The 55,871-nt window shown below is 67.8% G+C and carries 54 protein-coding genes and 1 tRNA gene (1 of these 55 running past the window's edge); 25 read left to right on the top strand and 30 right to left on the bottom strand.

What is annotated here, in order from left to right; translation table 11 throughout:
- Window positions 1–318: 318 nt before the first annotated feature.
- The 4 genes from Pph01_RS30295 to Pph01_RS30280 all read right to left on the bottom strand — a co-directional run bounded on the left by Pph01_RS30295 (window position 319) and on the right by Pph01_RS30280 (window position 3,155).
- Window positions 319–1,521, bottom strand: coding sequence for a Shedu anti-phage system protein SduA domain-containing protein (locus Pph01_RS30295; RefSeq protein ID WP_204076577.1), 1,203 nt, complete (start codon window positions 1,519–1,521; stop codon window positions 319–321).
- Between the two features lie 88 nt (window positions 1,522–1,609).
- Window positions 1,610–1,783 (bottom strand): hypothetical protein, encoded by a 174-nt coding sequence (locus tag Pph01_RS30290; protein WP_204076576.1) that lies wholly within the window; start codon window positions 1,781–1,783, stop codon window positions 1,610–1,612.
- Window positions 1,784–2,384: 601 nt separating this feature from the next.
- A complete protein-coding gene (locus tag Pph01_RS30285; RefSeq protein WP_204076575.1) occupies window positions 2,385–2,798 on the bottom strand; it encodes a cupin domain-containing protein in 414 nt (137 codons plus the stop codon).
- Between the two features lie 33 nt (window positions 2,799–2,831).
- On the bottom strand, window positions 2,832–3,155 hold the full coding sequence (locus tag Pph01_RS30280) for a cupin domain-containing protein (RefSeq protein WP_239117127.1): 324 nt from the start codon (window positions 3,153–3,155) through the stop codon (window positions 2,832–2,834).
- Window positions 3,156–3,270: 115 nt separating this feature from the next.
- Here Pph01_RS30280 and Pph01_RS30275 point away from each other — a divergent pair, with 115 nt between their 5' ends.
- Entirely contained in the window at window positions 3,271–3,741 is a 471-nt protein-coding gene (locus tag Pph01_RS30275; RefSeq protein ID WP_204076644.1) for a MarR family winged helix-turn-helix transcriptional regulator, read from the top strand.
- 239 nt (window positions 3,742–3,980) lie between these two features.
- Here the strand turns inward: Pph01_RS30275 and Pph01_RS30270 are convergent, their stop codons facing one another.
- The 3 genes from Pph01_RS30270 to Pph01_RS30260 all read right to left on the bottom strand — a co-directional run bounded on the left by Pph01_RS30270 (window position 3,981) and on the right by Pph01_RS30260 (window position 8,382).
- Window positions 3,981–5,549: a serine hydrolase domain-containing protein gene (locus Pph01_RS30270; RefSeq protein WP_239117126.1), complete on the bottom strand. Its 1,569-nt coding sequence runs from the start codon at window positions 5,547–5,549 to the stop codon at window positions 3,981–3,983.
- 1,257 nt (window positions 5,550–6,806) lie between these two features.
- Entirely contained in the window at window positions 6,807–7,067 is a 261-nt protein-coding gene (locus Pph01_RS30265) for a hypothetical protein (protein WP_204076573.1), read from the bottom strand.
- Window positions 7,068–7,395: 328 nt separating this feature from the next.
- Window positions 7,396–8,382, bottom strand: coding sequence for a cupin domain-containing protein (locus Pph01_RS30260; RefSeq protein WP_239117137.1), 987 nt, complete (start codon window positions 8,380–8,382; stop codon window positions 7,396–7,398).
- Between Pph01_RS30260 and Pph01_RS30255 the strand changes: the two genes are divergently transcribed.
- The 3 genes from Pph01_RS30255 (at window position 8,375) to Pph01_RS30245 (ending at window position 11,099) form a co-directional block, all read left to right on the top strand.
- Window positions 8,375–9,763, top strand: coding sequence for an FAD-dependent oxidoreductase (locus tag Pph01_RS30255; RefSeq protein ID WP_204076571.1), 1,389 nt, complete (start codon window positions 8,375–8,377; stop codon window positions 9,761–9,763). The two genes, Pph01_RS30260 and Pph01_RS30255, sit on opposite strands and share 8 nt — an antisense overlap.
- Window positions 9,764–9,873: 110 nt before the next feature.
- Complete coding sequence (locus Pph01_RS30250) at window positions 9,874–10,311, top strand: NUDIX hydrolase (protein WP_204076570.1); 438 nt, start codon at window positions 9,874–9,876, stop codon at window positions 10,309–10,311.
- A 227-nt stretch (window positions 10,312–10,538) separates the two neighbouring features.
- The gene (locus tag Pph01_RS30245) at window positions 10,539–11,099 is read left to right on the top strand and encodes a TOPRIM nucleotidyl transferase/hydrolase domain-containing protein (RefSeq protein ID WP_239117125.1); all 561 of its coding nucleotides are present in this window, start codon (window positions 10,539–10,541) and stop codon (window positions 11,097–11,099) included.
- A 2-nt stretch (window positions 11,100–11,101) separates the two neighbouring features.
- On the opposite strand, the gene Pph01_RS30240 is transcribed toward Pph01_RS30245, so the two are convergent.
- The 4 genes from Pph01_RS30240 to Pph01_RS30230 form a co-directional block, all read right to left on the bottom strand.
- On the bottom strand, window positions 11,102–11,494 hold the full coding sequence (locus tag Pph01_RS30240; RefSeq protein ID WP_239117124.1) for a hypothetical protein: 393 nt from the start codon (window positions 11,492–11,494) through the stop codon (window positions 11,102–11,104).
- A 4-nt stretch (window positions 11,495–11,498) separates the two neighbouring features.
- Entirely contained in the window at window positions 11,499–11,660 is a 162-nt protein-coding gene (locus tag Pph01_RS42945) for a hypothetical protein (RefSeq protein ID WP_239117123.1), read from the bottom strand.
- A gap of 148 nt (window positions 11,661–11,808) precedes the next feature.
- Window positions 11,809–12,531: a hypothetical protein gene (locus tag Pph01_RS30235; protein ID WP_204076568.1), complete on the bottom strand. Its 723-nt coding sequence runs from the start codon at window positions 12,529–12,531 to the stop codon at window positions 11,809–11,811.
- Between the two features lie 212 nt (window positions 12,532–12,743).
- Window positions 12,744–13,415, bottom strand: a complete 672-nt coding sequence (locus Pph01_RS30230) for a winged helix-turn-helix transcriptional regulator (RefSeq protein ID WP_204076567.1) — start codon at window positions 13,413–13,415, stop codon at window positions 12,744–12,746.
- A gap of 166 nt (window positions 13,416–13,581) precedes the next feature.
- Between Pph01_RS30230 and Pph01_RS30225 the strand changes: the two genes are divergently transcribed.
- Window positions 13,582–13,965: a VOC family protein gene (locus Pph01_RS30225; RefSeq protein WP_204076566.1), complete on the top strand. Its 384-nt coding sequence runs from the start codon at window positions 13,582–13,584 to the stop codon at window positions 13,963–13,965.
- Window positions 13,966–14,180: 215 nt separating this feature from the next.
- Complete coding sequence (locus tag Pph01_RS30220) at window positions 14,181–15,041, top strand: calcium-binding protein (RefSeq protein ID WP_204076565.1); 861 nt, start codon at window positions 14,181–14,183, stop codon at window positions 15,039–15,041.
- A 118-nt stretch (window positions 15,042–15,159) separates the two neighbouring features.
- Here Pph01_RS30220 and Pph01_RS30215 read toward each other — a convergent pair whose 3' ends face one another.
- On the bottom strand, window positions 15,160–16,224 hold the full coding sequence (locus tag Pph01_RS30215; protein WP_204076564.1) for a hypothetical protein: 1,065 nt from the start codon (window positions 16,222–16,224) through the stop codon (window positions 15,160–15,162).
- Between the two features lie 229 nt (window positions 16,225–16,453).
- Between Pph01_RS30215 and Pph01_RS30210 the strand changes: the two genes are divergently transcribed.
- The 4 genes from Pph01_RS30210 to Pph01_RS30195 all read left to right on the top strand — a co-directional run bounded on the left by Pph01_RS30210 (window position 16,454) and on the right by Pph01_RS30195 (window position 22,775).
- Entirely contained in the window at window positions 16,454–17,071 is a 618-nt protein-coding gene (locus Pph01_RS30210; protein ID WP_204076563.1) for an RNA polymerase sigma factor, read from the top strand.
- Window positions 17,068–18,102, top strand: coding sequence for a CU044_5270 family protein (locus tag Pph01_RS30205; RefSeq protein WP_204076562.1), 1,035 nt, complete (start codon window positions 17,068–17,070; stop codon window positions 18,100–18,102). Before Pph01_RS30210 ends, Pph01_RS30205 begins: the two co-directional genes overlap by 4 nt.
- A 148-nt stretch (window positions 18,103–18,250) precedes the next feature.
- Window positions 18,251–18,832: a MerR family transcriptional regulator gene (locus Pph01_RS30200; protein ID WP_204076561.1), complete on the top strand. Its 582-nt coding sequence runs from the start codon at window positions 18,251–18,253 to the stop codon at window positions 18,830–18,832.
- A 301-nt stretch (window positions 18,833–19,133) separates the two neighbouring features.
- Complete coding sequence (locus tag Pph01_RS30195) at window positions 19,134–22,775, top strand: CARDB domain-containing protein (RefSeq protein WP_204076560.1); 3,642 nt, start codon at window positions 19,134–19,136, stop codon at window positions 22,773–22,775.
- Window positions 22,776–22,890: 115 nt separating this feature from the next.
- Here Pph01_RS30195 and Pph01_RS30190 read toward each other — a convergent pair whose 3' ends face one another.
- Complete coding sequence (locus Pph01_RS30190) at window positions 22,891–23,268, bottom strand: barstar family protein (RefSeq protein ID WP_204076559.1); 378 nt, start codon at window positions 23,266–23,268, stop codon at window positions 22,891–22,893.
- 7 nt (window positions 23,269–23,275) lie between these two features.
- Window positions 23,276–23,689: a ribonuclease domain-containing protein gene (locus Pph01_RS30185; RefSeq protein WP_204076558.1), complete on the bottom strand. Its 414-nt coding sequence runs from the start codon at window positions 23,687–23,689 to the stop codon at window positions 23,276–23,278.
- A 311-nt stretch (window positions 23,690–24,000) separates the two neighbouring features.
- Between Pph01_RS30185 and Pph01_RS30180 the strand changes: the two genes are divergently transcribed.
- Complete coding sequence (locus Pph01_RS30180) at window positions 24,001–25,545, top strand: long-chain-fatty-acid--CoA ligase (RefSeq protein ID WP_204076557.1); 1,545 nt, start codon at window positions 24,001–24,003, stop codon at window positions 25,543–25,545.
- 37 nt (window positions 25,546–25,582) lie between these two features.
- Here Pph01_RS30180 and Pph01_RS43445 read toward each other — a convergent pair whose 3' ends face one another.
- Both Pph01_RS43445 and Pph01_RS30175 read right to left on the bottom strand, forming a co-directional pair.
- Window positions 25,583–25,705, bottom strand: coding sequence for a hypothetical protein (locus Pph01_RS43445; protein WP_275412887.1), 123 nt, complete (start codon window positions 25,703–25,705; stop codon window positions 25,583–25,585).
- A 264-nt stretch (window positions 25,706–25,969) separates the two neighbouring features.
- Window positions 25,970–27,163: an esterase-like activity of phytase family protein gene (locus tag Pph01_RS30175; protein ID WP_239117122.1), complete on the bottom strand. Its 1,194-nt coding sequence runs from the start codon at window positions 27,161–27,163 to the stop codon at window positions 25,970–25,972.
- A 108-nt stretch (window positions 27,164–27,271) separates the two neighbouring features.
- Here Pph01_RS30175 and Pph01_RS30170 point away from each other — a divergent pair, with 108 nt between their 5' ends.
- Window positions 27,272–27,730, top strand: a complete 459-nt coding sequence (locus tag Pph01_RS30170; RefSeq protein ID WP_204076556.1) for a MaoC family dehydratase — start codon at window positions 27,272–27,274, stop codon at window positions 27,728–27,730.
- Between the two features lie 164 nt (window positions 27,731–27,894).
- A tRNA-Arg gene (locus Pph01_RS30165) sits at window positions 27,895–27,967 on the top strand.
- A gap of 382 nt (window positions 27,968–28,349) precedes the next feature.
- On the opposite strand, the gene Pph01_RS30160 is transcribed toward Pph01_RS30165, so the two are convergent.
- The 3 genes from Pph01_RS30160 to Pph01_RS30150 form a co-directional block, all read right to left on the bottom strand.
- A complete protein-coding gene (locus Pph01_RS30160) occupies window positions 28,350–31,538 on the bottom strand; it encodes an ATP-binding protein (RefSeq protein ID WP_204076555.1) in 3,189 nt (1,062 codons plus the stop codon).
- Window positions 31,539–31,789: 251 nt separating this feature from the next.
- On the bottom strand, window positions 31,790–32,194 hold the full coding sequence (locus tag Pph01_RS30155) for a transposase (protein WP_204076554.1): 405 nt from the start codon (window positions 32,192–32,194) through the stop codon (window positions 31,790–31,792).
- Window positions 32,195–32,264: 70 nt separating this feature from the next.
- Window positions 32,265–33,842, bottom strand: coding sequence for an ATP-dependent nuclease (locus Pph01_RS30150; RefSeq protein ID WP_204076553.1), 1,578 nt, complete (start codon window positions 33,840–33,842; stop codon window positions 32,265–32,267).
- Between the two features lie 397 nt (window positions 33,843–34,239).
- Here Pph01_RS30150 and Pph01_RS30145 point away from each other — a divergent pair, with 397 nt between their 5' ends.
- A complete protein-coding gene (locus Pph01_RS30145; protein WP_204076552.1) occupies window positions 34,240–34,890 on the top strand; it encodes an HAD family hydrolase in 651 nt (216 codons plus the stop codon).
- Window positions 34,891–35,566: 676 nt separating this feature from the next.
- On the opposite strand, the gene Pph01_RS30140 is transcribed toward Pph01_RS30145, so the two are convergent.
- Together Pph01_RS30140 and Pph01_RS30135 are read right to left on the bottom strand one after the other, a co-directional pair.
- Window positions 35,567–36,130, bottom strand: coding sequence for a dihydrofolate reductase family protein (locus Pph01_RS30140; RefSeq protein ID WP_204076551.1), 564 nt, complete (start codon window positions 36,128–36,130; stop codon window positions 35,567–35,569).
- 268 nt (window positions 36,131–36,398) lie between these two features.
- Window positions 36,399–37,349, bottom strand: coding sequence for a helix-turn-helix transcriptional regulator (locus Pph01_RS30135; RefSeq protein ID WP_204076550.1), 951 nt, complete (start codon window positions 37,347–37,349; stop codon window positions 36,399–36,401).
- Between the two features lie 123 nt (window positions 37,350–37,472).
- Here Pph01_RS30135 and Pph01_RS30130 point away from each other — a divergent pair, with 123 nt between their 5' ends.
- The 3 genes from Pph01_RS30130 (at window position 37,473) to Pph01_RS30120 (ending at window position 40,251) form a co-directional block, all read left to right on the top strand.
- Window positions 37,473–38,306, top strand: a complete 834-nt coding sequence (locus Pph01_RS30130) for an NAD(P)H-binding protein (RefSeq protein ID WP_204076549.1) — start codon at window positions 37,473–37,475, stop codon at window positions 38,304–38,306.
- Window positions 38,307–38,354: 48 nt separating this feature from the next.
- Complete coding sequence (locus Pph01_RS30125) at window positions 38,355–38,993, top strand: hypothetical protein (RefSeq protein WP_204076548.1); 639 nt, start codon at window positions 38,355–38,357, stop codon at window positions 38,991–38,993.
- 142 nt (window positions 38,994–39,135) lie between these two features.
- Window positions 39,136–40,251 carry an epoxide hydrolase family protein gene (locus Pph01_RS30120; RefSeq protein WP_204076547.1) on the top strand — a complete coding sequence of 372 codons (1,116 nt, stop codon included), beginning with the start codon at window positions 39,136–39,138 and terminating at the stop codon, window positions 40,249–40,251.
- 610 nt (window positions 40,252–40,861) lie between these two features.
- Here the strand turns inward: Pph01_RS30120 and Pph01_RS30115 are convergent.
- The gene (locus tag Pph01_RS30115) at window positions 40,862–41,857 is read right to left on the bottom strand and encodes a GlxA family transcriptional regulator (protein WP_204076641.1); all 996 of its coding nucleotides are present in this window, start codon (window positions 41,855–41,857) and stop codon (window positions 40,862–40,864) included.
- 121 nt (window positions 41,858–41,978) lie between these two features.
- On the opposite strand from Pph01_RS30115, the gene Pph01_RS30110 reads away from it, so the two are divergent.
- Window positions 41,979–42,917, top strand: a complete 939-nt coding sequence (locus tag Pph01_RS30110; protein ID WP_204076546.1) for an NADP-dependent oxidoreductase — start codon at window positions 41,979–41,981, stop codon at window positions 42,915–42,917.
- A gap of 588 nt (window positions 42,918–43,505) precedes the next feature.
- A complete protein-coding gene (locus tag Pph01_RS30105; protein ID WP_204076545.1) occupies window positions 43,506–43,799 on the top strand; it encodes a DUF4287 domain-containing protein in 294 nt (97 codons plus the stop codon).
- A 433-nt stretch (window positions 43,800–44,232) separates the two neighbouring features.
- On the opposite strand, the gene Pph01_RS30100 is transcribed toward Pph01_RS30105, so the two are convergent.
- A complete protein-coding gene (locus tag Pph01_RS30100) occupies window positions 44,233–45,252 on the bottom strand; it encodes an NADPH:quinone reductase (RefSeq protein WP_239117121.1) in 1,020 nt (339 codons plus the stop codon).
- 256 nt (window positions 45,253–45,508) lie between these two features.
- A complete protein-coding gene (locus Pph01_RS30095; RefSeq protein ID WP_204076544.1) occupies window positions 45,509–45,919 on the bottom strand; it encodes a hypothetical protein in 411 nt (136 codons plus the stop codon).
- A 184-nt stretch (window positions 45,920–46,103) separates the two neighbouring features.
- Here Pph01_RS30095 and Pph01_RS30090 point away from each other — a divergent pair, with 184 nt between their 5' ends.
- From Pph01_RS30090 to Pph01_RS30080, 3 genes are all read left to right on the top strand, one after another.
- Window positions 46,104–46,541 (top strand): Fur family transcriptional regulator, encoded by a 438-nt coding sequence (locus Pph01_RS30090; RefSeq protein WP_204076543.1) that lies wholly within the window; start codon window positions 46,104–46,106, stop codon window positions 46,539–46,541.
- 31 nt (window positions 46,542–46,572) lie between these two features.
- Window positions 46,573–48,801, top strand: coding sequence for a catalase/peroxidase HPI (gene katG / locus Pph01_RS30085; RefSeq protein WP_204076542.1), 2,229 nt, complete (start codon window positions 46,573–46,575; stop codon window positions 48,799–48,801).
- Window positions 48,802–48,977: 176 nt separating this feature from the next.
- The gene (locus Pph01_RS30080) at window positions 48,978–49,754 is read left to right on the top strand and encodes an isocitrate lyase/PEP mutase family protein (RefSeq protein WP_204076541.1); all 777 of its coding nucleotides are present in this window, start codon (window positions 48,978–48,980) and stop codon (window positions 49,752–49,754) included.
- A 95-nt stretch (window positions 49,755–49,849) separates the two neighbouring features.
- Here Pph01_RS30080 and Pph01_RS30075 read toward each other — a convergent pair whose 3' ends face one another.
- From Pph01_RS30075 to Pph01_RS30060, 4 genes are all read right to left on the bottom strand, one after another.
- Window positions 49,850–50,401: a hypothetical protein gene (locus Pph01_RS30075; protein WP_204076540.1), complete on the bottom strand. Its 552-nt coding sequence runs from the start codon at window positions 50,399–50,401 to the stop codon at window positions 49,850–49,852.
- 285 nt (window positions 50,402–50,686) lie between these two features.
- Window positions 50,687–51,559 carry an alpha/beta fold hydrolase gene (locus Pph01_RS30070; protein ID WP_204076539.1) on the bottom strand — a complete coding sequence of 291 codons (873 nt, stop codon included), beginning with the start codon at window positions 51,557–51,559 and terminating at the stop codon, window positions 50,687–50,689.
- A gap of 112 nt (window positions 51,560–51,671) precedes the next feature.
- Complete coding sequence (locus Pph01_RS30065; RefSeq protein ID WP_204076538.1) at window positions 51,672–52,619, bottom strand: RNA polymerase sigma factor; 948 nt, start codon at window positions 52,617–52,619, stop codon at window positions 51,672–51,674.
- 120 nt (window positions 52,620–52,739) lie between these two features.
- Window positions 52,740–53,714 carry a helix-turn-helix transcriptional regulator gene (locus tag Pph01_RS30060; RefSeq protein ID WP_204076537.1) on the bottom strand — a complete coding sequence of 325 codons (975 nt, stop codon included), beginning with the start codon at window positions 53,712–53,714 and terminating at the stop codon, window positions 52,740–52,742.
- A 39-nt stretch (window positions 53,715–53,753) separates the two neighbouring features.
- Between Pph01_RS30060 and Pph01_RS30055 the strand changes: the two genes are divergently transcribed.
- From Pph01_RS30055 to Pph01_RS30045, 3 genes are read left to right on the top strand one after another with little or no spacing between them, the layout of a single operon-like run.
- Window positions 53,754–54,233 carry a hypothetical protein gene (locus tag Pph01_RS30055; protein ID WP_204076536.1) on the top strand — a complete coding sequence of 160 codons (480 nt, stop codon included), beginning with the start codon at window positions 53,754–53,756 and terminating at the stop codon, window positions 54,231–54,233.
- The gene (locus Pph01_RS30050) at window positions 54,230–54,679 is read left to right on the top strand and encodes a hypothetical protein (RefSeq protein WP_204076535.1); all 450 of its coding nucleotides are present in this window, start codon (window positions 54,230–54,232) and stop codon (window positions 54,677–54,679) included. Before Pph01_RS30055 ends, Pph01_RS30050 begins: the two co-directional genes overlap by 4 nt.
- Window positions 54,680–54,735: 56 nt before the next feature.
- On the top strand, window positions 54,736–55,110 hold the full coding sequence (locus Pph01_RS30045; protein WP_308441929.1) for a VOC family protein: 375 nt from the start codon (window positions 54,736–54,738) through the stop codon (window positions 55,108–55,110).
- Between the two features lie 9 nt (window positions 55,111–55,119).
- On the opposite strand, the gene Pph01_RS30040 is transcribed toward Pph01_RS30045, so the two are convergent.
- Together Pph01_RS30040 and Pph01_RS30035 are read right to left on the bottom strand one after the other, a co-directional pair.
- The gene (locus Pph01_RS30040; protein ID WP_204076534.1) at window positions 55,120–55,701 is read right to left on the bottom strand and encodes a DUF4240 domain-containing protein; all 582 of its coding nucleotides are present in this window, start codon (window positions 55,699–55,701) and stop codon (window positions 55,120–55,122) included.
- 130 nt (window positions 55,702–55,831) lie between these two features.
- Window positions 55,832–55,871, bottom strand: partial view of a neutral zinc metallopeptidase gene (locus Pph01_RS30035; RefSeq protein ID WP_204076533.1) — the 3' portion only. 551 nt of this gene lie beyond the right edge of the window; 40 of the gene's 591 nt are visible here — the last part of the coding sequence; its start codon lies beyond the right edge, outside the window; the stop codon is at window positions 55,832–55,834.

Genomic DNA, 55,871 nt, shown 5'->3' with positions numbered 1-55,871 from the left:
CCGCTCGGCGGCCGGGCATGCGGCCTGGGGGCCGGTCCCGGCCGCCAGCAGCTCGGGCCGCGCCGAAGCGCGAGCGTTGACCGATCCGAGAGGCCGGCACCTGGTCAAACCGCCGCAGTCATGCCGCACGACGATCGCCACGGGGTGTCCGAGGTCGTGTCGTGGTCGGGGGCGATCGAAGAGCCAGGGTTCGTTCCTCACCCTGGCTCACCGAGCCGGACGCTTGATCACCGTTGCCTCATTCCAGGTGAACAGGACATGGGGCGGCCCCTCGGCCTGGGATCTCGCTGAATACCGCCACGACGCAGCCACTATGTCTCAGAGGTCCCCGAGGGAGCGTCTGGCGTTGTCGATGAGTTCCTTGTACGTGATGACCTCAACACGGTTCACGTGAGTGTTGAACGTCCGAAGCGCTTCGTTGATCTCCCGCTCTGGCACGCTCGGCTGGACAGTTGGATGGCCGATCAAAACGACGGCGCTTGCTCGCCGTGTCTCGATGCCGAAGTCTTCGAAGATCTGCTGACGGTTCTCATCTAGCCCGACGAGGTAGTTGACTGCTTGGCCGACGGCATCGTGCACCTCAGCAGTAGGCACCCAGGCTCCGCGATGTCGTTTCACCAGAGAACCCTTCATGCTCATGGCCCGCTTTAACTCGACGATGTGAAGACTTCCATCGCCGCGGATCAGAGGAATGTCTACCTCGTCACCCGACACCAACCTGCGCTGCGCAGCTTCCCCGACGAAACGCCCACCGAAGATCCAGTGCTGCCCTTCCAACGCCCGTTGTAGGTCCAGCTCGGTGGCGGTCCTGTCCTCCACCACTTTGCGCAGGCTTGCCAGGCGGGCCGAGCGCTGCTGAAGTTGGGATGCCCGGAGGATCATCTGACCATCTGAATCAGCGGCTAGGAGAGCCCATGCCTCTGGTGACGCGGCAATCCGTTGAGCGGCTTCCTCCGGGTCTTCGATATCGACCCGCTCCTGGAGCACACGCTCCAGCCACACCATCGTCTCCCTCCGGCCACGGAAGAGCGAGTATCGCCCTGGCCGATCTGCTGGTGCTACGAGATACCGAGCGTCATGGCTGAGCGAGTTGATATGGGCCAGCAGATCATCCACATCTGCACCGGGGTGTTCGTCCAGGAACTCGCGCCCCGCCTCGGCGACGTACTTGAAATTGATCTCAAGCGTGTTCGCCACAAACCGCCGCAGCCGTTGATTGCGTATGCCGTCTTGAAAAAGTCGGTATCTCTCGTCGAACTCCGGTTGCAAGATCCGTTCCTGGGCGTAATCCAGGGAGTCCTGCAGCAGCCGCACAACCTCCCACTCGCCGACCGAGGCTGCGCGCCCGCGCGCCTCTGTCAAGAGTTGCACGAGCGTCTTCCCGCCCCTGCGGTGGCCGCCGCGTCCAGTTCGCATGTGCTGGAGCACGGAGGTGACCGCTCGCTTCACCTCGTCGCTCGCCGCCTGCTTGTGAACGTACTCAAGCTGCAGGTCCAATGAGAAGTCTGATCTAACGCCCATGGGCTGAAGTGTGACCGGTAGGTGTGACAATTCCTTGCGAGGGTTCCAGGCAGGTTACCGACGCCGTCCAGGCACGCTAGAGGTCGTCCTAACGATCGCGGAAACTCATGTCCCGGATGTTCGCGAGGAACAGGCCCAGGTTGGGGAGGCCCTCGAATTCCTTCCGGGCAAGGTAGTCGGCGGCCATGTGACGGATGGACTCATCCGGCGTCGGCAACACCCCCGCCTCGGCGCAGACCTCCTCGTTCTGCTCCCGCGACATCCCTCGGGGGGAAGCGGCGCCCCAGCTCCCGACATGGCTGAGATGGACCTGATCATCCCGTCTTCCTCGACCCAGGCATGCCAGCAGGCCAAGTCCTCCGGCTCAAGCCCGTCTGTGACGGTTGGCATCTCACGGCCGAGGAACGGCGACCGGCGAACGGACAGGCGAAGACGGGCTTGCCCCTCCGTCGCCGGCTCGCTGCCGCTTCGCGGTGGGTCGAGGCAGACGGATGATCAGGCAGGGGGAGGCGCGCGCGGCGCTAGCTCGAACGCTGCCCGGGTTGCAGTTTGGGTTGCAGTTCACCGTCGTACAGCCTCGTCCTAGGCGAACCAGCTACCCCTGTTGGTCCAGGTGGGACTGATCGGGACGGCCATGTGCCGAGCTGCTAATGCGGTTTGGGTTCGCGCCCATCGGGAGTTCAAATCTCCCAGCCTCCGCCAGATCAAAGCCCCTTTCCCGTTGATCAGGGAAGGGGCTTTTCTGATCTTCAAAGGCGCTCTGGTTGCAGTTCGGCACGATCGGTCCAGCGGACGAAAGTGCTCACTCACCAGCGGGCTGCCAGACACCGAATCCGCCCGATCAGCCGACCCGGTGACTCCCGTCAGCGGACCCAGGGCGGGACGAGCCGGTCGGTTCCCTTGGGGGCGAGGTCGCACGCGTCAGGTGCGGAGACGCCGCCCGGGTTGTAGACCTCGATGCCGGCGGGCGCGGTCACGATGGCGCTGAAGCCCTCCTCGTCGCCGGTCACCCGGCGGGCGATGCCCGGCGGCGTGACGACGGTGTCTCCCGCCCGTACGGCGAAGGTCTCGCCGCCGAGTTCGACGGTCGCTGCGCCGGTGAGGAAGGTCCACACCTGCTCGCCGTCGCAGGCGTGGTAGGGGCCGCTGTTGCCGGCCGGCATGTCGACGCGCCACACGGCCTGGGTGGCGCCCCCTTGGGTGGGCGAGGCGAGGGTGGTCATGACGCCGTTGGGAGTGGTGCTCCTGCGACTGTCGGCGGAACGGATGAAAGGCATGCGTGACTCCTTGGAGCAGTGAGGTGATGAGGGTCAGGCGATCCAGGGCGGCACGCCGTGGACGGTGCCGTCGGGCAGGAGGGCCGTGGCCCCGCCGGCTGCGGTGACGACGGCGGTGAAGCCCTCCTCGGCGCCCGCCGTGACGCGGCGCGGGGTGGCGGGCGGCATGACCACGGTGTCGCCGGGCGCGATCGTGAAGGTCTCGCCGCCGAGTTCGACGGTGGCGGTGCCGGTGAGGAAGGTCCACACCTGCTCGGTGTCGAAATCATGCAGCGGCCCGCTCGTCGCGGGGGTCGCCTCAACGCGCCACACGGCCCGCGCGGCGCCGCCCTGGGTGGGCGAGGCGAGGGTGGTCATGACCCCAGCGGGGGTCTCGGATCGGCGGCACTGGGCATGGCGGATGACAGGCATCGTCGGCGTCTCCTAAGGTAGACAACGTAGTTGTCCGTAATAGTGAACCTGGTTGTCTATCGTGTCAATCGACCCGCCCGGTTTCGAGCTGCCACTGCGGCTCTTTCTGGGGTTCCGCGTCCTCATCGACGACCTGCACGCGGAGCTCGCGCGGCAGGGACATCCGCATGCCCGGCCGATGCACGGCTTCGCCATGCAGGCGATCGGCGTGAACGGCACGACCGCAGTCGAGCTGGGCCGTACGCTCGGCGTGTCCAAGCAGGCGGCGGGCAAGACGATCGAGACGCTGGAGCGCCTGGGCTACGTGGAGCGCGCGCGGGATCCCCACGACACGCGGCGCAAGATCGTACGGCTGACGCCGTCCGGGGTGGACATGCTGGTGTGCTCGGCCCGGATCTTCGACGAGTTGCGGGCGCGCTGGGCCGTCGTCATCGGCGAGGAGCGGCTCAGGGAGCTGGAGGCCGACCTGCGCAAGGTGACGCCGCCGGACGTCTTCCGCCTCGACGTGCCCGGCTGGTTCGGCACCTCCTGACCCCTCCCGCGGCTGTCGCCGTCAGCCGCACGTGTCCATCAACCTGTTGAGAACACTGGTCCTGCGGAGATGTCGGTGCGTGCGGCGAAGTGGGGGCTATATCGACTTCGGCTCGGCGTACAGGCCTGTGGACCGGCCAGGCCGAACTCAGCGAGCTCGGCCTGGCCCACTTCGCGCTCTGCCTGGTGCGCGGCCGGAAGGAGCTCACCCGCCAGGCGTACGGGTGTGGTCCTGGCTGTCTACCGAGCCGGCTCGGCCGCGTCGGCCGGCCCGGTCTGCCCGCCGCCGAACACCTCCTGGACGAGCCGCTGCGTCGCCTGCTGGAACGCCGCCCCCATGGACAGGTCGGCGTCGTCGACATAGTTCAGCGTGGCGGTCAGGGTCTTGCCGCCGTCGGGGGTGCTGTACATCAGCGCCGCGTGGCCCGCGGCGCCGCCGTTGTGGGTGATGACGGTGGCGCCGCCCGGCGCCTCCTGCACGAACACGCCCAGGCCGTAGCCGGCCTTCGATTCTGGCGTGCACATCTCGGCCAGCAGCGCATCCGGCAGCAGCTTGCCGCCCACCAGCGCGGAGATGAACGTGTGCAGGTCCCGGGTGGTCGAGATCATGTCACCGCCGCTGGAGATCCACGAGGGGTTGTGGCGGGTGACGTCGACCGTCTGGGTCTGGCCGTCCTCCTCGTAGCGGTAGTAGGCGTGGGCGTGCGGCTCGGGGATGTCCGTCTCGGTGGTCGGCTGTATGGTGCCCGACAGGCCGAGCGGCCCCAGGATCAGCCGCTGCATCTCCTCGGCGACCCGGCGGCCGGTGACCTTCTCGATCAGCAGCCGGGCCAGCACGTAGTTGGTGTTGGCGTAGCTCCAGTCGGTGCCCGGCTCGAACCTCGCCGGCTTGGACAGCGCCAGCCGGACCAGCTCTTCTGGCCGGTAGGTCGTGAACCGGCCCTCCACCCACTCCTTGCCCGCGGGGGTGGCGGGGATCCCCGGCACGAACGTCCCGTCGGGGTCGAAATCGCCGGTGAAGTTGAACACCCCGCTGGTGTGCTGCAGCAGCATCCGCACCGTGATCCGCTCGTCCAGCCCGAATTCGGGCAGGTAGCCGGCCACCGGCTCGTCCAGCCCGATCCTGCCCTCGGCCACCAGTTGCAGGACCACGGTGGCGGTGAAGGTCTTGGTGTTGCTGCCGATCCGGACGTGTCCGTCCGTCGGCGGTGCTTCGGTCCCGCCGAGCTCGCCCACCCCGGCGCTGCCGACCCACTCGCCCCGCTCGTCGTGCACGCGCAGCGTCACCCCGACGAAACCGGAACCGACCATCTCCTGGATGACCTGCTGCAACTCCGGCCGATCCGGCCCGGAAGCGGCTGGCGACACGGCCACACCGCTGTCCGCTCCGGTCGCCCCGGGCGTGGCCAAAGCGGCGTCGAGGGCCTCAGTGATCTTGCGAGCCATCTCCGCCATGGTGGGGTTGGGTTCGCCCTTCTGGGGCCGGGTGGCTGCTTCGATGGCGACGATGACGGTGCGGCGGAAGTTGTCGGCCTCTGCCGGAGCCTGCTTGCTGAGCAGGCTCATGGCCGCCGTCAGAGCCGGCAGCACCTGGTCGGCCAGCGCGGCAACGGTCTTACCGTTCAAGCCCTTGGGCGCCTTGGCGAGCACGTGCCCGACCAGGCCGGTCGCGGAGGTCAGGGCGATGGAACCCTCGGTGGCGGCCTTGTGAGCCGAGCCCGCGGCACCGGCGGCGGCCATCAACGAGACCGCGCCCCACGCGGCGGTCCGCAGGGTGAGCTGGTCCTGCTCGGAAAGGGTGATGGACATGACTGCATGCTCCTTAGAACCAATGATGGAAATTCACTTGGAACGGACCGATGAGGGAATGCGGTCCTGCTGGTGCCCGAGGTAGCCGGATTGCTCAGGTCGGGTGGCCCGAGGAGATCGCACCCGGCCTTGGGGCGGCAGTCGCTGAACTGTTCATGGCATTCACCATCGCCGACCGCTCTGATACCGGGTCGTCGCCGTCCTGACGCGGCCGCTGACATGGCAGCGCATGCCGTGGCGGTGATACCGGTGACGGCGAACGGCACGATCATGCCGGGCCGGAGTCAGCTCGTGATCGGGGAGATCCACTCGGTGAGCTGGATCGCGACGCCGTTGGGGTCGGGGAGCCGCATCATCAGCTCCCCCACGGCTCCCGCCGGAGCGGATGATGGTGCAGCCTTCACTGCGCCACCGTCGAGCTCCATCAGGACCCGGGTCAGCGACAGTCAGGGATACAGCGGAAGAGACGATGTCACGTCACAGCACCACACAAGGACATATCCCCACTCACCTCCCAACGGGCGTGTTCTTCGGACGGATCAAGCCTCACGCCGGGCAGTGCTGAGGATCAACGGCGACTATCGCAACGGTCGTTAACCCCCGGGTTGACGGGTCTCAGCCGGGCAGTGGTCCCAGCTCACGCACCACGCGGGCGAGGGCGCGGATCATGTCCGTCTCCGCATCGCCGCGCCACACCATCCCGTACGGCATGCTCCGGTTCCGGGGTGATCGCCCCGCTCAAATCACCATCTGGCCCGTAAATGGCTGAGGTAGGAGCCTGATCACCCCGCCCACCATCGACCCGGGACAAGCCGAGCGGGCCGAGGCAAAGGGCTGGCCGGCATGAGCATGAGGGCGCCGTTTTCCCATAGAAGCCAGGCGCCCTTCGTTCTATAAGTCAACAAGCTCCAACGACAAAGAGCTGGCCACAGGGACGATCTTGGCGACTGCTTGGAACGGCGGAAAGTCCTGTGCGTGCATTAGGGCTGCGATGGATCGGTGGAGGAGCTGTTTGGTGAGCTGCTTCCGGTAGCACCGCGGGGGCGAACAAGGGAAGCACAGCGCGGAATGGAGGAGTCGGGGAATTTTGGGGCAAATGGCCATGGAAACCGCTGGTAAACAATGACAACGCCCGCCCTCCTGGCCGAAGTAAGGAGGGCGGGCGTTGGATGATCCCGCAAAGGATATCCCTGCGGACTCGGCGTATCGATAGAAAGCAGGGCAACCCAAAGATGAGGCGGCGTTAGCGCTTGTCGTTTAGAAACCCGCTGCCGCCGCGTTGTCTTCCGCTTCTGATGCCGCGTCCGTCGCCTTCCCTACGGCTTTCTCCGTATTCGTGGGCTCCTTTTGCAGCTGTGGGACGTACTTTGCCACGATGGGGTTGTTCTGGGCAGCCATCTTTAGCGCCCCGTCCGCCACAGGGTTGCCCTGGGCGGAAGCAGAAGCAGCAGACGCCGCCGCAATCGATAGGAACGTCGCCGAGACGGCAATGAAGCCCATGCGTGTGAAGTTTCGCATCGCTGACCTTTCTAGACGTAGCTGGTTACTCATCATCAGCGATACCCAGCCGCTTTTGTCGAATACTCCGACTCACCCATATATGGCCGCCTTTCTGTTTCAAGATGACCATGAGTTGAGGATGTCCGAATTGTCGTGCGAAGAGGGTAAAGCCCACCCGGCTGGACCAAACGAAGCGGCGCGTTCGCCTGCACCGGCTTGTCCTCGATGGCAAGTGAACTACGACTCATGACGCCCTCCTCTCGCTGACCTAGTCGCTGACCATGGCGCGGATGTCGTGGTCGGAGACGGAGGCCGCCTGGACGCGGATGGGTCGGGTGAGGACTTGTCAGGAGAAACGTTGGATGTTGCGGCGGAAACGGGCCGGGGTGGAACCAGTGGCCTGGCGGAAGGCCCGGTTGAACGCCGATTCCGAGCCGTACCCCACCCCGGCCGCGACCGCGGCGACGGTGAGGTCGGTCTCGATGAGGCGCTCGGCCGCGATCATCATCCGGACCTGCGTGACGAAATCGCCCGCTGTCAGTCCCGTGGACCGCGAGAAGTTGCGGGCGAGCGTGGCTCGCGACATGGTCGCCACCTCAGCCAGTCGCGCGACCGTCCAGTCATTGCCGGGATCTTGCAGCACCGCCTCGATGACCAGTCGGAGTCGCGGATCGTCGGCGGCGGTCCACGCGGGCGCTCCGACGAACCGACTCGGCGATGCCCGCAGCACCATGGCGAGCAGCGCGTTGCACAGGGACGAAAGGATCGCCCTGGTGCCGAGCCCGTCATGGCGCGCTTCCTGCCGCATGACAACGCTGAGCATCCGCACGATCTCGTCGGCTTGCCCGAATGACACCTGCAACGGGTCGGGCAGACTCCGGAACAGCATGGCCCCCGCGCCCGAGCCGAACGTGTAATAGCCGCAGAGCAGATCCATGACGATCTCCCCCGTCTGGCTACGCATGATCGAAAAGGCCTCGCCCGGCTCCTCAACGGCGTCCTGGCCGCCTCCACCGGCCGTCCGGACGCGGTGGGCCTGGCCGCCAGGCAGCAACACGACGTCGCCCGCCGTCAGCTCGATGTGCCGACCTGAAACCTCGATCGTGCATGCGCCGTCGAGCAGTACGTGGAAGACCGCCTTGCCCGTGCCGTACGCGGGCACGTCCATCGTCGTCTCGCCGGCGAAGAGGCAACGCTTGTCCAGGTGCGCCTGCAGCCTCGCCAGGCGGACGATCTCACTGATCCAGTCCATGATGAGACGCTCGCGAAGAAAAGTGAGACGAAACAGCCTTACGCGCTCATCGTAGGTGTCCAAGACTGATGCCATGACCACGCCCAACCACGTTCTCCACGCCGATGTCCTGGTCATCGGCTTCGGCAAGGGCGGCAAGACCGTGGCTGCCGCGATGGGCCGCCGTGGCCGGAACGTCGTCCTCGTGGAGCAGTCGGACCGCATGTACGGAGGCACCTGCCCCAACGTCGGATGCGTTCCGACGAAAGCGCTCGTGCACCACTCCGGCAAGCGCCGTGGCGACGACTCTCCGCAGGAGTGGTACGAGCGCGCAGTCGGCAACGTCCAGGCGCTCACCACGCTCTTCCGCGGCGGCAACTACGACGCGATGAACGACGCCGACACCATCACGGTCGTCACTGGCCGGGCCGCGTTCGTCGACTCGCACACTGTGGTCGTCGGAACAGGCGAGGACCGGCTCACCGTCACCGCCGAGAGCATTCTGATCAACACCGGCTCCGAGCCGATCGTCCCGGATATTCCCGGCATGCGCGCCAGCAAGCGGGTCGTGACCAGCGCCGACCTCATCCAGACGGTGGAGCTGCCGGAGCGGCTCGTGGTCATCGGTGGCGGGTACCTCGGCATCGAGTTCGCCTCCATATACCGTCGCTTCGGCTCACAGGTCACCGTGCTCGAATCAGCCCCCAAGATCCTCGGCCGGCTGGATGACGACGTCGCCGCCGTGGCTGAGGGCATCCTCATGGGCGAGGGAATAGAGATCGTCACCGGCGTGCGGGTCACCGAGGTGCGCGACGGCGAGAGCGCCACGACCGTCGTCTCCGAAGAGAACGGCAGGCGGCAGACCGTCGAGGCCGACGCCGTGCTCGCTGCAACCGGACGCGCGCCGGCGATCCGTGATCTCGGGCTCGAGGCCGCCGGTGTCCGCACGACCGACCGCGGCGCGATCGCGGTCGACGAGCACCTGCGGACGAGCCGGCCGCACATCTTCGCCCTCGGCGACGTCAACGGCGGGCCGCAGTTCACCTACGTCTCCCTCGACGACAGCCGCATCGTGATAGATCAGCTCGTCGGGGAGGGTCGCCGCTCGACGGCGGACCGGGTGGCGATCCCCAACACCCTCTTCATGACCCCGCCGCTGGCGACCGTGGGCATCACGGAGAGGCAGGCTCGCGAGACGGGCCGCAGGGTGAAGATCGCCAGCGAGCTGGTGGCCGACATCGTGGCCATGCCTCGTGCATACGTCGTCGAGGAGACGCGCGGTGTCATGAAATTCGTGATCGATGCCGAGACGGACGAGATTCTCGGGGCGGCGCTGCTGAGCATCGACGCGCAGGAACTGATCAACACGGTCGCGCTTGCCATGCGGCACGGCATCAAGGCGGCCGAACTGCGCGACGGCGTTTACACCCATCCCAGCTCCACGGAGGCGTTCAACGAGGTGCTCGGCACCATCGTGCGCTGAGGACCGCCCACTTCGGCGGACGCCTTGCTCGACGAGGAGCGTCCCAGCCGCGGACGGTTCGGGCCGTCGCTAGGATCACGCCTCCGCATGTCCAGAGGCAGGAGGGTGCCATGCGGGACACGATCACCCGCGACAAAGCGCTGTGCTACATCGTCCGAGACGGGCGACTCCTCGTCTTCCGCCACCTGGACTACAGCTACGAAGAAGTCGGCATACAAGTACCCGGGGGCACGGTCAAACCCGGAGAGGACCCCCGAGAGGCCGCACTACGCGAAGCACGAGAGGAAACCGGTCTCGCAGACTTCACTGTCGTTCGTAAGCTCGGAGTGGCTCACTACGACATCACTCCATACCGCCCTGAGATCCAACGCCGGCATTTCTTCCAACTCGCTCTCCACCAGGAGACCCCTGACCGGTGGAAGAGCAACGAGGACCAGGATGGGCTCGGAGAGCCCATCCGCTTCGAGTGCTTCTGGATCCCGCTCGAACACGGACACGTACTGCAGTCAGGTCAAGGTGCTCTCCTGGCGAACCTGATCGATCAATAACGCGCTCGGACTCGTCGGCCCGCCTGCTGGGAGGACCCGCACTGGCCCGGTCACCGCTACCAAGTCACCACCCCGCACGAATTCATCCCTTGTCGTACTGCTCAAGATCCGGGACATGTGCGGAATGACCTTGCCGCGTGGTCTGCGGCTGGTGACCTTCACGCATAAAAGGAGATGAACCTCTCCGGGCTCGATGCAAGGCTGGGCCCGTGAGTGACACGCACACCGTGGTCCTCGTCGAGGGAGCCAGCGATAAGTCGGCCATCGAAGCGTTGGCCGAGCGCCGTGGCCGGAACCTGGCGGCCGAAGGCATCTCCCTGGTGGCGATGGGCGGTGCCACGAACATCGGGACGTATGTCGGCAGGTTCGGCCCTGCCGGACGCAATCTCCGGCTGGCCGGTCTGTGCGACGTCGGAGAGGAAGGCGACTTCCGGAGGGCTCTCGAGCGCGCCGGCTTCGGCTCCAGTCTCAGCCGAAGTGATCTGGAGGCGCTCGGATTCTTCGTGTGCGTCGCCGACCTGGAAGACGAGCTGATCCGCGCCCTCGGCACCACCACGGTTGAGCGCGTTGTCGATGCCGAGGGCGAGCTCAGTTCATTTCGCACGCTCCAGAAGCAACCCGCATGGCGTGGAGGCGCCACCCACGCCCAGCTGCGCCGGTTCATGGGAGCAGGCAGTGGCCGCAAGATCCGCTACGCCGGTCCGCTCGTCGCGGCACTCGATCTCGATCGCGTGCCGCGGCCGCTGGATCTGCTCCTGGCCCACCTGTCGGGCAGTCGGAGATGGTGACCTCAGGCACGTCGCCAGGCAAGCAGCCCTTCCGGTGCGTCGGCCTGGACGAAACCCGCACCCACGAGTTCCCCTCGGAGGGGCTCCCACAGGGGACGATAGGCGTAGCCCACGATCTCTTCTTCGTCGATCACCTTGTCATCCTGTGTGATCCGGTAAAGGTAGCGGGCCTTGAACGCCTCTTCGTCCGACTCGAGAATCTCGGACGACACCGTGTAGGTGTGCCGGCCGACCTGGCGCGCGTCCAACTCCTGTAGCGGACACGGCTTCGGGGGGCCGCCGTCGCTCCAGGTGAAGACCAGCAGACCGCCGGGTTCCAGCTGTTCCGCCAGGACCGGCCAGAGCCGCCGGCGGTAGTCGGGTTCCAGGGCGTACATCACGTTGATCATCACCATGGCCTCAACCGGCTCGTCCAGATCGACGCAGGCCGGTGCCCGCGCCGATCTCCAGGATGCTTCGGTGTACCCCGGCAAGGACCGGCGGCAGCTTCTCACGGATGCCTGGCACGTGCCCGTTTTCGTGAAGCAGGTCATAGTGGGGAAGAGAGATGAAGTCGGCCATGGGGGGCCACGCTAGTTCAGACGAAGGCCGCGGAAGGCCGTCCCTCCACCGGAAGGGTCGCGGCCAATCACGCCGGCCCCCGCGTCACCAGCCCGTCCCGCTCCAGCCCCCGCAGGGAAAACTGCTTCCGCCGATCGGCCTTCCATGGTCAGGGCCGCACCAGGACGTCGAGCAGGGTCTGCACCCCGCCGAAGATCCCCACAAAGGCGACGATGGAGATCAGCCAGTTGAGACAGATGGCCATCAAGAAGCCTCGGCCGCCGCCCATCCGGCCAGGGTCGGGTCCCTGAGGTCCGAGCCCGCGCCACACCGCACGGGGCTCGGAGAACAGGAACATGATGGCGCCGATCTCACCGATCGTGAAAAGCCAGAACCACGCCCATCGATTGCCCAGGCGGGGCCGCGCCGTACCGATCATGATCACGAACGTGGCGATCCATGCCACCTTGACCAGCAGGTTCGCGGTCGGCTCGGGAACCTGGAACGGCCAGTTGGGAAACGGTCCCAGCGTGTTGTCATGGCCGGAAACCCAGCGCACCACCGGACGCGGATCCACCGTGTCGAGCTCGACCGTCAGGTCAGGCCTCATGGGGGTCGGCCGCGTCAGCTCTTGCGCCCGGTACCAGAGCAGAGGGCCCGTGGACCAGCGCCAACCGCGCACGTGATTGTCGTCGCCCTCGTAGAGGACGTATGTGACCTGTTTCGCGCGCAGCGCCGCCTGGAAGTCCGCGGCGGAACGCTCCCGAGGATTCGCGCTGAGAACTGTGAGAAGGCCACCCCACAGCAGCACGACCAGGAGGATCACCCGCACCCACAAGCCCGCGATCCGATACGGCTCCCGCAGGACCGACGTCTCCTGGTGCGGGCGCATGGCTTCCCCTGTCATGTCATTTCGCGGGGAACGGCAGGCATTCTGCGTGAAACGGGCACGGGCTGATTATCAGGCCGTTGACCGGCGTGAAGAAGGGGCATTTCACGAGCACCCTCGTGAAGGGGAGATATCGCCCGCAGCGCCCCCATGCGGTGATCGCCGTCAGGCGATGGCGCGCTCGCTGCCGTCGGTACGGACGACGTCGTGCCGCCTCAGCAGGCCCCCTGCGACGCGGCGGAGGCCTGGTCGGCGACCGACCGCAGGAGCAGGGACAACGCCCGAAGGTCCCCCGTGGCGTCGACGCTTCCCCCGGTCACGGCGGCGTCGAGCCCGGCCGGGTCGTCGAGGAGGTCGTTGAACGTCTTCGGATCGGCACGGAGTGACGCGTCCGCCTGGGCGGGCTCACCGGGCGTCACGTCCACGCGGCCACCGGCCGCCCTGACCGTCCACACGTTGCCGGAGAGTTCGAGACGGATGACGGCGGGCGCCGACGCGGGGTCGGGTCGTCCCGCGCTCCGCAGGTACAGCAGCACGGACGTGGCGCTGAGGGTCGTCGGGCCGGGCGGGAACGGGACGCGGACCCCCCAGACGCCCAGCGCGAGGATCGCGGGCTCGAGTTCCCGGCCCCGTTCGCTGAGTTCGTACACCTGGGAGCCCGCCGGGGGTGGCAGCCGACGGCGCATGATCACGCCGTGGCCCTCGAGCTCGCGGAGGCGGTCGGCGACGATGTTCGAGCTCGCCCCGGGCAGGGCGCGGCGCAGGTCGGAGAACCGCTGCGGCCCGAGCAGGAGTTCCCGCACGACCAGCAGGGCCCACCGTTCCCCGACGACGTCGAGGGCACGGGCTATCCCGCAGGCGTCCCCGTAGCTGCGGCTCGTCGGCATGCCCACCCCTTTCGTGGTTTCACCGTACAACCAGATAGTGGTTATTAACAATCATCGCTGCTACGTTGGGGACATCCGGCCGGACCGGAACCCGGAGCAGGCAAGCAGGGGACGGGACGGCGAAGCACAGTCGGCGCCGGGTCGACCGGCGCGGAAGGGACGGACCATGGGACAGCCCGTCGTGCACTTCGAGATCATCGGCACCGACCCGGCGAAGCTCCGCGGCTACTACGGCGAACTGTTCGGGTGGGAGTTCGACACGAGCGGCCCCGTCGCCGCAGAAGTCTCCGAGCAGGGCGAATACGGGTTCGTCGAGCAGCGGCAGACCGATGGGCCCGGGATCCCCGGCGGCGTCGGCGGCGGCTCGGGGTACGGCGCGCACACCGTCTTCTACGTCGGCGTCCCCGACGTGGAGGCGGCGCTGCGGAAGGCGGAGAGCCTGGGAGGGACGCGCACGATGGGCCCGTCCCGAGCCCCGGGAACCGGACTCGTGGTCGGGCACTTCACCGATCCCGAAGGCAACCTGATCGGTGTGGCCGGCCCGGCCTAGCGGATCGGGTCAGGACGACGCCGAAACGAGCGCCCGCCGATGCGGGCTTCCACGCGTTCGCGTCCTTCACCTGAAGGCTCGCCACGCTCGGTCGTCCTGACGCGGGCGTTGGCCGAGTGTTCATCTCACTTTCCCGCGCCGACGGAGAACCAGGGGCACGCGGCGGGAGTCACATGTTGTGAAGGATCCGCCAAAGCCCACAGGGAGGTTACGGAATGCCCTCTCACCTCGTCAGCCGCCGGGTGCTCCGCGCCGCATCGGCGCTGACGCTGGCTCTCGGCACGGGGCTCGCCGTCCCGGTCGCCCTGGCCGGCACGGCCGGTGCCGCGACGCAGCCGGCCACCGCCGCGGTCGGCGACAACGGTCTTCGACTCTTCTACACGGCGGCCGCCGGCCAGACCAACAAGGTGACCGTCACGGAGTCGTTCACCAGCGGCTACACGGACATCGTCTATGTGATCGACGACGTCGTCCCGATCCAGGCGGGAACCGGCTGCGGCTACCCCACCAGTGCGGACCGCACCCAGGTCTCCTGCAAGGTCGCCACCCTGGACAGCCAGGACCCGTACTCCACCATGAAGATGGACCTTCGCGACGGCAACGACACCGTCGCCTTACGCAACACCACCGGCCAGGTCTACTACTTCAACATGATCTATCTCGGCACCGGCAAGGACCGGCTGACCGTCACCGGCAGGGTCGACGGCAACCAGGTCTGGGGCCAGGCGGGCGACGACACCATCGCGGCGGGCGAGGCCTCGATGGTCTTCGCCGGTGACGGAAACGACACGGTCTACGCCAGCGGCAACTACACCCGCGTGGAAGGCGGCAAGGGCAACGACGTGCTCCGCGGCGGTACCGGCGGCCAGATCCTGTACGGCAACGACGGCAACGACAGGATCTACGGCGGGATCGGCAACGACCTCCTGTACGGAGGCAAGGGCAACGACCTCGTGTACGGCAACAGCGGCAACGACAAGCTGTACGGGAACAGCGGCAACGACAGGTTGTACGGCGGGCCCGGCAAGGACGGGCTCTCCGGCGGTCCCGGCAGGAACGTCCTCCGTCAGAACTGACAGGTGGTGCTCGTCAGAACCTCGAGCCTCGCCAGGGCGAAGCCCCTTCCCCGCGAATCGGGGAAGGGGCTTTTCCGATCTTCGAGTCAGGCGTCCGCACTGCTCAGGCCTCCTGTGATCAGCCGCGGGTCGCGGTCAGCGGCGCGCCGATCTGGATGTCGAAGTACGCGACGAGGTCGTCTCCGTCGACGGCGCCCCGGCTCGCGTCGATGATCACAATCGTCCCGGCCACGATGCCGGTGAAGCCGGTGCCGGTCCGCCGTGACTGTTCGATCCGTTCGGTGACCGGCCCGCGAACCGCCTCGGTGAGAAAGGTGAGCCCGTGCGGGAACTCCTGGCTGAGCGGATGCGTCTGCCGTCCCGACTCGATCAGGCTGCCGATGCCGAACTGGGCCGAGACGATCTGATCACCGTGGAGGCCGACCCGGAAGTAGCCGTTCGACTGGGGACGGTTGCAGTTCTGCTGGGGCGGATAGGCGCAGTCGTAGCCACCCGCGCGAAGGTCGTCCACGGCGGAGCTCATCGTGGTCGCGTAGTGCTCGGCGCCGAACGGCCAGCGCCGTACGGAGGCGTCCCTGGCGGTGACGATCAGTCCGTTGATCCCCGAATAGTCGTAGTCCGCGTGCGCGTCCCGCCATCCAGCGTGAGGTATCCCGTCGCTGAACCGCCCCTCGTGGTCCTGGAGGTCGCGAACGAAGTCGTCGATCTCCTGCCGTACGCGGTCGCCGGAGTCGGGCCAGATCCCGGTCAGCGCCGGTGCCGCGGTGGCGGGGACCTGTTCCCACTCCTCACGGTCCGCCGACGACTGGGGAGGCGGAAACCACGCCCAGGCGAGCTGATCGTCGTGGTCGAGCAGGAACTGCGCCTCCTGCGAATGGGCCGTGTCCGTCTCGTCGCGACGAGCGATCCTGCACCACAGCGCACGGCCGTCCGCATTGGCTCTGACCTGCGCGCAGAACCAACCGGCCTCCCGCAACGGCCGTGTGACGGCGCCGGCTGGGCCGTCGGTCGGGGCCGGCTTGGCCGATGAGTCCTCATCCGCCGGGCCGTGGTCGTAGACGCCGGCGGGCGGCAACGACGGCGGCTCGGCCGAACCGGTGCAGCCTGTCAGTGCGAGAGAGCTGAGCACCAGGATCGTCGAGACGGTGACGGTCGTTCGGCGGATCAGTCGAAAGCGGCGCATAAGGGAGTGGAGCGGACGGGGCATGGGATTCATCGAAGCCACATGACCGGCGCTTCGGCAAATCCGGCCCGGGCACGTGCGAAGCGCCGACGCCGGGGACCACGGCCGACACCCGCAATGGCAGGCCGGCAGGCCCGCTCTCACGAAATAGAGGGAACCGCCGGGCGGAGGTGTGTCGAGTACGGGATGAAACCCACTCGGAAAGGACGCCCATGAACGGATGTGGTGAATGTTGATCGCCCCGCCTGACACGGGACCGTACGCCTTCGCGGAGGGCATGACCGACGCGGCGCTGCTCGAGCAGTCCCTGGAAGTGCCGGAGCGGTTCGCGGCCGTCTTCGACCGCCACAACGACGAGATCTATCGCTATGCCGTCCGGCGGCTCGGGCCGGAGACGGCCGAGGACGTCGTCGCCGAGACGTTCCTCACGGCCTTCCGCAAGCGGGGCACCTACGATCCGGAGCGCCCGGACGCCCGCCCGTGGCTGTACGGCATCGCGACCCATGCCATACGCGAGCACCGGCGGGCGGAGATCCGGCGCAACCGGACGCTGGCCCGCGGCGAGGCGCATTCCTCGGCCGAGTCGTTCGCCGAGCGCAGCGACTCCAAAGTGACCGCTGAGCGGCTGCAACCCCGGCTCGCCGCGGTGCTGGCCCGGCTGTCGGCGGCCGACCGCGACCTGCTGCTGCTCATCGCCTGGGCGGACCTCACCTATGAGGAGGCGGCCCAGGCGCTCGGGGTGCCCGTCGGGACCGTCCGGTCCCGGTTGCACCGAATCCGTAAGAAGGTGCGTCGCGCTCTCGGCGGCACCGATCCGATGGCGACGAACGAGGAATCATGGGCATGAGCACCGACGAGATCACGACCTTCCGCGCGGCCCGGCCGGAGGCCACGCCGTACGACCCCGGAGCGCGGGCCCGCCTGCGCGCGCGGCTGATCCAAGAGTCCACGGCGGTGCCGCACGCACGTCCGCTCAGGAGTTGGACGGTGTCACGCCGGATCATGGCGGTCGGTGCGCTCACGGCCGCGCTCGTGGCCGGCATCACCGTCGTACAGAACATCGATCTGAGCGGCCGTCCCACCGGAGGTCACGCCGCGCCCGGCGAGTCGCGAAGGCCGCTTCTGCTGGGCCCGGTCGCGAACGCGGAGGACCTCGCGCAGGCGGCGGCGCAGCAGGCCGCCGCCGAGCCCGACGTACGCCCCCGCCCGGACCAGTGGTCCTACGCGAAGACCGTCCTGGCCATGTCGTCGAAGGGAACGGGCGGCTCACTGTTCGGTCCGCCTGACAGACGCCTCACGGTCGAGCAATGGCGCCGCGCGGACGGCAAGCAGTCGGCGGCCATCGAGAACGGGAAACTCGAGATACACGATCTCGGCTCTCTGGAGCTGAGTGCCTCGCCGCGCAGCGATTATCCGTATCTGCTGTCGCTGCCCGACGACGCCGACGCGCTCCTCGACCATGTGTACAAGGTGGTCGACGAGGAGAGCGGCGGTGAGAAGGAGTCCGAGCAGGAGCGCGCGGACCGGGCGTTCCAGATCATCGAGGTCTACATGCGGGACAGCGCCCTGCCGTCCAAGCTGCGGGCCGCGATGTACGGGGCACTCGCGAAGATCCCTGGGGTGCGATACGAGGGGAAGGCCGCGGACATCCAGGGGAGGCCGGGAGTCACCCTCTACCGCATCGTCGAGGGCTACCTGCGCAGCGAGATCATCGTGAACCCGAAGACCTATGAGTACATGGGGTTCCGCTTCATCGCGGTCAAGAATCACGTCTCCGCGGGTCTCGACATGAGTCTGCACACGAAGAAGGGCCAGATTCTCGGCTGGGGCGGCCTGATCAAGGCGGCCGTCGTCGACAAACCGGGCCAGCGGGCTTAGGTCGCTCACGTTCGGTGAGTTTCGGGGGAACGTGGCATTTGACCTGGAGTGCACTCCAAGTTCTAGTGTCACTTCGTGAACAGCGAAGACGCCTTCTCGCAGGAGCGGGAGCCGCTCACCATCGCCCGGATGGCGGAGCGCACCGGATTTGTCGGCCGACACTCTGCGCTACTACGAGAAGGCCGGGCTGATCGAGCCGACCGGGCGTAGTGCCGGCAACCAGCGGCGCTACGCGATGAGCGACCTCGACTGGGTGGAGTTCCTGTTGCGGCTGCGCGCGACGGGGATGTCCATCGCCGACATGCAGCGGTTCGCCCGGCTGCGGGCCGTCGGCGATGCCACCGTCGCCGATCGGCTGGCCCTTCTCCGCGACCACCGCAGCGAGCTCGACGAGCGCATCAGGATGCTCCAGGAGAACGCGGACGCTGGACAAGAAGATCGACCACTACGAACGGCTGCTGTCCCCACGGCCGGAAACGGATCACGCATGACCACCTCCCCCGCCGAGACCCGCCAGGAAGGTGTTCGGCGAACGCGGTCTCCTTCCCGTCACCGGGGCGGAGTAGCCCCTCTGCGCCGGGCCTCGCGAGTGAGGCCCGGCGCAGCAAACCGGCCCAGAAAATCGGCCCAGAAACCCGTGCAGAGACAGGCCCAGAAAATCGGCCCAGAAATAGGCCCGGAAACCGACGCAGAAAGCCGATTCCTAACAGTTGACGTGACCGTAGGGTAAAAGTAATCTACGGGCAACGTCCTGCAAGATCCTTGCAAATCACTGTTCATTTCTCTCTATTCTCCGCAACTTCTGGTTGGAGCGCACTGCGTCCGTGCACCCGGCCCCGCCCCCATCCCATGGAGGCCCCGGTGATGTCGGCTACCGCATTGCGTGGCCGGTCGCCGCCTCAGGCGGCACCGGCCAGCGCTTCCCTCACCCTGCGTTGACGACTCTGCGTTGACGACTTCGCGTTGAGATCAGCACTCCCACCACGGCTCTGCGCCGACCCTTGCGTCCCTGACGAGAGATAGAGAACGCGATGAGCAAAAAGCACCCTGTTCTACGGCTGGTCGCGGCGTTGCTCGCGGCCGGCCTGCTCGTTTTGGCGGGACCGGTGTTGCCGGCCTCGGCCGCGGGTCCGAACCTGGCGGCCGGCAAGACCGTCACGGCGAGCAGTTTCGCGGACGTCTACCAGGCGGGCAACGCCAACGACGGCAACCAGAACACCTACTGGGAAAGCGCCAACAACGCCTTCCCGCAGTGGATCCAGGTGGACCTCGGCTCGGCCGTCAGCGTGAACCAGGTCGTCCTGAAGGTCCCCTCCCCGAGCGCGTGGGCCACCAGGACGCAGACGTTGTCGGTCCTGACCGGCACCTCCAATCCGCCGGCGACCACGACGGTGGGCTCGGCCGGCTACACCTTCAACCCGGCGACCGGCAACACGGTGACGATCAACTTCACCGCGACCACCACCCGGTACGTCCGGCTGAACATCACCGGCAACACCGGATGGCCGGCCGGCCAGATCTCCGAGTTCGAGGTGTACGGCCCGGTCACCGGAGACACCCAACCCCCGAGCGCGCCGTCGAACCTGTCGTTCACCGAACCCGCCTCCGGGCAGATCAGGCTGACCTGGGGCGCCTCCACCGACGACGTCGGCGTCACCGGCTACGACGTCTACGCCAACAACGCGCTACGCGCCAGCGTCGCGGGCAACGTCCTGACCTACACCGACACCCAGCCCACGACGGCCACGGTGTCGTACTACGTTCGGGCCAAGGACGCCTCCGGCAAGCAGTCGGCCGACAGCAACACCGTCACCCGCAACGGCAGCGGCGGTGGCGGCGGCTCCAACCTCGCCGTCGGCAAGCCCGTCACCGCGTCCGGCTCGGTCTTCACCTTCGTGCCGGCCAACGCCGTCGACGACAACGTGGCGACCTACTGGGAGGGCGCGAGCGGCTCCTACCCGAGCACGTTGGCCGTCCAGCTGGGTGCCAACGCCGACGTCAACCAGGTCGTGGTCAAGCTCAACCCCGACAACGCGTGGGGGCCGCGCACCCAGACCATCCAGGTCCTCGGCCGTGAGCAGAGCGCGACCACGTTCACCAGCCTGTCCGGGGCCACGGCCTACAACTTCAGCCCGTCGTCGGGCAACAGCGTGACGATCCCGGTCAGCGGCCGGGTCGCCGACGTCCAACTCCGGATCACCTCGAACACCGGCGCACCGGCCGGGCAGGTCGCCGAGTTCCAGATCATCGGCACCGCGGCGCCCAACCCCGACCTCACGGTCACGAACCTCTCGTGGACTCCGGCCGGCCCGAACGAGACCAACGCGATCACTCTGTCGGCCACGGTCAGGAACGCGGGCACGGCCGCCTCCGCCGCCGACGACGTCAACTTCTACCTGGGCGGCGCACTGGTCGGCACCGCGAACATCCCCGGCCTAGCCGTCAACGGCACCGCCACGGTGACCCAGAACATCGGCACCCGCGGCGAGGGGACCTACACGGTCAGCGCCAGAGTGGACGCGGACAACACGGTCTTCGAGCAGAACGAGACCAACAACCTCTACACCGCGGCCTCCCCGCTGGTGGTCGCGCAGGCTCCCGGCCCCGACCTGCAGGTGCTCGGCATCACCTCCAACCCGCCGAACCCGGCCGTCGGTGCGGCGGTGTCCTTCACCGTGGCGGTGAAGAACCGCGGAACCACCGCGTCGGGCGCGACCACGGTCACCCGCGTGGCGGTCGGCGGCACCACGCTCAACACCAACACCCCCTCGATCGCGGCGGGCGCGACGGCCAACGTGGCCATCAGCGGCACGTGGACGGCCACCAGCGGCGGCGCGACCATCACCGCCACCGCCGACGCGACCAACGTCGTCACCGAGACCAACGAGACCAACAACGCGTTCTCCCAGGCGATCGTGGTCGGGCGCGGGGCCGCGGTCCCGTGGGTCGAGTACGAGGCGGAGGCCGCCAGCTACCAGGGCACCCTGCTCACGGCCGACCCGCTGCGCACCTTCGGGCACACCAACTTCGCCACCGAGTCCTCCGGCAGGCAGTCGGTGCGCCTGAACAGCACGGGACAGTTCGTCGAGTTCACCTCCACCAACCCGACCAACTCGATCGTGGTGCGCAACTCGATCCCCGACGCGCCGAACGGCGGCGGCATCGACGCCACGATCAGCCTCTACGTCAACGGCGCCTTCGCCCAGAAGCTGACCCTCTCGTCCAAGCACAGCTGGCTGTACGGGAACACCGACGGGCCGGAGGCGCTGACGAACACACCCCAGGCCGACGCCCGGCGGTTGTTCGACGAGGCGCACGCGCTGCTGCCGCAGTCATATCCGGCGGGCACCAAGTTCAGGTTGCAGCGCGACGCGACCGACACCGCGTCCTTCTACATCATCGACCTGATCGACCTGGAGCAGGTGGCGCCCCCGGCGAGCCAGCCGGCCGGGTGCACCTCGATCACGGCCTACGGCGCGGTGCCGGGCGACGGGCTCGACGACACGGCCGCCATCCAGCGGGCGGTGACGGACGACCAGAACGGCGTCATCAGCTGCGTGTGGATTCCGGCCGGGCAGTGGCGCCAGGAGCAGAAGATCCTCACCGACGACCCGCTGAACCGGGGTCAGTACAACCAGGTGGGCATCAGCAACGTCACGATCCGCGGTGCGGGCATGTGGCACTCCCAGCTGTACACCCTGACCGAGCCCCAGGACGTGGTGGGCGGCATCAACCACCCGCACGAGGGCAACTTCGGCTTCGACATCGACGACAACGTCCAGATCTCCGACATCGCCATCTTCGGCTCAGGCCGAATCCGTGGCGGTGACGGCAACGACGAGGGCGGGGTCGGACTGAACGGGCGGTTCGGCAAGAACACCAAGATCTCCAACGTCTGGATCGAGCACGCCAACGTGGGCGTCTGGGTCGGCCGCGACTACGACAACATCCCCGCCCTGTGGGGCCCCGCCGACGGGCTCGAGTTCAGCGGCATGCGCATCCGCGACACCTACGCCGACGGCATCAACTTCACCAACGGCACGCGCAACTCCAAGGTGTTCAACTCGTCGTTCCGCACCACCGGCGACGACGCCCTGGCGGTGTGGGCCAACCAGGCCGTGAAGGACCGGGTCGTCGACAACACCCACGACAACCACTTCGTCAACAACACCGTCCAGCTGCCCTGGCGCGCGAACGGCATCGCGATCTACGGCGGCTACGACAACTCGATCGAGAACAACCTGATCTACGACACCATGAACTACCCGGGCATCATGCTGGCGACCGACCACAGTCCCCTGCCCTTCTCGGGGACCACGCTGATCGCCAACAACGCGATCTACCGCGGTGGCGGCGTCTTCTGGAACGAGGACCAGGAGTTCGGCGCCATCACGCTGTTCCCGTCGAGCCTGGACATCACCGGGGTCACCATCCGCGACACCGATATATACGACTCGACCTACGACGGGATCCAGTTCAAGACGGGCGGCGGCAACATGCCGAACGTCGCGATCACCAACGTGAAGATCGACAAGTCGAACAACGGCGCGGGGATCCTGGCCATGAGCGGCGCCCGCGGCAATGCGACGCTGACGAACGTGACCATTACCAACTCGGCCAAGGGCGACATCGTGAAACAGCCGGGATCGCAGTTCACGATCACCGGCGGCTGATCGACGCCCTAGAGCGGTCCGCTGCGTGAACGACGGCCGGCCCTACGCGTGTCCCGGTTGAGGAACCGGGGCACGCCGACGGCCGGCCGTGTCGTCTCCGTTCGAGCCGCTGCGGTCAGGTCAGGGCTGTGGAGACCCTCCGACGGAGTAGTTCCTCGTGGCCCGGCTCGGTGAGCAACGCGACGGTCAGTCCGGCGTCGGCCGCTTCAGCGAGGACCGCCAGCAGGGTGGCGAACTGCTCTGGGGGTTCGGCGTTCAGCAGTTCCTCGGCGTGCTCCACGACCAGGGCGACGTCCCCGGCGCGGGTCGCGTCGCGCAGGGAGTCGGTCAGCGCGTCCCAGTTGCGGCCGAAGTAACCGGGGAGGCGCAGAGCCCGCGCCGCCTCCTCGAAGAAGGCGGCGCGGGTCCGTGACTCGCGCCCGTCGACGACCGCCGGCGCCGGGCCGGTGGACACCGTCAGCCATGGCGGCAGCGGACGTTCGGCGGATGTCATGGAGGTCCTAGAGCCGGTAGAAGTCGGTGTAGTGGTTCGGGGAGAACCAGGTCACGCCGGTGCTGCGGTTGACGACGATCCGGTACGCGTCACGCGCCGCGCCCCGGGTCCGGGGGTAGACGTCGTACTCGTAGTAGGTGCCGCCGCTGGGGAGCTGGCCCTCACGGTTCTGGAAGCGTCCGCCAGTGTAGTTGTACTTGCCGCCCGACCACGTGTACCAGCCGGCGGTGGTGGGGTAGCCCTTGGACTCCCAGATCGCGTCGGCCGAGCGGGCGTCGGCGCAGCGGGAGATGGTGCAGGAGCTGTAGACCGACGCACTGGCGGGGGTGACGCCGACCAGGCCGATCAGGGACATGAGAGCGGCGAGCATGACGGTGAGCCGTGCCGGCCACGCAAGGCGGGGGCGTTGCAGGGTGTGCACGAAGCCTCCTTGTGGGGGGACTGCCGGGGGGACGAACAGTTGTCAGGATCGCCGTCAACCCGGGTCAGATAAAGGGGAAGATCGCCAAAGCTCCGGTGAACAATTCGCGGCACCAGGCCGTTGCGCCGCCTGCCGTACGGGTCGGACGTGTCGGCGGCGCTGGAGTTCCGGACCGGAGCCCATCTCGCCGGAGGGAGGGCTTCAACCCGGACATGATCGCTGGCATTCTGGTGATCCACGGTCCGCGCGCCGGCCGGGGGACAGGCGCCGAACCTGGCTGAAGTTCGCCGCCAGCGAGATGAGGAAAACCCATGAGCGCCCCCAGCAACGCCACCCTCTCCGTCGCCGCGATCCTCAAAGAGACCGCCGAGCGCGCGCCCGGCAAGACGGCGATCGCCATCGGCTCCTCCACGGTGACCTACGCGGAGTTGTGGGACCAGACGCGCCGATACGCGGGCGCTCTCAGGGCGCAGGGCGTGAAGCCGGGCGACGCGGTCGCGATCCTCATCCCGAACGTCCCCGACTTCCCGCGCGTGTACTACGCCGTTCTGAGCCTCGGCGGCATCGTCGTCCCCATCCACGCGTTGCTGAAGGCCGACGAGATCGAGTACGTGCTCAAGGACTCGGGGGCGACCGTGCTCGTCTGCGCGGCTCCGCTGCTCGGCGAGGGGGCGAAGGGGGCGGAGCAGGCCGGCATCCCGGTGATCTCGGTCCTCGCGCCCGACCCGATCGAGGGCATCTCGCAACTCGAGAAGCTCGCCGCGGACGCCGAGCCGATCACCACCTACGAGCCGTGCCTGCCGGACGCGACCGCGACCATCCTCTACACGAGCGGCACGACCGGTAAGCCCAAGGGGGCGATGGGCTCCCACTTCGCGCTGATCGAGCAGACCAACACCCTGCTGCTCAGCACCTTCGACATGGGACCGGACGACGTCGTGTTCGGCGCGCTTCCGCTGTTCCACACGTTCGGCCAGACGTGCACGCTCAACGCCGGCTTCCGGGCACAGGCGAAGCTCGTCCTGCTGCCCAGATTCGACGGCGAGACCGCGCTGCGCAGCCTCATCGACAACGAATGCACGATCATGATGGGCGTTCCGACGATGTACGTCGCGCTGCTCGAGGCCGCGAAGACCATCCCGGAGCGGCCGCCACTGCGCTACGCCATCTCGGGAGGTGCCTCCATCCCCCTCGCCGTCATCGAGCGTTTCCGCAAGGAGTTCGGCGTCGAGATCTACGAGGGCTACGGGCTCACCGAGACCTCGCCGGTCGCGTGCTTCAACCACATCGGCCGCACTCCCCGCGCCGGCAGCATCGGCACCCCGATCTGGGGAGTGGACCTGGAGATCGCCAGGGCGGACGTCGACGACCGCGTCGAACTGCTCGGGGTCGACGAGCTCGGCGAGATCGTGATCCGCGGCCACAACATCATGAAGGGCTACCTGCACCTGCCCGAGGAGACGTCGAAGGCCATCGTCGACGGCTGGTTCCGCAGCGGGGACCTCGGGAGGAAGGACGCCGACGGGTACCTCTGGATCGTCGACCGCAAGAAGGACATGATCATCCGCAATGGGTACAACGTGTACCCGCGCGAGGTGGAGGAGTTGCTGACCGCCCACCCCGCCGTCTCGACCGCGGCCGTTTTCGGCGTCCCCGACGAGGTGCACGGAGAAGAGATCATGGCCTGCGTCGTGCTCGCACCGGGCGCCGACGTCGACTCCGCGACACTCGCCGAGTACGCGAAGGAGAAGCTCGCCGCCTACAAGTACCCGCGCCGCGTCGAGATCGTGGAGACCCTCCCCCTGGGGCCGAGCGGCAAGGTGCTCAAGCGCGAGCTCGTCGCCAGATACGCCTAGGGGCGGCGGAGCCGACGGCCGGGGCGGTAGTCGGCGGTCAGCTGAAGAGCTTGACGATGACCCAGATGATGAACGCCCATGAGGCGATCCCCATGAGGGTGACGGCAACGAGACCGCGAAGGCGGTATCGCTTGCCGGGCGGCTCAGGCTCGTCGCTCACTCGTGCTCCGCGTCAGGCAGTCGGTCAATCCGTGTGACTGCCTGATACCCCTCCGTAATCCCCGACTTCGCGCGCGGGCGCAAGGGCATGAAGGTGTATCGGTAACGTCTGGGTCGCCGCAGCAAGCGCTGGACGTGCGGAAACGTTCTTGCCGGAGATGCGTTCGCAGATGCACGGGCGCCCCCTGGCGTACGGGCGACGCCGTACGCCAGGGGGCGCGGAAAGCGTGTCCGGTATCAGGTGGACCGGATCATGCGGCGATGCTCACCGGAACGCGCGGTGGTCGGCGTGCAGGCGCTGCGAGAGCCGTACGGTGATGAACTCGTCGTTGTCCGCCTGGCCCGGCGTGCGGCCGGAGGAGAACGGGAAGTTGTTGTCGTTCAGGACCGCCACGGTCTGGTCGTCGAGCAGGGTGACGTCCTCGATGGTCTGGAACGGGAACCGGAACGTCGTGCCGAAGCCGCCGAGGCCCTTCGGGTTGGCGAGGTCGAGCAGGTCGGCGACCAGGGTCTTGTCCATGACGCCGTCGTGGTCGCGGTCACGGGTGTCGGCCAGGTAGAGGCGCTTGAGCTTGGCGGCGTCGCCCTGCTCGTTGTCCCGCTCGATGATCAGGAAGCGGTGGTCGTCGATGGAGATGGCGTCGCCGATGGAGTTGCCGGGAGCCTCGAGGCGGTAGATGAAGCGCTTGCCGGTGTAACGGCCCTTGCGCGTGTCGAACTGGTTCATCCGCAGGTCGCCGGGGGTGTCGCCGGCCACCGTGCCCTCGAGGAGCGGGTAGAGGTAACGGCCGTCGATCCCGCGGGCCATGCCCTCGTAGCCCTTGCTGCTGTTGAGGTTCGGCTGCCCGCCGTTCAGGTACGGGTTCTCCGGAGCCTTCACACCCTCGAGGGGGATCGGGGCCTGGAGGAGCTTGCCGGACCGCGAGAAGTGCAGAAGCCACGGGCCGAACTCGTCACCGATCCAGTAGGTGCCGTCGAAGGCGCGCACGATCGACTCGACGTCGAAGTCGGAGCCGGTCAGCACCCGGTCGGAGCGGGTGAGCGCGAAGGGCACCCTGTGGTCGGGGTCGGTCAGGTTGAAGCCGCCGAGGACCTTGACCTTGCCGGTCTTGGTGTCGGGCTTGATGTGGTGGACGCGGAGGAGGAAGTCGCCGCTGTTGGCCTTGTTGCCGTAGCCGTTGTCCGACAGCACGTTGTACGTGCCGTCGTGGTTGTTGATGACACCGCTGAAGCCCTGGACGGGCTGCCCGGGGAACGGAATGGGGACGCCGTTGACCGGTCCGGGTCCGGCGAGGGCGCCGGAGGGGAGGCTGCCGGGCACGTAGGTCTGCGCCGGGAGCGAGGCGAAACCGGTCAGCGTGGCCCGGCCGTACGCCGAGTGGGCGGAGTCCGCCACGGCGGGGGTGGCGAGCCCGGCAGCCAGCGCGAGGGCGCCAAACATGATCGAGATTCGTTTCATGGGGCGCACGCTAGAAAGGCCGGATGACGGGCGGTCCAACACGAGGCGACGGGACGCGGAATCGTGTGACCTGGCCGCCGCGGTTCCCTCGAATTAGGGTTCAGAAGTATGCGGATCTTCAACGACCTCGCCGAACTGAAGGCGGCCAAGGGCGAACATTTGGGATACACCGACTGGCGGGAGATCACCCAGGAGCGGGTGAACGGCTTCGCCGACGCCACCGACGATCATCAGTGGATCCACGTGGACGTCGACCGGGCCAAGGAGGGGTTCTTCGGATCGACGATCGCACACGGATATCTGTCGCTCGCGCTGATCCCGTCGTTCAACAGCGAGTTGTTCCGCGTCGACGGCCTGAAGATGGGGATCAACTACGGCCTGAACAAGGTCAGGTTCGTCCGGCCGGTGCCGGTCGGCTCGCGGATCCGGGCGGGCGCGGAGATCGTCGACGTGAAGGGCACGCCGTCCGGAACACTGGCGACCCTCCGGGTCGTGATCGAGGTCGAGGGCTACGACAAACCCGCATGTATCGCCGAGACCCTCTCGCTGCTCGTCGCGGACTCCTGACCGCTTCGTCTCCTGCCTGATAGAGCCCCTCGGAGCCCGGAACGATCTTGGGCCGGGGGGCTCCGCGGGTTGCCGGACGGCAAAGTTATTGGCTCTGGCAGGGGTACGGGGTCTGGTAGAGTTCTTGTCGTCGCACTGCTCTGCAGGTCAGAGCATCAAGACGAGCGGCCGTAGCTCAATGGATAGAGCATCTGACTACGGATCAGAAGGTTGGGGTTTCGAGTACCTCCGGCCGCACCCAGGTCAAAGGCCACTTCCGATCATTGGAAGTGGCCTTTTTGATCTCTGTACAGCTGCAAAATACAGCAACAGCATCTGAGCGCTACTCGAAGAGGTCCTGCCCCCCACGGCCTGAAGGATCCATACTGAGCAGGTCCTCATGGAGGGCTTGGATTGCTGCCCGATGGTGCGGTCTCCGTCAGTCGGCAGCCAGGAGAGTCGTCTGGCTCTTGGCCACCGTGGCTGTGGGCTGTGAGGCTATATAGCAGCCCAAAGACAGCCTCATAGGCGGCGACTCGGGCGAGCAGGACAAGATCGCTGTGGTCGGCCGCCGTCGGCAAGTGGTCGGGCCGCTGACGGAAGCCTGCGCCGATCTCGATGCGTGACGCACGGCGTCAGGTCACGGAACAGGTCCGCCAAGCTCTTGCAGCAGTTGCTCAGCCCGGCGGGTGAAGAGGTGAGCTCCCCGTTCGGCGGACAGCGCACGTGCCCGCTCGGCGGCTGCCCGGGCCACCTCGACGCGGGCGCCTTCGGCCATCAGCAACCGGGCCCGCAGCAGGAACAGCAACCCCTCGGCGTAGCGCTCGCCGTAGGTTTCGACGACCTGATCGGCGTGGTCGAGGGCAACGGCGGCGGCGTCCGGCCTACCGGCGGCGAGCCACATCTCGCTGATAAGGCCGTACCAGGTGGCGAGGCCGGTGTGCGGCGAGTCGAGCAGCATCGCCGTCAGCAGCGTTTGGGCCTCGGCCGCGGCTCCGGCCGGGTCGAGGCCCGTCACGGCGCGCGCCCAGCACCGGATTATGTGGAGGTGCGCGCCGAAGAAGGCGAAGGAGAATCCGGGGTCCTCGGCGATGCCTCGTTCGGTGGCGCGCAGTGCCCGGGCGGGGTCGTCGGCGAGTGCCGCGATCATTGAGGCGAACGTCGCCCACAGTGTGATCGCGTACGGGTCGGTACCGGCCGCTTCCAACGTGTCGAGCACCGGCCTGGCCGCGTCGAGGTCTCCGTGCAGCGCGGAGATCATCGCGTGCATCCCGGCCGCGATCAGGTGGAGATCGCGTCGCAGCGGAAACTCGCTGTAGCCGGCGATGTCTTCGAGCAGCGTGCGGTCCGACCGCCTCTGGTATTCGAACGCGCTGTCGATCTCGCCGATGGCCCACTGGTAGATGGCCCACGCGTGGAGGCCGTAGGCGCGTAGGACGGGATCGGCCGACGCCTCGGTCTGTTTGAGGAACTGCCGCGCCAACCGTTTGGCGCGGTCGAGCTGCATTCCCTGGCAGTAGGCCGCCTGGCGGGACAGCAGGAAGTTGACGGCTTCCTCCTCGCGGCCGAGTTCGCGGGCCAGGTGCTCGGCGCGTTCGAGGAGGTCGGTCGCGGAGCCGGCGTATCCGGGCCCCTTGCCGATGACAGCGGTGAGCTGTGACAGCGCGGACAGTTCGAGCTCGGCGAGACCCGCCGAGCGGGCCACCTGCGTCGCCGACCGGAGGTGCTGCTCGGCCGCGTCGAGAGCGGATTTGGCGACCGCCCGGCGACCGGCGCCGATGAGCGCGCTCGCGGTCCGGGACGGGTCCGCGAGGGGGCCGGCGGCCCAGAGATGGTGGGCGATGCGCTCGGCGACGGACTCGACGCTGCTTTCGGTGGCTTCCAGCGCGTCCGCCACGCGGAGATGCAGCCGGATCATCCGGTGCGGTGACGTGGCCGTAGCGACCGACTCGCGGACCAGGTCGTGTGCGAAACGCAGCGAGAACGGGTTCCCGGGAGTCGGCCCGAGCAGGCCGAGGTGGTCGACAGGCTCCAGCCGGTCGAGACAGGTCTGGGTGTCGAGCCCGGCAACGCGGGCGAGCAGGCCGAGGTCGACGTCGCGGCCGATGAGGGCTGCGGTTTGGAGCAGGTCGTGCGCCTTGTCGTCGAGGTGCGAGACGCGGTCGCGCACGACGTCCCGCACGGTCGACGGCACGGTCGACGGCACGGTCGCGTCCCCGCTGATGTCGCCCCCCGCGGCGAGTAGCCGGGACAGCTCTCGGACGAAGAACGGGTTGCCGGCCGTGCGCGCGTGGATGCTGCGCACGACGCCGTCCCCGAGGTCGCGGCCGGCCTCGCGGCGGGCGAGTTCGGCGACCCCGGCCGGTCCCAGCGGGCCGAGGCGTATGCGGCGATGACCGGACACCCGGCTGGTCACCGCGAGCAGCCGGGACAACTCCGTCCCCGGCGTGGGGGCGCGGTCGCGGAGCGTGCCGATGATCGCGACGCCGCTCGGCAGCCGGACGGCCAAGTGACCGAACAGCTGCAGGGAAGCGACGTCGGCCCACTGGAGATCGTCGATAACGAGCACGATCGGCCGCGCGGCGGAGACCTCGCGGAGCAGCGCGACGACCCGTTCGAACAGGCGGAATTGGCCTCCGGCGTCGGCTTGCTCGGGCTCGGCCGGTGCCCGGTCGTCCGACTCGACGAGGTAGCCGAGCTCGCTGGTCAGCCACTTCTCGCGCGACGCCGGCGCCAGGGCGTCCAGGACCGTGCCGATGGCCCGCACCCACGGCCACATCGACGGTGCGCCGGCGTCCTCCAGGCAGTTGCCCCACACGACGTGTGCGCCTCGCCCGTGGGCAACATCGGTCACTTCTTCGACCAGCCGCGTCTTGCCGACTCCCGGCTCGCCCTCCACCAGGACGAGCCCGGTGCGGCCGGCCAGAGCAGACTCCACCGCCTGCCACACCACAGCGAGCTCCTCGACCCGACCGACAAGCCCGGCGGCCGCCAGCGGTGGCTGCCCGGCGTCAATCGGGTCGGCGGCGGCCTGCGGTGGCGGGACGCTGGAACCCAGCACCCGCTGGTGGGCGGCCCGTAGCGCCTCACCGGGGTCGATGCCGAGTTCCTCAACCAGCCGCCCGCGGACCTGCAGGTAGGTGGACAACGCCTCGGCCTGGTGTCCGGCAGCCGCCAGGACCGTGACGAGGGCGGCCTGGACCGGCTCGTGCAGGGGGGCCAACGACGCGGCGAGGCGCAGGGGCTGGAGTGTGCGCTCCGGCTGGCCCAGCGAGATCGCGAGCTCGGCCGCCGTGGTGCAGGCGTCGAAGAACTCGTGGTCGAGCGCGACGAACGTCGACATGGCGGCAGCCCCGTGATTCCAACCCTCGGCCGTGGACCCGCGCCACAGCCCGAGGGCGTCGACGTAGCAGGCGAGCGCATCCGTCTGCCGTCGCTCGGCCACGGCGGCCTCGGCCGCCCTCACCCGGCGGCGGAACAGGACGAGATCGAGGGTCTCGGGCTCGGCCACGAACAGGTAGCTGTTCCCCCGGCGCTGCAGATAGGACCCGCTCTCCCGCGCTGGCAGCGACGGTTCGAGGAGCCGGCGGAGCGCACCCACGTATTTCTGGAGAATGTTGAGCGCGCTGGCCGGCACGTCGTCTTCCCAGATGAGGTCGATCAACTGCTTCGTGCTGACGGGCTGGCCGGCGTGGGCCAGCAGCAGCGCGAACAGGAAGGCCTGTTGCCGCGGGCCGGTATCCAGCTCGACGCCGCCCCGCCAGACCCGCAATGGACCGAGGACCTCGACCCGGAGCGCGCGCTCGTGAGCCACGGTCGGGATTGCCACGCCTTAACCACCCCGGAAGACGAGCCGTCGGACGGCGGCTACGCAGCACGATGCTGATCTTCAAGGCTAGCCACCCGCAGCAACCCCTACAAGGGCTCCGATGAGCCCGGCCAACAGTTCCACGCAGTCCCCTCGCCGATTCATCGCGCCGACCGGAAGACATCGTCCACCGCGTGAGGGGCGGCAACGGCTGGTAACGCGTTTTTGCCGGGGAGTGTCCGGATCTTTGTGTGTGAGGCGATGATCACTGTTTAGTTGATGGTGATCCGGTCGCCGTAGTAGAGGGTCAGCGCGTTGAGCGCGGCCTTCCAGTCGGAGGTTTTCCCGGTCACGTTAGACCGGTTCGGCCGCGGGTTGCGGATGACCAGGTAGAGGACTTTCAGAGCGGCCTGCTCAGTCGGGAAGTGCCCCCTGCGCCGGGTCGCCTGGCGGAAACGGGAATTCAGCGACTCGATCGCGTTGGTCGTGTAGATGACCTTGCGGATCTCTGGAGGGAAGGCCAGGAATGGAGTGAACTGCTCCCAGCAGGTGCGCCATAACCCGGTGGGGCGCTCCACCTTGACCTCCTGGCCCTGTCCCGCTTCCCCTTCGGGCGGGTCGACGGCGGACGGGATGATCAGCAGGCCGGAGCGTGCGCACCGCTCAGAAAGGACCATGTCATGGCCTGATTGTCGGCCATTAGCGTGCCGCTTACTCAGCACGCCTCGACCGTAGTTCAGAAGAGGACTACACGGGAATGTCGGTGCTAGAAAGTTCCCCGGGGTTACTTTGAGCATGCTTGCTCTTTCCAAACAAAGCAAACTCAATAGATTTAAGCAGCTCCACCACCTCATGTGCGCTCTTCTCGAAGGCCGTCTTGGCTGCCGGATCCTCGTCACACCACCGCTTGACCTCCTCTAGCAGGCTCTTCTTTGCCGCCGGCTTGTCGTTATGAGATTTGGCGAGCGCTTCATCGATCTTGGAAGCGAACCGTTCCGGATAATACCTCTCGAAATCTGCTTCACTAAAGGCGCGGAAGTGATCAGTGGGCCATGCGTTGCCGTATTTTTTCTGTAGTTTGGTAATTATTGATTTACCTGACTCATCCCCATCAACAACGACCCAGGCGCGGCCTCTATATTGTGTTTCGAGATGAGTGAACAGGAAAAGGCGTCGGAAATCCTCGAAGGTCGCCTCAACCTTACTCGTGCCGCCGGCAGCGATCGTTCGAATGCGTGAGAGCTTCGGGGTGAACCACGGAATGAGGAAGTCCTTGATGATGACTTCCGCTGATGATTCCTCCAGAATTAGCCAACCCTCCCAGAGGTCGAAATCGTAAAGCTCATATCCGAGTTGCCTTAGGATCGACATGCGGGCTTCCCGGGTAGCCTCGATTGGGCTGATGTTTGAGGTGGGCACCGCGTGAGGAATGTAAGTCGATTCCACAGAAAGTACTGTACTATCCTGGGCTGCCCCAAGATATTTAGTCACTATATTTGAATGAGTTGAGATAATGAACTGGTTCGTCTGGGACTTGTCGATGATCGCCTCAAGAATTGTCTTGAGTCCTTCTGGGTGAATATCATTTTCCAGTTCCTCAATGAGGAAGAGGTTATTCTCGGCAATGCAGAGGTCGGTAATCAGTCCAAGTAGGCTTGAGACTCCCTCACCCATTGATTCGATTGGGATGTAATCGAATCGGCCGACGGGTATGCCTGCCTGCATGCCTTCCGGCGATGCATGAGTGCTGACCCTAAATCCAAGAATCTTTTGGCAGAGTCGGTCATACTCTGCCGATCTCTCATGGGATGAGTTTGCCAGTCGTGCGACTTTTGAGACCAAGAAGCGCAAGTCCTTTTCGACTCCTAGAGTTCTCATCCTGTCGACAGCCTGGTCGAATGCCCGGACCTTCCGCTTGGAGAGATAGGTGTAGATAAAGTTGTCCGGCTCTTGTGCAGGAATGAATCCGGCATTGATTTCTCCGCCGCCGAAGGAGAGAGAGGGGCTTGTTGTGGATAGGGATCCATTCTGTACATTTCCGTACCTAATTGTTAGGGTCCCTTTTTCCAGCAAGTTGGGTGTGTCAAATTGAAAATGCCGAGAGTCGACGTCGGTCAACTGTAAGGTAACAACGCATTCTGTGTTTCCGAGGCGTATATCACTTACCGTCATCTCCGCATTGGTCTGCATCAGGTTTATGGCTCGAATGAATGCCGATTTACCTGCGTTGTTCTTGCCGACAAGTACATTTATCTGACGAAGTGGGATCCAGCCGCTTTTCTCGAAGCTCTTATAGTTCTGTATAGATGCGTTGTTGATCTTCATGTTCGCATCCTAGCGGTAAGCACGTCAGTCCTGAGGTGATTTATAGGAGGGGCATGATCGGAGGTGTCAGATGCGCTCTTGGTCCCGTCGCTGCGGCGCATGTGCCTGGGGTCGCGTCTGCGTTCGGTAACCCGGCACCACGCCCGACTGATTCCGCCTCAGCGATGACCGAGTATGTCAATTTTGTTTGGGCCGGAAGCCTAGCGCGGCTGTCGCTAATGAGAACTCCGCAGTTGTGGGCTGCACTGGATATGTGAGGGGGATCTTCCGTTTCTCGCCTAGCATCTCGGGACTCAGTTGCAGGTCAGTTGCTATAGGTCGGTGAGTTCCGCAGTGTTCTTGATAACCGCTAGGTCGCCAGCGGCGAGGACCTGGTGGTGCTCGTAAGATGCGCCCTGTGCAACGGCTTGCGCTCTTTGACCTGGACCACACCCTCGTGAATCTGGAGGAAGCCTTTCGGGTGTGGGCCGAGGAGTTCGTCGACGAGCATGGCCTGGACCGTGAGGCGGTTGACTGGTTGATCGCTCTGGATCGAGTTGGCTACCCGCATCGTGAGGTGTTCTTCGGCAAGATTCGTGCCTACTTTGCCCTGTCGGAACCGGTCGAGGAGTTGTGGAGTCGCTACCGCCGGCGCATGCCGTACCTCGTCTACTGCCGTTCCGAGGTGATGGAGGGGCTGTCGCAACTTCGCTCGTCCGGCTGGAAGGTTGCCATCGTCACTAACGGCACGGCAGACAACCAACTCGGAAAGCTCCAGCAGACAGGATTGGCTGAGGCTGTGGACGCCTGCGCACTCTCAGGCATTGAGGGCATTCGCAAGCCGGACCGAGGCCTATTCGAGATCGCCGCCAGTAGGTGCGGCATGAGTCTCGACGCTGGGGGATGGATGATCGGGGACAACCTCATTGCCGACATAGCCGGCGGACGCGCAGCCGGGCTCCGCACCGTCTGGATCGACCGGGGGACATGGCCGGACCATGAACTTAACGCGGACCACGTCGTTGAAGACGTGCTCGAGGCGATGCGGATTCTGCACGATGAGGCGTGATCGCGGAGGGGCCGCCGCAGTTAGCGGCAGTTGCTGTACAGCAGCGCGTACAGCAACAGCCCCTCACCTGATCGCACCCCAACAACCCGCATCTACCGCTTAAGCACGGTGGCAGGCCGTCTACGAGGGGCCTGCCCTTCCCTACGGATCAGAAGGTTGGGGTTTCGAGTACCTCCGGCCGCACCCAGTAAAGAAGGCCCCTGAACAGGCAATACGCCATCAGGGGCCTTTTTGATCTTCGGACTCACCCGGTCTCTTCCCCCTCTTTGAGTTTGGGAGCCACCCGCCTCCGTTTCCCCAGGAGAGCACTCGAAATGGCCTCAGTGGCCGCGCGCGGCGACGCCGGAGCGGGCGTGCGGCCTGGGGCCGGTCCCACCCTGGCGGGCCGAAGGCGGCCGCGCGAAAGCCATCGCCCACGCCCAGCTGCCCGGCTTACGGCCGCCACGGAGTACGCGCCGCCGCCGAGCTGGAGCACGCCAAAGGGATCAGGTTCGAACATGCCTCCGGCGGGGGTCTCCGACTCCGGGAAGACTCTCCCCCGCACCGTCGAGGCGGACGGGAAGCTCGGGGCTGAGGTGCACTAGCGCAAGTCACACCTCATCGCAGCGAACAGTTCGACCTTGCTCCGGGGCATACTGCCGCTCCCTCAGACAAGCCCCTCGCGAAGGAATCGCGCTCAGCGCCTCGTCTCGTACCTGGTCAAGACCACGCCGCCGGGGAACGTCCGCGTCTCCACCAGGTTCAGGTTCACCCAGCTTTCCAGCGCAGTGAAGAACGGTGTGCCGCCGCCCACGAGGACCGGATGGGTGACGATCTCGTACTCGTCGATCAGCCCGGCCCGCATGACCGCCCCGGCGAGCGTTGCGCCACCGACCCTCATCGGCCCGCCGTCCTCGGCCTTGAGCCGGGTGATCTCGGCGATCGCGTCGCCGGTGACCAGGCGAGTGTTCCAGTCGACCTTGTCGATCGTTGAGGAGAACACCACCTTCGGCGTGTCCCGCCAGTTCCGCGCGAACTCGATCTGCGCCGGGGTGGCGCCCGGCTGCTGGTCGCCGGTCGGCCAGTAGGCGCTCATGGTCTCCCACAGTTGGCGCCCATACAGAAACAGGCTGATCACCCGCTCCTGATCGAGCCACCACTGGAACAGCTCATCGCTCGGCCTACTCCAGCCGAGGTCGTCGCCGGGCGCGGAAATGTAGCCGTCTAGGCTCAGGTTCATGCCGTAGATCAGTTTCCGCATAGCGCCATGCCTTCCGTCAGTCGGTCTCGGAAGACTAGGCCAGTCGAGCGGAGGAAACTGATCGATGCGCAATCTGTTCATACGGACCGGCTCCTGACCCTCGCTCACCACTTCCAAGCCGCTCGTCCCGTACACCTTGGTTCGTGATGGCACGGCCCTCGTGACGGCACACGGGATATACGCGGTCCCGACCCACAGCCTGGTTCGCGTCCGGTCGCGTGGTGAGAGCTGGTCATCCACCGCCGGCGCCTCATACTCCGCTGGTTGGTCAATCACACGGCTCTTCGCCGGCGCGGGTCAGTCGTGCTGCCAGCGCTCGAACATGGGCTCGGAGTTCGGGCGGGTCCACGACCTGGAAGTCGATGCCTTTGAGCGCGATATACACGGCGATCTGATCCAGTGAGCCGGCGCCGGCATAGAACAGGCATGACTGTTCGTCGAGCTTCTCCAGCCTTCCGGCAGTGGGTGAGGTCTGTTCGGCGACCACTTCGATCGGAGCGCGGAACAGGATCTTCGCCTGGAATCGGTACGGCGCCGAGGACAACGCGTCAGACATGAAGGCACGGAGGTCTTCCGCCGGCGCCGGCCGTGGAGTGAAACGCGGGCCGGGCTGTGGTGGGGCGTCGATACGGTCGACGCGGAAGGTGCGCCAATCGTCGCGGTCCAGGTCGAAGGCCAGCAGGTACCAGCGGCGGCCGGTGTGGACCAGGCTGTACGGCTCGGCGCGGCGGGTGCGTTTCTGATAGCCGAAGCGGATTCCCTCGTGGGCACGGCAGGCCGCGGCCAGGGCCGCTAGCAGGTTCGCGTCCACTGCTGGTCCGGAGCCGGTCAGCGGCACGATCGCGGACTGCGTCGCCGCCACCCTGTGGCGCAGCCGTGAGGGCAGGACCTGTTCGAGTTTGGCCAGCGCGCGCAACGACGTCTCCTCCATTCCCGAGACCGATCCCACGGCGGCCACGCGCAGCCCCACGGCTACGGCGACGGCCTCCTCGTCGTCCAGCAGCAGCGGCGGCAGGGCGGCGCCGACGCCCAGACGGTAACCACCGGCCGTGCCGGTCACGGACTCCACCGGGTAGCCCAGGTCGCGGAGCCGATCGATGTCACGCCGGACCGTGCGTGTGGTCACGCCCAGCCGGTCGGCCAGTTCCGGCCCCGGCCAGTCGGGCCGCGACTGCATCAGGGACAACAGCCGCAGCAACCGTGCCGACGTCTCCAGCATGCGCGAAAACTCCTCCAGAGGCGATGTTCCTTGAGGACCGTACCTGTCCTCAACGGTCCCTAGTGTCTGCCTTGCCAGCCCGAACGGGGCACGGTCGAACCACGCAATCCACGGGAGAACGTCATGATCCTCATCACCGGTGCCACCGGGAACGTCGGCCGCCACGTGCTGGACCTGCTGGTCGAGACCGGCTGCGCCGTCCGAGCCCTCACCCGGGACCCGCAGCGCGTGATGTGGCCGGCAGAAGTCGACATCGTGGCCGGCGACCTGGCCGACGCCGCGTCGCTGGGCCCGGCCCTGGACGGCGTCGATGCGGTGTTCCTGTTCGCCGTCCCTGGCAGCGGACCGGGTTTCGTCACCGCGGCACGGCAGGCCGGAGTACGCAAGGTGGTGCTGCTGTCCTCCGGAGCGGTCGATGACGACGCGGAGGTCCAGGACGGACCGATCGCTTCGTACCACGCCGAGATCGAGCAGGCCCTGCGCGCCTCCGAACTGGAGTGGACCTTCCTGCGCCCGGACGTCTTCGCCGCCAACACCCTGATGTGGACGGGGCAGACCAAATCCGGCGACGTGGTGCGCGGTGCCTACGCCGAGGCGGCGGCCGCGCCGGTGCACGAGATCGACATCGCCGCCGTCGCAGTCGCGGCGCTGACCCAGGACGGGCACGCCGGCCGCGTCTACGAGCTGACCGGCCCCGAGTCACTGACCCATGCGGAGCAGGCCCAGATCATCGGCGAGGTGCTCGGCCGGCCGATCCGCTTCGCCGATCTTCCCCCCGAGTCGGTGCGGCAGGCCATGAGCGCACATGTCCCGGCTCCCGTCCTCGACGGCATCTTCAGAGTCTGGTCCGCGTCCGTCGGCCGTACCGCACCGACCACCACCGGCGTCGAGGACGTCACCGGCCGCCCCGCGCGGAGCTACCGCCAATGGGTGGTCGACCACGCCGCCGCATTCTGACCGCCCCTTCACCCGTACCGACCGACCTGGAACCAAGGAGACAGCCCCATGACTCGCATCTACGTGGAGAGGGGCGCCAAGAAGATCGTCGCCTGTTCGCTGGACTGGCCCGGCTGGGCGCGGATCGGCACCACCGAGGACAACGCGGTGGGGACGCTGACCGCCTACGCCCACCGCTACAGGCTCATCGCCGAACAGGCGGGGTTGTCCTTCGCCCCCGGCGCCCCGGAAGTCGTCGACCGGGTCGCAGGCATCAACACCACCGACTGGGGCGCCCCCGCCGTCGCCGTCGCCGATGACGCGCAGCCCTACACCGCCCAGGCCGCCGCCCGGACGGCCGCGATCCTGCGCGCCGCGTGGATCGTTCTTGACGACCTGGCCCGATCCGCCCCACCGGTCCTCCTCAAAGGGCCCCGCGGCGGAGGACGTGACCGCGACGAGATCGTCTCCCACGTCATCGACACCGAGCGCGCGTACGCCCGCAAGATCGGCATCCGCCACAAGCCGTTCACCCGCCGCGACCACGACGCCGTGGCTGCCCACCGCGAGGCGGTGATCGGCATCCTCGGTTCCCACGCCGACGGCGCCCCACTCACCGCAGGTGGATGGCCGCCGGCCTACGCCGGCCGCCGGTTCGCCTGGCATGTCCTAGATCACGTTTGGGAGATCCAGGACAAGTCTCGATAAGTCGGAAAACGATCAATACGGCTTACGTCGCCCACCAGGCGCCCCGGGCACGGCGCTCACTTCGAGGACCGGACCTGGGGCGTCTGGCGGGCACATTGTCGCCTTCACCACCGAAGCACCAGCAAGAAAAGGACTGAGAGCCATGTCCAACATCCGTCCGTTCAAGATCGACGTTCCGCAGGAGAAGCTGGACGACCTTCGGCGGCGGCTTGCGCAGACGCGCTGGCCGGACACCTCGCCCGCCGAGGACTGGAGCCGTGGCGTGCCCGCGGCCTACCTGAAGGACCTCGTGGGCTACTGGGCCGACGGTTACGACTGGCGCGCGAACGAGGCCGCGCTGAACGAGCACCCGCAGTACACCACGGTGATCGACGGCGCCGTGATCCACTTCCTGCACGTCCGCTCCGCGGCCCCGGACGCCACGCCGCTTCTGCTGCTGCACGGCTGGCCGGGGTCGGTGGTGGAGTTCGCCGATGTCATCGAGCTGCTCGCCGACCGGTTCCACCTGGTCGTCCCCTCGCTGCCCGGGTTCGCGTTCTCCAGCCCGCTCACCGAGGCCGGCTGGACCGACGGGCGCGCGGCCGCGTTCGCGCAACTCATGGACCGGCTGGGGTACGAGCGCTACGGCGTGCAGGGCGGCGACGTCGGCGCCCTGATCGCGCCGCTGGTGGGGCTGGCCGAGCCCGAGAGGGTGATCGGGGTGCACCTCAACGCGATGTTCGCCTTCCCCACGGGCGACCCGGACGACATGGCGGGCCTCACTGAGGCCGAGCAGGCACGTCTGGCGGCGATGAAGCGGTTCCAAGACGAGGGGGCCGCGTACATGCAGGTGCAGGGCAGCCGTCCGGACACGCTCGCCTACGCGCTGACCGACTCCCCCGTCGGGCAACTGGCGTGGATCGTGGAGAAGTTCCAGGAGTGGAGCGATCCGGTGGCCAAGCTCCCCGAGGACGCCGTCGGCCGGGACCGACTGCTGACCAACGTGATGCTGTACTGGCTGACGGGGACGGCGCGCTCGACGGCCAACTCGTACTACGAGCGCTTCCACGACCACACCATGTGGGCGCCCAAGCCGCGCGGCACCGTCCCCACCGGGGTCGCCGTCTTCGTCACCGACTACGCCATCCGGGTGTTCGCCGACAAGGCCCACAACATTGTGCACTGGTCGGAGTTCGAGCGCGGTGGCCACTTCGCAGCCATGGAGGCGCCCGACCTGCTCGCCGGAGACATCCGGGCGTTCTTCGCCGGCCTCTCCTGACAGGCCACCCGTGAGAGGGCCGCCACTCGCGGCACCTCCACGGGGGCCATGCTGTCCGGTTCACATCGGCGCACGGGTGCCTGTCCGGCACCCCATGGGCGACCATGCTGGCTGATATGGGCGGCAGATCTTGCTAACGCCGTTGCCGACTACAGCCCAGGACGACCGTGGACGTCTGTGGAATGCGGGAAACCGGACAGCCTCTCTGAGTAGGCGTTCGTGACAGCGGTAGACGTCTGTGGACAGGTCTGACCTCGCTACGGATCAGAAGGTTGGGGTTTCGAGTACCTCCGGCCGCACCCAGCAGAGAAGGCCCCTGAACAGGCAATACGCCATCAGGGGTCTTTTTGGTCTCGGAGGTCACCCGGTCTCTTCTCCCCTCGGAGCCACCTTGGGGAGCCCCCCCTCTGTTTCCCCAGGAGAGCATTCGACATGGCCTCAGTCGCCGCGCGTTCGTCGCCCTCCATGAGGTGCCCACAGACGTCCTTGGTGATCACGATGCTCGCGTGCCCGAGGACATCGAAGACCACGTGCCGAGGCGTTTCCTGGGTGAGCATCAGCGAGGCCCCGGAGTGCCGCAGCTCAAAAGATAAGACCGTGTTCGGCCCACTCAGCGCGCCGCTGAGTGCTTGCTCGGTCGGCGGAGGGAGGCGTCGGCGCGGAACGTGTGCCGATAGGCCGTGGGGGACACGCCGATGATGGTGGTCAGGTGCTTGCGCATGGATGCGCCGGTCCCGAAGCCGGCCTCCTCGGCGACGCGGTCCACGGGGAGGTCGGTGGTTTCGAGCAGGTGACGTGCGCGCTCGACGCGCTGCTGGATCAGCCATTTGCCGGGAGTCATCCCGACCTCGTCGCGGAAGCGCCGGGTGAAGGTGCGGATACTCATCCTTGCGCGCCCAGCCATCTCGGTCAGCGGGATGGGTCGATGGAGTCGCTCCAGCGCCCAGGCGCGGGTCTCAGAGGTGGTGGCCGCTGACGGCTCGGGCACTGGACGCTCGATGAACTGCGCTTGGCCGCCGTCCCGCCAGGGCGGGACGACGCAGAGCCGGGCGACACGGTTGGCCACCTCGCTGCCGTGGTCGCGACGCACCAGATACAGGCACAGGTCGACGCCGGATGCGACGCCGGCCGCGGTGAGCACCTCACCGTCATCCACGAACAGCACGTCAGGGTTGACCTTGACGTTGGGGAACATCCGCTGGAAATGCTCCGCTTCGTTCCAGTGCGTCGTCGCTGGCCGCCCGTCGAGCAGGCCGGCGGCTGCCAGAACGTAGGAGGCGGTGCAGATCGACACGATGCGAGCGCCGGGCCGGAGACGGTCGAATATCCCGGCGACCTCATCGGGGAGCCGGACTCTCTCGTCCTGCGGGCCGCAGGAGAACGGCGGGATCACCAGCGTGTCCGCCGTCGCGAGGATCTCGCTGCCGTTCTCCACCGTGACGCTGAAGTCGGCAGCGGTCCTGACCGGCCCGCCGTCGACGCTGCAGGTGAGCACTTCGTACAGCGGCGCCTCATCGGGGCCGGCAGCGGTGCCGAAGATCCTCACCGGAATGCTCAGCTCGAACGGGTAGACCCCGTCGAGCGCCAGGACGACGACGCGATGCATGGCCAGATTCTTGCAACTATTGGCAGTCTGGCCAATCGTCGGGGATGCCTCGGCGTTGGCAGCCTTGCCATACGCGGGCAGCCCACGAGGGGGAGGCCCTCGAGAGCAGAGGAAGATGAGCATGCGCGCGATCGGTCAGGACTCCCTCGGCGGTCCGGAAGTGTTGAAGATCGTCGAGGTGGAACGTCCGGAGCCGGGCCCCGGCGAGGTGCTCGTCCGGGTTCATGCGACCTCGGTCAACCCGACCGATTTCTGGCACAGGGCCACCGGCGGGCTGGCGGAGGGTGCAGGGCCGATTCGGCTGGGGTGGGATGTCTCCGGCGTGGTCGAGCAGGTCGGACTGGGCGTGACCCTGTTCGAGCCCGGCGAGGAGGTGTTCGGCATGCCATTGCAGCCACGACCCGCCGGCACCTATGCCGAATACGTGGTCTCCCCGTCGCGGCATCTGGTTCGCAAGCCGGCCTCGCTGTCCCACGTTCAGGCCGCCGCGCTGCCGTTGGTCGCGCTGACCGGATGGCAGGCGCTGGTCGACACCGCCCATGTGCGCCCCGGCCACCGCGTGCTGGTCCATGCCGCGGCGGGAGGAGTCGGCCATGTCACGGTACAGATCGCCAAGGCGTTCGGCGCTCATGTCATCGGCACCGCCAGTAGCACCAAGCACGACTTCGTGCGGCGCCTCGGCGCGGACGAGGTCATCGATTACACCGGCACCGACTTCGCCTCGGCGGTCAGTGACATCGACATCGTGGTCGACACCATCGGCGGCGAGTACGGCCCGCGCTCGCTGCGCACCCTGCGCGAGGGGGGCATCGTCGTCTCGCTCGCGTCTCCGGCCGAGGCACAGCTGTCGGTTCAGGCACGCGCCCTCGGATTCCGCTCGACCTTCATGATCGTCGAGGCTGACCAGGCAGGGATGCGGGAGATCGCCGCGCTCGTGGACTCCGGTCGGCTGACGCCCGAGATTCACACGGTCCTCCCGCTGGATCAGGCCGCCAAGGCCCACGAGATCGGTGAGGCCGGCCGTACGAACGGGAAGATCGTCCTCACGGTCGTCGACTGACACGTCCGGCGTGGAGCACGTCTGGAGCGCCAGCCCGCAGCTCCGGTGACGACCGGCGCCCGGCGGTTCGATCGATCAGGCGACAGGGGTTCCACGTGCGCGGCCCTTGATCGAGGGGTATTCCGACGGATGAGGGCCGCAACCACAGATCACACAGGCAAACGGCTTCGTTGAACTCAGGTAAACGATCGTCGCGTGATCGGACGTTGATGCGCGCCGCGCCCGAACGGCATCGTGGGTCACACCTCGCCCGGTGACCAGCAAGGACACCGCGTCGAGTCGTGGCGACCCCCTGATCGTGAGGAGAATCCGATGACCGCTGCACGCAAGATCATGGCTGGGCGGTTCATGTCGCTGGCTCCGGAGACCTGGAGCGCACCCGATCGTGCCGGGCATCGGTCAGCGGCTGTTCCGTCCCCGAGGGCACCAGCCGGACGCCGCCGACCATGGCCCGCTCGGCCACCTCCACCTCAGCTGTGCTGGATCTGACTTATCAGTCCACCTGACGCACGACGTGACGCCGCACAGTGTCCGATCAGCTGGCCGCACCGCGGACACCAGACAGTTAAGAGGAAAGAGAGAACGCACATGTCCTTCCAGGCTTACCTCGACAGCATCGAAGACAAGACCGGGCTGACACCGCGCGAGTTCATCACGCTCGCCCACGAACGCGGCTTCGACGATCCCTCGGTTAAGGCCACCCCCATCATCGAGTGGCTCAAGCAGGACTATGGCCTGGGCCGCGGGCACGCGATGGCTCTGGTGCACGTCATCAAGAAGGGGGCCAAGATCGACTCCAAACATGTCGGAACCTCGGGCTCGCACCGCGACGAGTCCGACACGCTTTGGCTCGACGGAAAGCACAACCGGCCGACCGCATAGGGCCGACGTTCGCGCTCGGTTCTGCGGTCTTTGAACGCCCGTTTCGGCCTCCGGTCTGCGGGGTTCGATCATGCGGTGGTCTGGCGGACGGCGTAGAGGCCGGTTCCGGCGGCGCGCAGGACTCGGGGCCGTCGCCGCACGCCCGCCGCGCCCTGCCCGCGCCCATCCGCCGGCCACTGGTCGCGCCACCGCCCCAATGCAGGTCGTTCCTTAGGAACGGGATCGTCTCTCGAAGATCCACGCGCCAGCGAAGATCACCGCTGCACACCCGAGTACAGGTGCCCCCTGGAACCTGCTCACGAGAATGGAGGTGACAGTCCCGGCGACGAGGGCCAGGCAGCCGAGTACGAAGAAGACGAGCGACTGCTTCTTGTTGTCGTTCAAGGCGATGCCCCGCTGACGCGTACACCTGCCTGTGGGATGCGCACGAACCTCACCTTGGTGTGGCCGATCGGCCGATGCGCAGCACGACGCGTCCGCGGTGTCGGCGGGCCTCACCCCGGGCGGCGGCCTCGATGTCCTCGTGCGCCTCGCGGGCCTGTGCCAGCGGGAGGACCGTGGTGTCCAGGCGGAGGCCGTCGCGGGGCAGTCGCCGGTTGATCCAGGCGGCGGCCTCGGCCAGTTCAGTGGTCGTGGCCAGGCTGATCACGAAGCCGGCCACGGACCTGTCGTGGACATAAAGCCGGCCGACGTCGAGGGAGTCCCCGCCCACTGCGCTCGCCAGCCCGGCCATCACCAGGACGCGCCCCCGGTCGGCGAGGGCGTCGACCGCGGAGCCGAGGGAGCCGCGCCCGCTTGTGTCGCAGTAGACGTCCACGCCCCGCGGGGCCGGTCCGCGCAGGACGGCGACCGGGTCGGCCGCGGTGGAGTCGATCACCTCGTCGGCGCCCAGCTCGGCGCAGTACTCCGTGTTGCGGGGGCCGCGGGCGGCGGCGATCACGCGGACGCCGAGGTCCTTGGCCATCCGGATGAGGCAGGTGCCGACGGCCCCGTTGCCGCCGGCCACGAACAGGGTCTCCCCGGAGCGCATCCGGGCGTGGTGGACCAGGCCCGTGTAGGCGGTGGCGGCCGGATGCAGCACGGCGACGGCGTCGAGCGGATCCACCCCGTCGGGCAGCCAGTAGAGCCGGTCGGCGGGCACGCACGCGAGTTCCGCCGAGGCGCCCTGGCGTCCGCCGTACCCGAGGCTGTTGGACCATACGCGGGTGCCGGGTGCGAGCCCGGAGGCGCCGGGGTCGGCCACCTCGCCGACGAGGTCACGGCCGAGCACCAGCGGCAGAGGGATCGGCGTGCGGTAGGCGCCGGAGCGCACGAACGTGTCCACCCGGTTGACGGCCGTCGCGGTCACCCGTACCAGGACCTCGTCGGGGGCCGGCACCGGGTCGGGGAGCTCGCCGTACCTGATCGAGGACGCGGGGCCGCACTGTTCGACGTAAGCGGCACGGATGGTCATCACCTCCTTCGTTGATCTTCCCATCGTCCCAGATGTCGGGTTTCGGGTACTTCTGTAGCCCGCGTGGGGTCGTATCGAGTACCGCACGCCGGCTCAAAGATCACCGGAAGTCAGGCGGATGCCAGAACACGATCAAGGGCGTTCCGGCCCGCGCGACGCGAACACGGCTCAGCATCCGGGCGAGTGTCGTCTCGTCGGCGTCGGCCACGGTGGCAGCGCGGCCCTGCCCCCGAGCAGGGCATTCGCGTGTCTGGAACTAGTAAGAGGGGCAGAGGTACTTCCGCACCGCGGCGAGGATCTGCTTGTTCTTCGTGTTGCCGAACCCGTCAGGGTGTCCGGGCGCCTTGAACCGCTTGGCGGTCAACCCGATGAGCTTCGCCTGCTCCTTCGGCCAGTCCCTGACCGAGACGCACTGGTCGCGGCCGTGATTCACGATCGCGGTCTCGTCCTGGTCGCCGACGATCTCGGGGTCGATCGCCTTGAGTGCCTCTATGTACTTCGTCTGGGTGGACTCGTCCGGCATCGGCGGCAGTCCGGTGACCGATGCGATGCTCGCCACCACGACGGACGGCGCGCCGGAGGGGGCGTCCTCGGCGGTCGTATCGGAACCGCAGCCGGACAGTGCGGTGAGCGCCACGAGGGCCATGAGCGCAATGGGGGGTCTCATGGATCGCGACAGTACGCATTGCCTTACTTCAGGGCGAGATGTTGTTACCAGTCCGATACGGCCTGACGCCGGGTCCGGACGGCACGTCATGCCGCATCGCCGACCACTCCGTCTGTCGCGACCCCAAACTTGGATTATTCGTTCTCTTGGATAGTTCGTGTTTATGGCTGTAAGGTTTGGCGTCATGACCGCACCCAAGACTCCGACCAGCGCCGAGGAGTTACGCGGGGCAGGCCTGCGGGTGACGGCCGCCCGTGTCGCTCTGCTCGAGACCGTCCGGGACGGTGACCACCTCGGGGTCGAGGCGATCGCCTCCGGGGTGCGTGATCGCGTAGGCCACGTTTCCCTGCAAGCCGTGTACGAGGCCCTGCACGCGCTCACCGCGGCGGGACTCGTCCGCCGCATCGAACCCGCCGGCAGTCCGGCCCGGTTCGAGGGGCGTGTCGGGGACAACCACCACCACGTCGTGTGCCGGTCGTGTGGCGCCGTCGCCGACGTGGACTGCGCGGTCGGCCATGCGCCGTGCCTCACCGCGTCCGACGACCACGGCTTCTCGATCGACGAGGCCGATGTCATCTACTGGGGCCTGTGCCCCGCCTGTTCCCCTGCCCGCAGTTCCTGATCACGTGATCCGCTAGTTCAGAAGGATTTCCATGTCTGAGAACAATGATGCAATCGCCGCAGACGAGAAGACGGAGGGCGGCGGCTGCCCGGTCGCGCACGGGCGCGCCGCGCACCCGACCCAGGGCGGCGGCAACCGCCAGTGGTGGCCGGAGCGGCTGAACCTGAAGATCCTCGCCAAGAACCCCGCCGTGGCCAACCCGCTCGGCGAGGAGTTCGACTACGCCGAGGCGTTCAAGGGCCTCGACCTTGCGGCCGTGAAGCAGGACATCCTGGAGGTGCTGACCACCTCGCAGGACTGGTGGCCGGCCGACTTCGGCCACTACGGCCCGTTCATGATCCGCATGGCGTGGCACAGCGCGGGCACCTACCGGATCAGCGACGGCCGCGGCGGCGCCGGCGCCGGACAGCAGCGGTTCGCCCCCCTCAACAGCTGGCCGGACAACGGCAACCTCGACAAGGCCCGCCGTCTGCTGTGGCCGGTCAAGAAGAAGTACGGCCAGAAGATCTCGTGGGCCGACCTCATGATCCTCACCGGCAACGTCGCCCTGGAGTCGATGGGCTTCAAGACCTTCGGCTTCGCCGGCGGCCGTGCGGACGTCTGGGAGCCCGACGAGGACGTCTACTGGGGCCCCGAGACCACCTGGCTGGGCGACGAGCGCTACACCGGCGACCGTGAGCTCGAGACCCCTCTCGCCGCGGTCCAGATGGGCCTCATCTACGTCAACCCCGAGGGCCCGAACGGCACCCCGGACCCGCTCGCGGCGGCCCGCGACATCCGTGAGACGTTCCGCCGGATGGCGATGAACGACGAGGAGACGGTCGCCCTGATCGCGGGTGGCCACACCTTCGGCAAGACCCACGGTGCGGGCCCGGCGGACCACGTCGGCGTCGCTCCCGAGGGCTCCTCGATCGAGGACCAGGGCCTCGGCTGGAAGAGCAGCTACGGCACCGGCAAGGGCGCCGACGCGATCACCAGTGGCCTCGAGGTCACGTGGACCAGCACGCCGACCCAGTGGGGCAACGGCTTCTTCGAGAACCTGTTCCGCTACGAGTGGGAGCTGACCAAGAGCCCCGCCGGCGCGCACCAGTGGGTGGCGAAGGACGGCGCCGGCGCGGGCACCATCCCCGACGCCTACGACGCGTCGAAGAGCCACGCCCCGACGATGCTGACGACCGACCTCGCGCTCCGCGTCGACCCGGTCTACGAGCAGATCTCGCGTCGCTTCTACGAGAACCCCGACGAGTTCGCGGACGTCTTCGCCCGTGCGTGGTTCAAGCTGACCCACCGTGACATGGGCCCGGTCGTGCGCTACCTCGGCTCGGAGGTCCCGTCCGAGACGCTGCTCTGGCAGGACCCCCTGCCCGCGCTGACGCACGAGCTCGTCGACGCCGAGGACGTCGCCTCCCTCAAGGGCCAGGTCCTCGCCTCGGGTCTGTCGGTGTCCCAGCTCGTGTCCACCGCATGGGCGTCGGCCTCGTCCTTCCGCGGCAGCGACAAGCGCGGCGGCGCCAACGGCGCGCGCATCCGCCTCGAGCCGCAGAGCGGCTGGGAGGTCAACGACCCCGACCAGCTGGCGACGGTGCTGCGCACCCTGGAGGGCGTCCAGGAGTCCTTCAACGCCGCGCAGACCGGTGGCAAGCGGATCTCGCTCGCCGACCTGATCGTGCTCGCCGGCGGTGCGGGCGTCGAGCAGGCCGCCAAGGCCGCCGGCTTCGACGTGGAGGTCCCCTTCACGCCGGGCCGCGTGGACGCGTCGCTGGACCAGACCGACGTGGAGTCGTTCGCCGCCCTCGAGCCGGTGGCCGACGGGTTCCGCAACTACGTCGGGAAGGGCAACCGGCTGCCCGCCGAGTACCTGCTGATCGACCGGGCGAACCTGCTCACCCTGAGCGCCCCCGAGTTGACGGTGCTCGTCGGCGGTCTCCGCGTCCTGGGTGCGAACTCCCAGCAGTCGCAGGTCGGCGTCTTCACCGCGACCCCCGGGTCCCTGACCAACGACTTCTTCGTCAACCTGCTCGACCTGGGCACGACGTGGAAGGCGACGCCCGAGGACGCGAACACCTTCGAGGGTCGCGACGCCGCCACGGGCGAGGTCAAGTGGACCGGCAGCCGGGCCGACCTCGTCTTCGGGTCGAACTCCGAGCTGCGCGCGCTCGCGGAGGTCTACGCGAGCGACGACGCGAAGGAGAAGTTCGTGAAGGACTTCGTCGCGGCGTGGGACAAGGTGATGACCCTCGACCGCTTCGACCTCGTCTGATCACTGACTCTGATCATCGAGTCTGATCACCGAGTCTGATCACTGACGTCCAGGTCGGCCCGCGGCGGCCGGCCTGGACGTTCCGGTCCGCAGAGCCGGAGCCGGTCCCGGGGCGGCGTGGAAGACGCCGCCTCACTTCCATCGCCGCCGAAACGACCAGCGCCTAACGTGGCCGGATGCCGACGACTTTCCGCGACCTCCACCACGGCGACAGGCCTCTGGTCCTTCCCAACGCCTGGGACGTGCCGTCCGCGCTGGCGTTCCTCGACGCCGGTTTCGCGGCGATCGGCACCACCAGCTTCGGTGTCGCCTCCAGCCTCGGCCGCCCGGACGGCGGCCGCTCGACGCGGGAGGCGAACCTCACCCTCGCCCGCGCACTGTCGCGGCTTCCGTGTCACATCAGCGTGGACGTCGAGGACGGCTACGCCGACGAACCCGACGAGGTCGCCGAGTATGTCGCGGCGCTCGGCGTGGCCGGGGTCAACATCGAGGACAGCTCCGCGGGCAGGCTGATCTCGCCGGACGCGCACGCCGCGAAGGTGACGGCGATCAAACGCCGCTGTCCCGGCCTGTTCGTCAACGCCCGCGTCGACACGTACTGGCTCGGAGAGGACGCGGAGGTGGACGCGACGCTCGATCGCGCGGCCCGTTACGTCGAGGCGGGTGCGGACGGAGTCTTCGTCCCCGGCGCGACCGAGCCCTCCGTGCTTCGTGAGCTGGCGGCCGGCATCAGGGTTCCGTTGAACGTGCTCGTGGTCCCGGCGCTCTCGGTCGACGAACTCGCCGAACTCGGTGTTCGCCGCGTGAGCACGGGCTCCCTGCCCTACCGCGCGGCGATCGACGCCGCCGCCGAGGTCGCGGTCGCCGTCCGTGACGGCCGGGCCGTCCCCGCTGCGTCGCCGTATCCCGACATGCAGGCCCGGCTCGTCCGTTACGAGCAGGCCTCGGGCTGATCCTGGCACCGCCTCCGCCCCGCGACGCGCCGGGCGGAGGGCCGCTCCCGATCATCGGAAGCGGCCCCCCGTTCTCCGAACGGCGTCCGCGCCGGTTACGGCGTGTGATAGGCCGTCGTGCCGACGATCACCGGACTGGTCGTCTGCGTCGTCTGGCCGGTCGTCTGTGTCGTCTGTGTCACCACCGTCGTCTGACCGGTCGTCTGGTTCGTCGTCCGGGTCGTGCGGACGATCACCGGGCCGGTGGTCTGGCTCGTGGTCCGCGTCGTGCGGACGATCACAGGTGTGGACGTCCGGGTCGTCCGGACGAACACGGGAGCGGGCGTCGTGCGGACGAACACCGTGCGCGGGCTGCCGATCTGGGCGAAGGCGCTGAGAACCAGCGAGGCCCGGATCTGCGGTGTGGGCGCGGTGGCCACGGGGACGCAGTCGACCTGCGGGCACGGCGTGGTGAAGCACTGCTTGGGCGACGGCACGCAGGCGTAACCCGCCGGGCACAGCACCGCCGCGCACGACGGCGGGCTGTCCGGCGCGCACATCGCGTGCGCCCGCGAGGCGGAGCCGGAAGAGGCCGCCCAGGACGAGGACGCGGACAGTCCGACCGCGAGGGCGGCGACCGCCGTGGCCGTGACGAGCTTGCTGATCATCTTTCCCCCGAGACTGAGTGAAGCCGACGAGTCATGATCGCTCGGGAAGTCTCCGCAGGCCAGGAAGCCCGATCAAGGCGTGGCGTACGGGGTCTCGGCCGCCGGGAGGCCGGGGACGAGGCGGGAAGGCCGACGGGACCGGGCTTCGCGCGCTCCCGCCCGGGCACGTCGCGAACGCACGGGAGACGGATCTTTGACGATCTCGGAGGGACGCCATGGTGACGTCCCCCCTCCCGGGCCCGGTCGTCCCCCCTCAGATCGACGGCCGGGCGCCACGGGCGATCGTCAGGCGCGAGCGAACTCGGCGACCGCGCGGGTGAACAGCTCAGGCTGCTCGAGGTGGCCCATGTGGCCGCTCTCCGAAAGCACGGTCAGCCGCGAACCGGGGATTCCCTCGTGCAACATCGACGCCCAGCGCGTCCCGCAGATGAAGTCGTGCGCGCCGGTGAGGACCAGCGTCGGGAGCGCGATCGAGCCGAGCCTGTCCCGCACGTCGAAGGGCGCCGGTTCCTCCCCGCGCTGCGGGTCGATCCATGCCCGCAGCGCGGCGCGCATCGGCTCGAGCATCTGCTCGTGCGCCCAGTAGTCGTTGAAGTAGGCGGGCAGGACCCGGCGGAGACCGTCGGTGAACGACTTGTCGTCGGTCGCCGCGACGGCGTCCTGGAACGCCTGGGGGATCTCGGCCGCCTCCCGCCGGCCCGGGTGCCGCTCCGGAAAGCGGTTGACGTTGGCCACCGCGTCGGCCCAGAACTCCGGACCCGTGACCGGCGACGTCGCGAACAGGATCAGCCCGGCGAGCCGGTCCGCGTGGTCCAGCGCGTACCGCTGCGCGACGAATCCGCCGTGCGAATGTCCGAGCAGGAACACCTTCGGCAGGCCGAGGTGCTCGACGACACCATGGACGAACCGGGCGTAGGCGTCCAGCCGGTACTCGCGCGGGTCATCGAGGCGGCCGGAGGCCCCGGTGCCGACCGGCTCCAGGTAAACCATGGTGAGGTGCTCTTCCAGGCCCGGCATCCGCAGGTACTCCCACGCGATGCCCGGTCCCCCGGGGTGCACCACGCACACGGGTCCGGTGCCGGCGACGTGGAAGACCTGCCTGACGCCGTCGATGTTGATCTCCCGCGTTCCCGGTGAAAGCGCGGCGGTGGAACTCATGTCGAATCTCCTGACGTTGTGGCCCGCCGGCAGGCGGACCTGTGCTCACGTCATCCGGATGCCGCACCCCGGCGGGAAGTTCGGCCGGGTCGGCGTCGACTTTCGGCGAGATTCAGTGCGCGGGCTCCATCGCCGGTCGCGGGTGGAACAGCCGGAGTCGCCTGACCCGGCCCCCACGAAGGACCTGCAGCCAGATCACGCCGGGCGGGCAGTGTGCCGGGTCGTCGGGCGGGCTGATCAGGTCCGCCTCCCAGATGGTCAGGTCCCGGCTGGCCACCACGTCGGCGATGCGCTGCCGTACGCCGTGGGAGAGGTCGTGCTCCATCGCCCTGACGGCGACGTAACGGTCGCGGCCCAGCAGGTGGCCGCCGGGCGCGATGAACTCGGCGTCGGGCCACCAGTGCTCCTCGACGACGCCGGCGAACTCGCCCTTCTGCGCCTGCGCCATCATCTCCTCGGCCTCCTGACGGCGAGCCGCGGTGAACGACGCCGCGTCGTCGTGTGACCGGTCGGCCGTGTCGCGCAACGCCTCGGCGAGCTTGGTCCTGGCCTGGCTCAGCCGGCTGCGCACGGTGCCGATCGGCACCCCGCACAGTGCGGCGATCTGCTCGTAGGACGACACTTCGCTGAAGTAACGCAGCAGGGCCACCACGCGCACCGGTTCGGACAACTCGCCCACCGCGTGCCAGACCCAGTCCCGCATCGACCGATGCTCGAGCAGTTCCTCGGGCGTCGGTTCGCTGGACGGCGGAGCCAGGGCCTCCACATCGTCGAACGGCACGGCGCCCGTTCTCCTGAGGCGCATCCGGCACTCGTTCCGTACGATCGCCCGCAACCATGGGCCGGCGGCCGCGGGATCCCGCAGGTCGCCGATCCGCCGCACCGCGGTCAGCATGGCGTCCTGGACGGCGTCCTCGGCGTCGGGCCCGTATCCGAGCAGGCTCAACGCGACCGCCCGCATGCCGGCCTGGTGCCGCGACACCAGCAGTCCGAGGCAGGTCGCGTCTCCGCCCTGGGCGGCACGCACCAGGTCCACATCCGATTCCGCGCTCGACAGCACGCTGCTCTCCTCCCTCAGGACTCGGCGCCCCCCGGACCAGATGCGGGCGGGAATCGAAAAGTTCGCTTCCTCTTGCACACGGCCGACGCCGTCGGCGCCGAACCGTAGGGCAATTATGGGCTATATATCCGATTTTCTCAGGAGGGAGGCGTAGCGGGCCGCCAGAGCGCGGGCCGTCTCGGCGAGGCGGGCACGCAGCTCCGGCGGGCCGAGGACCTCCACGTCGGCGCCCATGGCGAGGAACGTCCCGTGAGCGTGATCGTGGGATTCGATGGGCAGGACCGCGCGGATCCAGCCGTCCGGCTCCTCTGTTCCCGTCTCGGACAGAGCCTGGGCGGCCGCGCCCGTCAGGCGGGACGCGGCCTGCGGTGAGAGACGGACGACCGCCTCGCCTCGCCGCAGACGGGCGTGGAAGTCCGCCTGGTAGCCCTTCCAGTAGGCGCCCAGGTCGAAGTCGTCGGGAGGAGTGAACTCCTCGTCCAGCACGTCGAGGCCGAGGATCTGGTCGACCCGGTAGGTCCGCGGCCCCGGCCCGGCCACGACGTACCACCGCCCGGCCTTGAGCACCAGGCCGTACGGCTCCAGTCGCCTGTCCACGTCGGTCGGCGCCTTCCAGCGGCGGTATCGCACGTCGAGCACGCGGCTGTTCCACACGGCGTCCGCGACCTGCGGAAGGTGGGGGACCTCGTCGTCCTGCGCGTACCAGCCGGGGGCGTCGAGGTGAAAACGCGACCGCATGCGGTCGGCCTGCGCGCGCAGCTCGGGCGGCAGCGCGGCGCGGACCTTGAGCTGGGCGGCCGCGAGAGCAGAGCCGAGGCCGAGCTCGGCGGCGGGTCCGGGGACGCCGGAGAGGAAGAGCGCCTCCGCCTCCGGGGCGCTCAGCCCGGTGAGCCGGGTGCGATAACCGGCGACGAGCTGGTAGCCGCCGGAGTGCCCGGCGTCCCCGTACAGAGGCACGCCCGCCGCGTGCAGCGACTCGACGTCGCGGTACACGGTCCGCACGGAGACCTCCAGCTCCGCGGCGAGCTGGGCGGCGGTCATCCGGCCCTTCGTCTGGAGCAGCAGGAGGATCGACAGAAGGCGGCTCGACTTCACTGACACAAGATGGCAGTGAATCGACCCTAGGGTCCAGCCATGGCTTTCGCAGAGAAACTGTTGTGGGTGCCGCCCCCGGTCGAGGTGGGCGGCCGCCGCGTGAAGCGTTACCACGTCTCCGCCGACCCGGCCGGCATCGATCCCGTGGTCGAGAAGGCGGCCTACGCGATCCTTCCCGAGATCCTGCCGGAGCCGGACGGCACGCCGCCCGCCACCTTCGTCGTCCTGCACCGGGGCGGGGACGACGGCGCGTACCTCAACGCGTACAGCTGGATGTGGGACAACGCCCTGCACTTCGCCGGCGCGGTGGCCGGTCAGCCGGTGCTGGGCTGCCCGGACAACGACTCCACCCATTTCGTACGGCTGGCCGGCCCCCTGATCGGCTGCGTGTGGGAGTTGCCGCCGATCCTGCACGAACGCGACGCGTGGGTGCGGCACATGCTCGCGCCCGAGCACCCCGACCTCGACGCCTACCTCGCGGACTCGCTTCCCGAAGGCACCACAGGAGACCGTTCATGAACGACTTCGACTTCCTCACCGGAACCTGGGACGTCGCCAACCGGTGGCGGGTCGATTTCCTCGACGAGAACAGCGAGTGGGAGGAGTTCCCCGCCGTCAGCCACGCCTCCCGCCACTTCGGCGGCGGGGCGAACTTCGACGAGATCGAGTTCCCCACGAAGGGCTTCGCCGGGCTCACGCTGCGGCTGTACGACACCGAGCAGAAGCAGTGGGCCCTGTACTGGTCCAGTTCGCGCACGGGCACGCTCTTCCCGCCGGTCTACGGCCGGTTCGCCGACGGCCGGGGCGAGTTCCACGGCGAGGACACCCACGCCGGCCGGGATGTTCTGGTGCGGTTCGTCTGGTCGGGCATCACCGAGACGTCCGCCCGCTGGGAGCAGGCGTTCTCCGTCGACTCCGGGGAGACCTGGCTGGTCAACTGGGTCATGGACCTGACCCGTCGCTGAGCCCTCCGGCGGATCTCGGTGGACCACCACATCCGCCTGTGACCACAATGATCGCCATGACCTCTTCAGTGCGACATGTGACGCTCGACTGCGCCGACGCGTACCGGCTGGCCGTCTTCTGGGCCGAGGTGCTCGGCGGTTCGCTCGGCGAAGACGACAACCCCGGCGACCCGGAGGCGCTGGTGAAGACGCCGGGCGTCTCGTTGCTGTTCATCCAGGTGCCGGACGGCAAGACGGTCAAGAACCGGATGCACCTGGATCTGCAGCCGCAGGACCGCACCCGGGACGAGGAGGTCGAACGGCTGCTGGCGCTCGGCGCGACCCTCGTCGGGGACCACCGGCGTGAGGACGGCACCGGCTGGGCGACTCTCTCCGACATCGAGGGCAACGAGTTCTGCGTCGAGCGCAGCGCGGCCGAGCGCGCGGGCTGAGCAGGGCCTTCAGTCGTCCTCGTCGAGGAACAGGGCGGAGAGGCGGGGAAGGCGGCGGCGGTTCTCGTCGTCGTCCTCCACGTCCCAGTCCTCGCCGGACGCGCGTGCGGGCCTGTCCATCTGGGGCACCGCGGCCTCCATCGCCGCGTCGAACGACTTGGTCTCGCCCGTGACCCGTCCGTACGCTTCGCGAGCCAGGTACGAGAGCCCCTCGTAGCCGATCCACCCGCCGTCTTCGCCGCTCATCAGCACCACGACCGGCAGGCCGGCCAGAGAGTCGGGATCGGCGACGGCGCGCGTGAACGTCTCCCGCCCCTGCAGGACGAGCCCGTCGCGGAAGTCCATGAAGCCGTCGTCGCCGCAGCCGCCCTCGATGAGGTACGCCGCGTTCCAGAGCGGCCGCAGATAGGCGGAGTCGGTGACCTGAATCTCCAGCAGTGCGAACTCGATGATCTCGGCCGCGTCCAGTTCGGCGAGCAGATCCGTGAGCGCGGACGGCAGCGGGTCGTCGGGGAGGTTCCTGTCGTCGGCCCGGTCGGCGACGGCCGTACGCGCGCGTTCGATGAGCGTCCACCAGGCGTCGATGTCCACGCCGGTCACCTTAGCGTCACGTTCGCGGGGGGATCATGCGATTGGTGCCCATCGCGGCGGTGTCCGCGCGGTTGCCCAAGAAGCCAACGGCGGCCGGCTGACCGCGGCCGGACAGGTGGCGCCGTGCCCGTCAGGTGACCTCTCTCTTCGGGACCGACCAGGTGTCGCAC

Source organism: Planotetraspora phitsanulokensis (assembly GCF_016863295.1).
Classification (GTDB): Bacteria; Actinomycetota; Actinomycetes; order Streptosporangiales; family Streptosporangiaceae; genus Planotetraspora; species Planotetraspora phitsanulokensis.
The sequence above is the reverse complement of the archived record's forward strand: the minus strand, read 5'-3'. Positions and strand labels throughout refer to the sequence as shown.

Bases quoted from the DNA above. Each gene is read 5' to 3' on its own strand.
- Pph01_RS30210 (WP_204076563.1), top strand. From the start codon at position 16,454: ATGTTGATCGCCCCGCCTGACACGGGACCGTACGCCTTCGCGGAGGGC.
- Pph01_RS30100 (WP_239117121.1), bottom strand. From the start codon at position 45,252: ATGACCATCCGTGCCGCTTACGTCGAACAGTGCGGCCCCGCGTCCTCG.
- Pph01_RS30125 (WP_204076548.1), top strand. From the start codon at position 38,355: ATGACTCGCATCTACGTGGAGAGGGGCGCCAAGAAGATCGTCGCCTGT.
- Pph01_RS30115 (WP_204076641.1), bottom strand. From the start codon at position 41,857: ATGCATCGCGTCGTCGTCCTGGCGCTCGACGGGGTCTACCCGTTCGAG.
- Pph01_RS30120 (WP_204076547.1), top strand. From the start codon at position 39,136: ATGTCCAACATCCGTCCGTTCAAGATCGACGTTCCGCAGGAGAAGCTG.
- Pph01_RS30170 (WP_204076556.1), top strand. From the start codon at position 27,272: ATGCGGATCTTCAACGACCTCGCCGAACTGAAGGCGGCCAAGGGCGAA.
- Pph01_RS30140 (WP_204076551.1), bottom strand. From the start codon at position 36,130: ATGCGGAAACTGATCTACGGCATGAACCTGAGCCTAGACGGCTACATT.
- Pph01_RS30180 (WP_204076557.1), top strand. From the start codon at position 24,001: ATGAGCGCCCCCAGCAACGCCACCCTCTCCGTCGCCGCGATCCTCAAA.
- Pph01_RS30070 (WP_204076539.1), bottom strand. From the start codon at position 51,559: ATGAGTTCCACCGCCGCGCTTTCACCGGGAACGCGGGAGATCAACATC.
- Pph01_RS30235 (WP_204076568.1), bottom strand. From the start codon at position 12,531: ATGCGCCCGCACCAGGAGACGTCGGTCCTGCGGGAGCCGTATCGGATC.
- Pph01_RS30095 (WP_204076544.1), bottom strand. From the start codon at position 45,919: ATGAGACCCCCCATTGCGCTCATGGCCCTCGTGGCGCTCACCGCACTG.
- Pph01_RS30270 (WP_239117126.1), bottom strand. From the start codon at position 5,549: ATGTCCATCACCCTTTCCGAGCAGGACCAGCTCACCCTGCGGACCGCC.
- Pph01_RS30130 (WP_204076549.1), top strand. From the start codon at position 37,473: ATGATCCTCATCACCGGTGCCACCGGGAACGTCGGCCGCCACGTGCTG.
- Pph01_RS30240 (WP_239117124.1), bottom strand. From the start codon at position 11,494: ATGGTGATGATCAACGTGATGTACGCCCTGGAACCCGACTACCGCCGG.
- Pph01_RS30075 (WP_204076540.1), bottom strand. From the start codon at position 50,401: ATGATCAGCAAGCTCGTCACGGCCACGGCGGTCGCCGCCCTCGCGGTC.
- Pph01_RS30195 (WP_204076560.1), top strand. From the start codon at position 19,134: ATGAGCAAAAAGCACCCTGTTCTACGGCTGGTCGCGGCGTTGCTCGCG.
- Pph01_RS30045 (WP_308441929.1), top strand. From the start codon at position 54,736: ATGACCTCTTCAGTGCGACATGTGACGCTCGACTGCGCCGACGCGTAC.
- Pph01_RS30230 (WP_204076567.1), bottom strand. From the start codon at position 13,415: ATGCCGACGAGCCGCAGCTACGGGGACGCCTGCGGGATAGCCCGTGCC.
- Pph01_RS30090 (WP_204076543.1), top strand. From the start codon at position 46,104: ATGACCGCACCCAAGACTCCGACCAGCGCCGAGGAGTTACGCGGGGCA.
- Pph01_RS30265 (WP_204076573.1), bottom strand. From the start codon at position 7,067: ATGCGAAACTTCACACGCATGGGCTTCATTGCCGTCTCGGCGACGTTC.
- Pph01_RS30290 (WP_204076576.1), bottom strand. From the start codon at position 1,783: ATGTCGCGGGAGCAGAACGAGGAGGTCTGCGCCGAGGCGGGGGTGTTG.
- katG (WP_204076542.1), top strand. From the start codon at position 46,573: ATGTCTGAGAACAATGATGCAATCGCCGCAGACGAGAAGACGGAGGGC.
- Pph01_RS30175 (WP_239117122.1), bottom strand. From the start codon at position 27,163: ATGAAACGAATCTCGATCATGTTTGGCGCCCTCGCGCTGGCTGCCGGG.
- Pph01_RS30225 (WP_204076566.1), top strand. From the start codon at position 13,582: ATGGGACAGCCCGTCGTGCACTTCGAGATCATCGGCACCGACCCGGCG.
- Pph01_RS30280 (WP_239117127.1), bottom strand. From the start codon at position 3,155: ATGACCACCCTCGCCTCGCCCACCCAGGGCGGCGCCGCGCGGGCCGTG.
- Pph01_RS30105 (WP_204076545.1), top strand. From the start codon at position 43,506: ATGTCCTTCCAGGCTTACCTCGACAGCATCGAAGACAAGACCGGGCTG.
- Pph01_RS30150 (WP_204076553.1), bottom strand. From the start codon at position 33,842: ATGAAGATCAACAACGCATCTATACAGAACTATAAGAGCTTCGAGAAA.
- Pph01_RS30205 (WP_204076562.1), top strand. From the start codon at position 17,068: ATGAGCACCGACGAGATCACGACCTTCCGCGCGGCCCGGCCGGAGGCC.
- Pph01_RS30050 (WP_204076535.1), top strand. From the start codon at position 54,230: ATGAACGACTTCGACTTCCTCACCGGAACCTGGGACGTCGCCAACCGG.
- Pph01_RS30055 (WP_204076536.1), top strand. From the start codon at position 53,754: ATGGCTTTCGCAGAGAAACTGTTGTGGGTGCCGCCCCCGGTCGAGGTG.
- Pph01_RS30080 (WP_204076541.1), top strand. From the start codon at position 48,978: ATGCCGACGACTTTCCGCGACCTCCACCACGGCGACAGGCCTCTGGTC.
- Pph01_RS30295 (WP_204076577.1), bottom strand. From the start codon at position 1,521: ATGGGCGTTAGATCAGACTTCTCATTGGACCTGCAGCTTGAGTACGTT.
- Pph01_RS30190 (WP_204076559.1), bottom strand. From the start codon at position 23,268: ATGACATCCGCCGAACGTCCGCTGCCGCCATGGCTGACGGTGTCCACC.
- Pph01_RS30220 (WP_204076565.1), top strand. From the start codon at position 14,181: ATGCCCTCTCACCTCGTCAGCCGCCGGGTGCTCCGCGCCGCATCGGCG.
- Pph01_RS42945 (WP_239117123.1), bottom strand. From the start codon at position 11,660: ATGGCCGACTTCATCTCTCTTCCCCACTATGACCTGCTTCACGAAAAC.
- Pph01_RS30135 (WP_204076550.1), bottom strand. From the start codon at position 37,349: ATGCTGGAGACGTCGGCACGGTTGCTGCGGCTGTTGTCCCTGATGCAG.
- Pph01_RS30110 (WP_204076546.1), top strand. From the start codon at position 41,979: ATGCGCGCGATCGGTCAGGACTCCCTCGGCGGTCCGGAAGTGTTGAAG.
- Pph01_RS30215 (WP_204076564.1), bottom strand. From the start codon at position 16,224: ATGCGCCGCTTTCGACTGATCCGCCGAACGACCGTCACCGTCTCGACG.
- Pph01_RS30155 (WP_204076554.1), bottom strand. From the start codon at position 32,194: ATGGTCCTTTCTGAGCGGTGCGCACGCTCCGGCCTGCTGATCATCCCG.
- Pph01_RS30255 (WP_204076571.1), top strand. From the start codon at position 8,375: ATGACCACGCCCAACCACGTTCTCCACGCCGATGTCCTGGTCATCGGC.
- Pph01_RS30285 (WP_204076575.1), bottom strand. From the start codon at position 2,798: ATGCCTTTCATCCGTTCCGCCGACAGTCGCAGGAGCACCACTCCCAAC.
- Pph01_RS30250 (WP_204076570.1), top strand. From the start codon at position 9,874: ATGCGGGACACGATCACCCGCGACAAAGCGCTGTGCTACATCGTCCGA.